The sequence below is a fragment of the Ferrimonas sediminicola genome, from assembly GCF_005116715.1.
Lineage (GTDB): Bacteria > Pseudomonadota > Gammaproteobacteria > Enterobacterales > Shewanellaceae > Ferrimonas > Ferrimonas sediminicola.
Genome location: NZ_SWCI01000002.1, coordinates 396,719 through 453,705 on the forward strand (window position 1 = coordinate 396,719; position 56,987 = coordinate 453,705).

The following is a 56,987-nucleotide window of genomic DNA, read 5'->3' on the forward strand; positions in this document are numbered from 1 at the left end:
TCCCTCCTTCTGGTAGCGTTCAATGGCGGCGGGGATCTTCTCCGGGAAGTAGCGATAGAACACATTGGCCTGCCCCATCATCGGCCCAACGCCCCCCATCTGAAACATCAGCCACTGGATCACCCGGGAGCGCTCCTTGGGATCGTCGGGAAGGAAGCGTCCGGTTTTTTCCGCCAGGTAGAGCAGGATGGCGCCGGACTCGAACACGGCAAAATCATCGTTGTCCCGGTCGACGATGGCCGGGATGCGGCCGTTGGGGTTGATGGCGAGGAACTCGGGATTCTTCTGCTCCAGGGCCATCAGGTCCAGATGGTGCACCCGGTAGGCCAGCCCCATCTCCTCCAGGGCGATGGAGACCTTGTAACCATTGGGCGTTGCCGCGGTATAGAGATCGATCATGACAGCTCCTTGTTACTGGAAGGCGGGACGGGAGGCCACCCGGGCGCGCCAGCGCGCGATGTTGGGGTAGTCCTGATCGAGGTCAAAACCGGCCCGAGCCATGAAAGCCAGCAGGGTCCAGGCGGTGATGTCGGCCACGCTGAACCGATCTCCGGCCAGGTAGGTTGCCTGCGCCAGCCGGCTCTCCAGCTTGGGCAGGAAGGCGTACAGCCGACTCTTTGACTCCTGGCCCCAGGCTTCCACGCAGGTTTCCCGATCGGCGTAGACCCCGGTCAGGTTGCGAAACGCCTGGAACGCCGGGATCAGCCCCTGGTGTTCCACCAGGCGAGTCCACATCTCCACCAGCCCCTGCTCCAAGGGGGTGTGGCCAAACAGCCCGGTGGGGCCGATGGCATCAAAGTAGCGGCAGATGGCCAGGCTTTCACATAGGGTGGTGCCATCGTCCAGTTCCAACACCGGCACCAGGCCGTTGGCACTGAGCCGCCGAAACTCGGGGCTGAGATTCTCCCCCTCGCGAATATTGACCTCCTGGCGCGGGACCTCCAGGCCAGCCTCGGCGAGAAACAGGCTGACTCGCAAACAGTTTGGAGTGGGTGCCATCTGGTGGATCTTCATTGAGACTCCTTTTTCAGAACGATCGTTTAGAATAGAATCTAGCGATATCTAAACGAACGGTCAAGAAATTCTGGAGGAACCATGGCCAGGCAATGCAGCTTCGATCGGGAGGAGGTACTGGAACGGGCGATGGAGCTGTTCTGGACAAGGGGGTACGAGGCGACCTCGGTGGCCAACCTGGTGGAACACCTGGGGATCAACCGTTTCAGCCTCTACAACAGCTTTGGCGACAAGAAGCGGCTCTACCACCTGTGCCTGCGCCACTACCTCGCCAGCCACTCCAGACCCAAACTGCTGCCCCTGCTTGGCGAGGGGGCGGGGCTGAAGGAGATCGAGGCGTTCCTGCATCAGATGGCGCAGGACGCCAGGCCGGGGCTGGGCTGCTTCGTCCAGAGCGCCCTGCTGGAACGGCGTCAACTGGATGAGCAGGTGGCCAAACTCTCCGACGAGGTGTTCGATGGACTGCACCAGGCCCTGAAGCAGGCACTCGAGCGGGCCCGCAGCCGAGGCGAGCTGAGACAGACGGCGGATCCAGACACCCTGGCTCACTGGCTGGTGCTGCAGATTCAGGGGATTCGGGTGTTGCTCAGAGCCGGCCAGGCGGAGCGGGTCATCCCGGCGCTGACGCAAATTGTTACCCTGCTGCACCAGCAGTAGCGCAACCCGTACAGCCTCGGTTAAGCCTGTTGCAGGCTATCATTGTCCTCTCCACCAATTGACGGGACCGATCCCCATGAAATCACTCTGCCTGGCGCTGACTGCAACCGCCTTGCTGCTCTCCGGCTGCGCCACCACCACCGAAGTCGACACCGTTCAGGGCAGCGTCAGCTACCGTGAACGGATCGCCCTGCCCCCCGGCGCCGTGGTCACCGTCGCCCTGCAGGACACCTCCAAGCAGGATGTGGCGGCCGATACCCTCACCCAGGCGAGCTATGCCATCGAGGGAGCGCCTCCCTACCCCTTCACACTCAGCTACGACGCCGACGCGCTCATACCCGGGCACAGCTATACCCTGAGCGCCCGAATCGAAGATGCCCAGGGCCGGCTGTTGTTCATCAACACCTCCGTCGAGAACGCCTTCGATGGCGATGGCAACAACCTGGTGCTGCAGCGGGTCTCCGCCGCCCAGCAGGCCAATCCGCCCCTGCGGGACACCCTGTGGCAATTGACACACATCAATGGCGACACCGCCCCCCTGGGCATGCAGGAAAGGGCCGCAGACCTGGTCATCGGCCAGGATGGCGTGGCGGCGGGCTTTGCCGGCTGCAACCGCTATCACGGCGCCTTGGTGGGTGCCGACGACACGCTGGCGCCCGGCCCGATGGCCGCCACCATGATGGCCTGTCCCAGCGGCATGGATCTGGAAAGGGAGTACCTGTCCCGGCTGTCGCGGGCCAACCGCTTTGAAATCACCGGCGCCACCCTTCGTCTCGAGGACCAACAGGGGCAGGAACTGCTTCGATTCATCGCCCGCTAGAATTTTCATCGCCGCCGCCGTTTCCACTGCCTGGCGGCGGCGATGCTTTTCCCTGTGTGACCCAATTCTCTTTTTTAATAATCTCTTTTGGTTGTTCTACCGTTGGCAACCCGAACTCTCATCACTCGAAAAGAGTAATTCCCTCGGCCGATTTCTTACCCCTCTTTTCCCGGGCAACCAAGAACGACATTTATTTGACACCACGCAATAAGATCGTCATTTAAAAAATCCTCTTTTGTGTTGCCAAGATAGGCTCAAATAATAGCTATTACTGCAAATTATTCGATAAAATTCGTGCCACACAAGAGTTGAACCCACCTGACTACTTGGTTTTTCGTACCGCACTACGCCATTAAAATTTTGGCCAACAACTTTTTTGCAACCCGCCACAACGCTTGAAGATCAAGGTTTTACGGTTTCCGTAAAACATATTTTCAACATTCGGGTTTGTGAGAGAGATCACTGAATAACCCCCGACAAACGCTATGTTAGACACAACTAAATTAGGTTGTTCGGATAATCTGATTAAAAGGAGCCCAAGACACAAAAAAACCAATAACAACACCATCCTGGCGGAACGAAGATCGTGCAAGGGAGCCGATTGCACAGAGTCAATAAATTGAAAAAGAAAATGGATAATGATTCGTTTCGTCCAGAAAAAATTAACTGGAGAATATGATGAACTCTAAAACACAAATCATGCTGTCGGGATTGTTCGCCCTTGCGGTGACCATGCCCACCTATGCCGCCAAACCCGTTGATCTCGACGGCGACGGCGTGCAGTCCGCCCAGGACTGCAACGACAACGACGCCAACGTCTGGCAACTCAACTCCTGCGGCGTGTGCGAAGTCGAGCCGGTCAACGGCTGTGCCGTCAGCCCCCACGACAACCTGGCCTGGGGCGACTACCCCAGCGCCTGTATCAACTGCCACGATGGCGGCGAGGGCGGTAGCCAGTACCAGGAGATGTTCGGTTCCACCCACTACCAGTGGACCGGTGAGACCCCGGACATGGTCAACCAGGGCGGTACCCTGCAGGGTAAGCTCACCAATGCGGTCAACAGCTACTGCATCAACATCGAAGGCGACTGGCCGGTATGCGGCTCCTGCCACGCAGGCCGCGGCACCAAGCCCGGTGAAGGTGACACCATCGCCAACGTCGACTGCCTGATGTGCCACAACAAGGACTACGCCCTGAACCGGGTACGCAAGTCCGATGGCTCTCTGGGCCCGGCCGATGGCACCGCCCAGGCGGACCTGGACGGCTATGTACAGAACATTGCCGCCCCCGAGCGGACCAACTGCCTGAAGTGCCACGCCTACGCAGGCGGTGGTGATGGCGTGAAGCGCGGCGATCTCTCCTCCGCTCTGATGGCCAACGGCGATGCCCACTTCGACGTGCACATGAACGTGACCGGCGCCAACCTGCAGTGCCAGGATTGCCACAAGTTCGAGTCTCACCGCGTGATCGGTAAGGGCTCTGACCTGCGCCCCACCGACGACATCGTCCGCGGTGCCGAGATCAATTGTGCCAACAGTGCCTGCCACGATGGCATGGACTCAGGTACCGGCCACGCCAGCTCCGGCCGCCGCGGCGAGCCTGACCGCCACGTGCCACGGGTTGCCTGTCAGTCCTGCCACATCCCCACCTACGCCAAGGACCTGGGCGCCCCCAACCATGTGCCCACCGAGATGCACCGTGACTGGCAGTTCCACCACGACGGCACGCCCGCCGACGGCGTATCCGGCCCCGGCCACCCACATACCGACAAGCTGGCCAACCAGGTACCCGAGGTTCGTTTCTGGAACCGTAAGAGCGACAACTACCTGCTGGGCGACCTGGCCAAGATCGATCCCGAGACCGGGCTCTACCCCACCTCGCGTCCCCTGGGTGACGTCAACGACGGCAAGCTGACCCCGTTCAAGTACAAGACCGCCCACCAGCCGATGACCAGCGCCGACGGCCGGATGATTGCCCTGGACACCTTCGAGTATCTCAAGGCTTCCGGTGACGTCAGCAAGGCGATTGAGAACGGCCTGTCCAACATGGGTTACCCGATTAATGAACCCTACGAGTGGATCGAAACCGACACCTTCCAGATGATCAACCACGGGGTGAACCCGGCCAGCGAAGTGGCCGACTGTACCCAGTGTCACGAGGAAACCCTGGATCTGTCTACCGACTCCAAGCTCGACGCCATGGGCTTCAAGCTTAAGGGCCCCAAGGAGCAGGTGTGTAACCAGTGCCACGACGGCACCAAGAACCTGCCCCGCACCTGGGACCGCATGCACAACCACGTACAGAAGGGCTCAGGCATCGGCTGCTACTTCTGTCACGATGTGAAGCGTCCCGAACGCAACCTGTGCGACCCCTGCGACAGCAGCTGCTCCGCCGAGTTCGTGGACAACGTGCCCTACCCCCATCAGTGCAGTAACTGATCCTTCCCTGTAGTAGTGTGCAAAGCGGCCTCCGGGCCGCTTTTTTGCGCAATCTGCTCAAATTGGGTGATTTGGGTTAACGACAGATCCGGGTTTCGGGTTACCCTGTAACGCCTGAGACCAGAACCTGTTTGGAGTTTGATATGAAAAAGATTTTGGCCGCCCTGGCCCTGCTCTCCCTGATCACCGCCTGCTCCCCGGAAGTGGGCAGCGAGGCCTGGTGCAAGAAGATGGATCAGAAGCCCAAGGGTGAGTGGACCGCCAACGAGGCTGCCGACTACGCCAAGCACTGCGTGTTCTAGGAACCCGCGGCCTGGGCGTATTGGGCCCACCCGGTTCGGTGGCGAGGCCAACCCACCGCCGAACCTTTGCCGAGCCGGTTGAGCGCCCTCCTTCTCGACCGGATGGCATCGGCTCAGCGAAACGCGCCGCAGACCGACCTCGTTGTTGCACCAAATTGGACATTTCCTTGTAACTCAGTGACAATCATTTCAGGCACTCACAGCGGAGTCTGGGATGACGGCCCTTGTTCTCTTCCTGATATTTACCATCGCCCTGCTGGCTCTGCAGCTGTTTCGCTATCAGCAGCGTCTCGCCGATGCCCATCAGAAACAGATCCGGCTCAAGCAGATCCTCGATCATGCCGGCGCCTACATCTACACCAAAGATCGCAACCAGAACTACACCTACGCCAACAAGCCCTGCCTCGAGCTGTTCCAGATCGATGAATCCAACCTGTCCGACTTCAGTGACAGCCACTATTTCCCCATCGAAACCCAGGAAAAGCTGAAGGTGATCGACCGTAAAGTGCTGGAGGGAAAACCCAACCAGGAGGAGGTGATCGTCGAACGGGAGGTTGGCAAGCCCACCGTCTACCTGGAGACCAAACACCCGCTGCGGAATAAGCAGGGTCACATTGACGAGCTGGTCGGGATGTCCACCGATGTCACCGAGTTGTGGCGGCTCAAGAAGGCGATGGAGATGCAAGCCAACATCGACCCGCTGACCGGCATCGCCAACCGGCTGAAGCTGGACGCCCTGTTCCAGACCGAGATCGACCGCGCCCGGCGCTACCACACCCCGTTGTGCGCCATTCTCGGCGACGTGGACCACTTCAAGCGGGTCAACGACGAGTTTGGCCACCAGGTCGGCGACAGGGTATTGATCACCATCGCCGAGTTAATTCAGTCCAGTCTCCGAAGCTCCGATTACGCCGGGCGCTGGGGCGGCGAGGAGTTCCTGCTGATCTGCCCCCAGACCGAACTCAGCCAGGCCACCAAGCTGGCCGAGCGGATACGGCAGCAGATCGTCGAGCACCGGTTTGACACCGGCAAGCGGCTCAGCATCAGCTTTGGCGTGGCCGCCTTTGCCGAGGGTGACAGCGTCAGCTCTCTGACCACCAAGGCGGACCGGGCCCTGTACCAGGCCAAGTCCGGGGGCAGAAACCAGGTTTGCCAGTACCACTGACACCGGCTGAACCTCTCCCCCTATCCCAGACCGGCCAGCGGTCAACTCAGATACCGTAGTAGTCGAGATAGAGACCCAGCATCCACTCCGGCAGGTAACCCACCCGGCCCGAGAGGATCACGCCATTGCCATCGACGACGAGATAGGTGGGATACGCCAGGATGTCCAGCTCGCCGGCCAGCGCCCTGTCGCCCATCAATACCCGGGTGGTAGCCCCGGGGACGCTGTCCAGAAAGTCGATCACCTCATCGCCACTGCGGTAGGAGAGCGCCACCGCGGTCACCGCCCGCCCCTCCTGCTGCCACTCCCTCAGGTGGGGAAAGGTTAACTTGCAGATGGTGCACCAGGGGGCGAACAGGTAGATAAGGCGATTGCCCTTGCCAACGGCGGGCGAAAACTCACCATTGAACAACCAGTCGCCCTGCAGTTGGGTCAGCACCGGAAGAGGCGTCGAGGGAAAAGTGCCATTGACGGGGCTCATCATCTGGGCCCGAACCCAACCTCCCAGCCACAGTGCCGCCAGCAGCAGCAGCGCAAACTGACCTCCCTGCCTGAGCCGCCTCATCGCCTACTCCCCTTAAAAACCGGCTCGCAACAGCAGGCCGGGCAGTTCACCATGCCACGTCGACTCAGGAGTGTTTGGCTAAGCCGAAGTGGAGAAAGGTCTTGTCGGTGGCCACCCGGCCCCTGTGAGTACGCTGGATAAACCCCTGCTGGATCAGGAAGGGTTCGATCACATCCTCGATGGTCTCCTTCTCCTCGCCGATGGCCGCCGCCAGGTTGTCCAGGCCAACGGGTCCGCCGCCGAACTTCTCAATGATGGTCAGCAGCAGCTTGCGGTCGAGGAAGTCGAACCCTTCGCTGTCCACATCCAGCACCCCCAGGGCCTCGCCCGCCACGGTCTTGTCGATGCGTCCCTCGTACTTCACCTCGGCAAAATCGCGCACCCTGCGCAACAACCGGTTGGCGATACGGGGGGTGCCACGACTGCGGCGGGCGACCTCTACCGCGCCCTCCCGATCGATATCCAGGTTCAATACCTGGGCACTGCGGCCGACGATGCTAGTGAGATCGGCGGTGTTGTAGAACTCCAGACGCAGCGGGATGCCGAACCGGGCCCGCAGCGGCGAGGTCAGCGCCCCGGCGCGGGTGGTGGCGCCGATCAGGGTGAAGGGGGGCAGATCCAGCTTGATGGAGCGGGCAGCCGGTCCTTCGCCGATCATGATATCCAGCTGGTAGTCCTCCATGGCGGAGTAGAGGATCTCCTCCACCGCCGGGCTGAGGCGGTGGATCTCATCGATGAACAGCACATCGTTGGCTTCCAGGTTGGTCAACATCGCCGCCAGGTCACCGGCCTTCTCCAGCACTGGGCCGGAGGTGGACTTGATGTCGGCGTCCATCTCGTTGGCGATGATGTTGGCCAGGGTGGTCTTGCCCAGACCCGGGGGGCCGAAGATCAGGGTGTGGTCCAGCGCCTCGCCACGGTTGCGGGCGGCGGCGATGAAGATCTCCAACTGGCTACACGCCTCCTTCTGGCCGGTGTAGTCGGTCAACCTCTTGGGGCGCATCGCCCGGTCGATCACTGATTCCTCGCTGGACTGCTCCTGGGGGGCGATCAGCCGATCCGCTTCAATCATGACTCACTCCTACATCATCGCCTTGAGGGCGTCTTTGATCAGCTGCTCGGAGGTGGCACCGGGGGCGCGCACCTTCTCCACCGCTTTCTTGGCCACGGTCGCCTTATAGCCCAAGGCCTCCAGGGCGGCGATGGCGTCTTCGCTGGCATCGGGGGCGGTAATGAAGGTGTTCTCCACCGGGTTGTCCAGGGCAAAGGCGTCGGCGTTGGGGGTCGCCAGGCTGGCGACGAACCCCTTCATACGATCGCGCATCTCCACCACCAGCCGCTCGGCGGTCTTCTTACCGACGCCGGGAACCTTGGTGATGCCGGTGATATCCTCTCGCTGTACCGCCGCCACAAACTGCTCGGCAGACATGCCGGAGAGAATGGCCAGCGCCATCTTCGGGCCGATGCCGTTGGTCTTGATCAGCTCCCGGAACAGGGCGCGCTCCGCGCGGGTAGCAAAACCGTACAGCAACTGGGCGTCCTCTCGCACCACAAAGTGGGTGACCAGAGTGCAGGGCTGCCCTACCTCGGGCAACTGGTAGAAACTGGTCATCGGCAACTGAACCTCATAGCCCACACCACCGCAGTCGATCAGCACCTCCGGTGCCTGCTTCTCAATCAGGGTTCCCTGTAATCGTCCAATCACGTTCTCTTTCTCATCGTAAACGGCCGCGCACCCGGGCGCTGACCTTGCCAGCCATGGCGACCATACTCTCCCGGGTGTGACTGTGGCAAAGGGCAATGGCCAGGGCATCGGCGGCATCCGCCTGAGGCGTGGCCGGCAGTTTCAGGATGTTCTTGACCATATGCTGCACCTGGCTCTTGTCGGCACCGCCGGTCCCCACCACCGCCTTCTTGATCTCGGTGGGGCTGTACTCGAACACCGGCAGGCCGGCGTTGGCGGCGGCCACCACCGCCACCCCCCTCGCCTGCCCCAGCTTCAGGGCCGAGTCGGCGTTGCGGGCCATAAACACCCGCTCGATGGCAAACTCGTCCGGCTGAAACTGGCGGATCAGCTCGCTGACGCCATCGTAGACCACCTTAAGGCGCGCCGGAAGCTCTCCGTCCGGAGTGCGGATGCAGCCGCTGCCCAGGTAGGTATGCTGCCGCCCCACCTTGCGAATCACGCCGTAGCCGGTGAGGCGGGAGCCCGGGTCGATGCCCAGGATGATGGTCATATCAGCCCAACTGCTCCATGATCTCGTCGGCGATCTCGGCGTTGTGGTACACCTCCTGCACGTCGTCGTGATCCTCCAGGGTGTCGATAAGGCGCAGGAACTTGGGCGCGGTGGCCGCATCCAGTTCCGCCTTGGTGGAGGGCACCTGGGTCACTTCGGCGTTGACCGAGCCCAGACCGGCGGCGTCCAGGGCATCCTTCACCGCACCGAACTCCTCCGGGGTGGTGTAGACATCGATGCTACCATCATCGTTGGTCTCGACATCCTCGGCGCCGGCCTCCAGGGCCACCTCCATCACCTGGTCCTCGTCGGTGCCTTCGGCGTAGGAGATTACCCCCTTCTTGTCGAACAGGTAGGAGACGGAGCCGTCGGTGCCCAGGTTGCCGCCCGCCTTGGTGAAGGCGCTACGCACCCCGGATACGGTGCGGTTGCGGTTGTCGGTCATGGTCTCCACCATCACCGCGGTACCGCCGGGGCCGTAGCCTTCGTAGATGATGGTCTCCAGTACCTGGCCATCCAGCTCGCCGGCGCCGCGCTTGACCGCCCGATCGACGGTGTCGCGGGTCATGTTATTGGACAGGGCCTTATCGATGGCGGCGCGCAGACGGGGGTTGGACCCGGGATCGGAACCGCCCTCGCGGGAGGCGACGGTCAGTTCCCGAATCAGCTTGGTGAAAATCTTGCCGCGCTTGGCGTCCTGAGCCGCCTTGCGGTGCTTGATGTTGGCCCACTTACTGTGACCTGCCATACTCTTTCTCCTTCAAGCCGGGCATTAAACCCAACCTTAAAACAATAAAGCTGCCCGCAGGCAGCTTTCAATCTTGGTGCGGTTACTTCTCTTCGCCGTCGTCCTGCTTCACCAGGTTGATGGCCAGTTCCTCCAGCACCTCCGGGTTGGCCGGGCTGGGTGCATCGGTCAGCGGACAGGCGGCGGTGGTGGTCTTGGGGAAGGCCATCACGTCGCGGATGGAGGAGGCCCCGGTCATCAGCATCACCAGGCGGTCCAGGCCGAAGGCCAGGCCGGCGTGCGGTGGCGCACCGTAGCGCAGCGCCTCAAGCAGGAAGCCAAACTTCTGCTCTGCCTCTTCATCGCTGATCCCCAGGATGCGGAACGCGGTCGCCTGCATCTGCTGATCGTGAATACGCACCGAGCCGCCCCCGAGCTCGACACCGTTCAGTACCATGTCGTAGGCATCCGACAGGGCGGCCGCCGGGTTGGCCTCCAGCTCCTCCGGGGTCAGATCCCGCGGGGCGGTGAAGGGGTGGTGCAACGCGTGGAAGCTGCCGTTGATCTTTTCGAACATGGGGAAGTCCACCACCCACAGCGGCTTCCACTCGTCGCTGGTCAGGCCGAAATCTTCGCCCGCCTTCAGACGCAGCGCCCCCATGGCGTCGGTGACGATGGCGTAGCTGTCGGCACCAAACAGGATGATGTCGCCATCCTCGGCGCGGTTACGCTCGACGATGGCGTCGATGATCTCATCGGTGAGGAACTTGGCCACGGGGGACTGAACCCCCTCGATGCCCTTGCCCGCGTCGTTCACCTTCACCCAGGCCAGCCCCTTGGCGCCATAGATACCGACAAACTTGGTGTAGTCGTCGATCTGCTTGCGGGACAGGGAGGCGCCACCGGGGATGCGCAGGGTGGCAATACGGCCCTCGGGATCGTTGGCCGGGCCATTGAACACCTTGAACTCCACCTCGGTCAGCAGGTCGGCCACATCGACCAGCTCCAGCGGGTTTCGCAGGTCCGGCTTGTCGGAACCGTAACGCTGCATCGCCTCGGCGTAGCTCATGTGGGGGAACTCGGGCAGGTCCACATCCAGCATCTTCTTAAACAGGGTGCGGATCATCGCCTCGGTGGTGGCCATCACCTGCTCGGCGCTCATGAAGGAGGTTTCGATGTCGATCTGGGTGAACTCAGGCTGACGGTCGGCACGCAGGTCCTCGTCACGGAAGCACTTGACGATCTGGTAGTACTTGTCCATGCCGGACATCATCAGCAGCTGTTTGAAGATCTGCGGAGACTGGGGCAGCGCGAAGAACTCGCCCTTGTGAGTGCGGCTGGGCACCAGGTAGTCGCGGGCGCCCTCCGGGGTTGCCTTGGTCAGGATCGGGGTTTCGATGTCCAGGAAACCGGCGTCATCCATGAAGCGACGAACTTCGGAGGTCACCTTGGAGCGGAACAGCATGCGCTCGGTCATCTCGGGACGGCGCAGATCCAGGTAGCGGTACTTCAGGCGCTGCTCTTCACTGACATCGGTGTTGAAATCGATGGGCAGGGGCGCGGCCTTGTTGAGGACGGTCAGCTCTTTGCCCAGCACCTCGATGGCGCCGGTGGTCATGTTGGCGTTCACCTGGCTCTCAGGTCGTGCACGCACCAGACCCTTCACCTGAACGCAGAACTCGCCACGCAGGCTGGAGGCGGTCTCAAACACCTCAGGCAGATCCGGATCATACACCACCTGGACGATGCCCTCGCGGTCACGAAGGTCGAGGAAGATCACCCCACCCAGGTCACGGCGGCGGTTCACCCAACCGACCAGGGTAACTTCTTGGCCCACCAGGGCTTCAGTAACGAGTCCACAATAATGGCTGCGCATCGACAGATCCTATCTAAGTTGCTGGTAGTGCGGCGCCTTCGCCGATGAGGGCGGGCCAGCACAGGGTTGATTCGGCAAAACCGGGATTATAAAGAAAAGTTGGCCCTATAAGAAGGCTGACGGAGAGGCGTCCCCCTTCGGTTGGTCAGATCTGCGCCACCTGAACAGAAACTGGACAAGCCACTACCCCGGGCACCGCCGAACTTGCCGCTGACTGCCCCCGGCACTACAATCGGCGGGTTGTACCCAATGAGCCCTGTCACTATGACACATCACGACAAGATTTTTGCTAAGCCTCAGCAAAATATACCGGATTTCAGTTTTAACGAGCAGGTGGTCTCGGTCTTCCCCGACATGATCTCCCGCTCGGTGCCCGGCTACGCCACCATCGTCAACGGCATTGGCAACCTGTGTGCCCGGGTGGCCCAGCCCGGCAGCCGCATCTACGACCTGGGCTGCTCACTGGGGGCCGCCACCCTCTCCATGCGTCGCCACCTGGACGACCGGGGCTGCACCCTGGTGGCCGTGGACAACTCACAGGCGATGATCAAGCGCGCCGCCGAACACCTGGCCGCCTTTGTCAGCCCCACCCAGGTGGAGCTGATCTGTGCCGACATTCGCGACATCGAGATCGATAATGCCTCCATGGTGGTGCTGAACTTTACCCTGCAGTTCCTGCCCCCGGAAGACCGCTCTGCCCTGGTGGCCAAGATCCACCGGGGGCTGCTGCCCGGCGGGGTGCTGGTGGTGTCCGAGAAGCTGCGCTTCGACGGTGACCGGGTCCACCAGTTGCTGGATGAGATGCACCTGGACTTCAAGCGGGCCAACGGCTACAGCGAGCTGGAGATCAGCCAGAAGCGTACCGCCCTGGAGAACGTGATGAAGCCGGACAGCAAGCAGCAGCACTATCAACGCTTCCAGGACGCCGGCTTCCGCGAGTACAGCAGCTGGTTCCAACACCTGAACTTTGCCTCCCTGATGGCCATTAAATGATCGAGTTTAAACAGTTTTATCAACGTATCGCCGATTCCAAGCTGAGCCATTGGCTGGAAACCTGCCCCGCCCAGCTGACCCAGTGGCGCAAGCTGCATGCCCACGGCGACTTTCCCAAGTGGGAGAAGGTGGTGGCCAAGATGCCGACGGTGGCACTGGACGTCAGCGACATCCACACCCAGGTGATGTTTGGCTCCGGCGAGCAGCTGGATGAGGGACAGAGGGCCAAGGTAGGCAACCTGCTGAAGTTTCTCCACCCCTGGCGCAAGGGCCCCTACCAGTTGCACGGCATCCACATCGACACCGAGTGGCGCAGCGACTGGAAGTGGGACAGACTGCTGCCCCACATCAGCCCACTCGAGGGCCGTACCGTGCTGGATGTCGGTTGCGGCAGCGGCTACCACATGTGGCGCATGCTGGGTGAAGGGGCGGAGCTGGTGGTCGGCATCGATCCCTCGGACCTGTTCCTGGCCCAGTTCTCCGCCGTCAAGAGGATTGCCGGCGATCCCGACAGCATCCACCTGCTGCCCCTGGGGATCCAACAACTGCCGCCGCTGCGCGCCTTCGACACCGTGTTCTCCATGGGGGTGCTCTATCATCGCACCTCCCCCATCGATCACCTGATTCAGCTGCGCGACCAGTTGAGTAAGGGCGGAGAGCTAATCCTGGAGACCCTGGTGGTCGAGGGCGACGAGACCACGGTACTGGTCCCCGCCGGCCGCTACGGAAAAATGAACAACTGCTGGTTTATCCCTTCGTCCAAGGCCTTGAAATTGTGGCTGGAAAAGTGCGATTTTAGGGATGTCAGAATCGTGGATGAGAGTGACACCACCGTTGAGGAGCAGCGGCGTACAGAGTGGATGACCCACCAGTCTCTGGCGGACTATCTCGACCCACAGGATCCCACCCGCACCGTCGAGGGGTATCCTGCGCCAAGACGCGCCATACTGGTTGCCACCAAATAACCCCAAGTTGGACCTTTTCCAAGGCTAAGGAATAGAGATGAAGATGATCCGATCCGCTCTTGCCATGGCGACCCTGTCGCTGCTGGCCGGTTGTGCCAATCTCCAGGGACAGCCCCAGGACCAGGGGCCCGATCTGGCACAGATGTTGAGCAACCAGACGGACACCCTCACCGCCGCCCTGGAGCAGCAGTGTCAGGGGTACGCGGATCACACCCAGGCGGTGGCCGCCCTGACCGAGCAGGTGGCGCAACTGCAGCAACGGGTCGATACCCTCAATACCCGCCCACAACCGCCCAAGGTGGAGTGCCCCAGGGTCGATCCCACATCGCCCATCGGCGACAAGATGGTGCTTGGCGAGGTGGAGCGGGTCTTCGTCCAGGAGACCGGCATGGCGTTTGACGCCCGTGTCGACACCGGCGCCGAATCCTCCTCCATCGATGCCCAGAACATCACCCTGTTCGAACGGGACGGTAAACAATGGGTTCGGTTCGAGGTGCCGAACCGGGACAATGCTGAGAGCCAACCCAAGACCGTGGAAGCCCGGGTGATCCGCACCGCCCAGATCAAGAAGGGGGTGGTGGATGACACCCAGGAGCGTCCGGTGATCCTCGCCCGACTGAAACTCGGCGACTACGTGGCCGAGACCGAGCTCAACCTCAACGACCGCAGCCACCTGGATTACCCGCTGCTGCTGGGGCGCAAGTTCTTCAAAGATATCGCCGTCGTCGACGTAAGCAGGACGCACCTACAGGGCAGTGCAAAGACCAAAGGAAATCAGTGATTATGGCGTCCAAGAAAGCCTTCTACTTCTTCGTTGCCGTCCTGCTGAGCATCGGCATCGGATCCGCCATCTACCGCCACAGCGTCGACGGCATCCCCCTGGTTCCCGGCAGCCAGTCGGTGAACTGGACCGTGGAGGCACGGGTGACCTTCCTGGCCCAGGGCGAGCCCATCGAGGCAGCCCTGACCCTGCCGGAGGATCCCGCCTTCGCCACCCTGTCCGAGAGCGCCGCCTCCCCCGGTTACGGCCTGACCCTGGCCAGGCAGGACGGCGCCCGCAAGGCGGTATGGACCAAGCGGGAAGCGGTGGGTACCCAGGAGCTGTACTTCACCGCCAACCTGGTGCCTCAGGGGAAAACCCCGCTGTTGGAGGCCAGGGAGCCCGCCGCACCCAATCCTGTGGTGTGGGCGGAAGGGGTGGATACCGCCGCCCAGACCCTGGTGGATCTGGCCTGGGAGCGCAGCGCCGGCAACCTCTCCTACGCCGAGCAGGTGGCGAAGATGATCTTCGACAAGGAGCAGAGCCAGAATGTCGAGCTGCTGCTCAGCCACTATCGACCGGCAGACCTCATGGTTCAGCTGATGCACTCCGCCGCCATTCCCGCCCGGGTCAGCCACGCGCTGATGCTCGAGGATGGCCGCCGGCGCCAGAACCTGGTGGCCGTGGTCGAGGTCTATGACCAGGGCCAGTGGCACCTGTTTGATCCGGCCACCGGCCAAAGGGGCCGCCCGGAAAACATGCTGCTGTGGCAACGGGCCAGCGCCTCGGTTCTGGACATCACCGGTGCCCGAGACTCCCGGGTCACCTTCTCCATCATCAAGGATACCCGCCCCGCCCTGGCCACCGCGGTGGATATGATGACCGCCAAGGGGCTGGCCTCCTTCTCGCTCTACTCCCTGCCACTGGAGGAGCAGAGCCTGATCCGTGGTTTGCTGCTGGTGCCCATCGGGGTGCTGGTGGTGGTGTTCCTGAGAGTGATTGTCGGCCTGAAAACCTCGGGCACCTTCATGCCGGTGCTGATCGCCCTGGCCTTTATCCAGACCACCCTGTTGACCGGCCTGGTCGGCTTCCTGCTGATCGTCGCCGTCGGCCTCTATATCCGCGGCTACCTGTCGAACCTGAACCTGTTGCTGATCTCCAGGATCAGTGCGGTGGTGATCACCGTACTCGGGATCATCACCGCCTTTACCCTGCTGGCCTACAACCTGGGACTGACCGAAGGGCTGACCATCACCTTCTTCCCGATGATCATCCTCGCCTGGACCATCGAGAGGATGTCGATCCTCTGGGAGGAGGAGGGCCCGAAGGAGGTGGCGGTTCAGGGCGGCGGCAGCCTGCTGGTGGCGGTGATCACCTATCTGTGCATGGTTTCGCCGCTGGTGCAGCACTGGGTGTTTAATTTTCCAAGCGTCCACCTGATCATCCTGGCGCTGGTTCTGATGCTGGGTCAGTACACCGGTTACCGACTGCTTGAACTGCGCCGCTTCAGGCCGTTGGCGGGAGACGACTGATGCTGCTCTGTCACCCCTCCAAACTCAAGGCCAAGGGGATCATGGGGATGAATCGAAGGAACATCTCCTACATCGGTCGCTACAACCCGAGATCCCTCTACAAGCTGGTGGACGACAAGCTCAAGACCAAGCAGATTGCCCTTAAGGGCAACATCGCCGTGCCCGATCTGATCTCGGTCATCGGCGAGCAGCACGAGATCGCCGAGCTGACTGACCGGATTCGCGGCTTCGGCGGCTTCTGCATCAAGCCCGCCCAGGGCTCCGGGGGCAAGGGGATCCTGGTGATCACCAAGGTGTCCGACGGACGCTTCTTCAAGCCCTCCGGCAGCGAGGTTACCCTGTCGGAGATGGAGCGTCATGTCTCCAACATCCTCGCCGGCCTGTTCAGTCTCGGCGGAAAGAACGACGTGGCGGTGATCGAAGCGCTGATCCAGTTTGACCCGGTGTTCGACGGCTACTCCTTCGAGGGGGTGCCCGACATCCGGCTGATCGTCTTCAAGGGTTACCCGGTGATGGGGATGCTGAGGCTGTCCACCGCCGCCTCCGACGGCAAGGCCAACCTGCACCAGGGGGCGGTGGGCGTCGGCATCGACATCGCCACCGGACGGGCGCTCAGGGCGGTTCAGTTCGATGAGCCGGTCACCCATCATCCGGACACCAACAAGGAGTTGTCGGCGATGCAGGTGCCCCACTGGGACCGGCTGCTGACCCTGGCCGCCGGCTGCTACGAGATGTCCGGCCTCGGTTACCTGGGTACGGATATGGTGCTGGACACCGACCGGGGTCCGCTGCTGCTCGAGCTCAACGCCCGGCCCGGGCTGGCGATTCAGATCGCCAACGGCGAGGGGCTGCTGCCCAGGCTGCGTCAGGTGGAGGCCCTGCCGGCCCATCCGGTTGACGTGGAAATCCGGGTACAGCGTGCCAAGGAGTGGTTTGGCCGTGCCCCTCAGATGGCCTGACGCGCTGTTGATGCTGGCCCTGGCCGGTTTTGGCGCCCAGGGTCAGATGCTGGAACTGTGCGATCAACTGGTCACCTCCCCGGCGGGTGACTCGCCGCTGGCCCTCGCTCGCTACCAGGCGCAGCTGGTCCGGTTGCAGGATCAACTGCGGGCGCTGCCCCAGCCCGGTGAGCATCAGGCCAACTGCTACCACAAGGTCAGCCGCGCCCTGGCCCGCTTCAGCGGCCAGCGGAACCTTCCCTTGCCGCTGCTCTCCGCCCAGGCGGACTATCTGCTGATGGCTCAGGACAACCGTCGAGCCATCCAGATCAACCGCGAGCGCTGCCAGCGAGCGGGGATGCAGGGGGAACAGGCCAGGGTACTGCCGCTGTCGAAGCGCGAGGTCGGTCGCTACCTGTTTCAGGCGGCGGACAGCTCCTGTGCCCGCTCGGTGTGGCTGGCCTGGCAAAACCGCGGCGGCGACCAGGCGGACAGCAAACTGGCTGAGATTCTCACCCTCTCCCATCAGCAGGCCCGCTCCATGGGCTATCCCTCCACCCTGGCGTGGCGACTCGATGGCGCCTACCTGAACAGTTATCCCCAGGCCGAGCAGTTCCTCTCCGGGCTGGTGGCCACAGCGACTCCCCTGCCCTGGCAACGCCCCAATACCCCGAGATATCGCTACATCGATCCGCCGCGGCTGGCTCGGGCGACCCTGATGCAGCTGACCAGGCTGCTCGGCCTCTCTCTGCAGCCCCTTGGCCCGGACCAGTGGCAGCTCTGGGATGGACGGCGCTACCTGGGCCAGCTGGGCCTGATACCCGGTGACCGCAGTCACTATTGGCCGGTGCAGCGGCACCTGGTGGGTCACTTCACCGGCATGGGGCAGATCCTCTACCGCCAAAACGAGCGTTGGCGAGGCGAGCACCTGTCTGAGCTGGTGGCCAGCATCACCGAGGCACTCTATCACCTGGCCGGCCACTCCCTGGCCCACTACCGGGCAGAGGAGCAGGAACCGGACCTGGCCGGACTGCCCAGGGCCATCGGCCTGGCCCTGGGGGCCGAGCCCGGCTTTGTTCGTCTCCTTCCCCAGGCCCCGGACGTCGAGCCCCTGGCATTTGGACCCGGCGAACTGCTCAGGGCCAGGCTGGCTCTGGCATTCTGGCATCAGGCCAGTCACCAGCCGGCGCGTCTCGACCGGTATCAGGCCGGGCTGTTTGCCCGCTACTATGGTCAGCCTGCCCCCCAGGGCTGGAAGCCGCTGAGCGCCTACCCCAACCTGGTTGAACAGGGCCCGTTGATCTACGGCAGCCTGCTGGCAAAAAAAACCGCCATGGATCTGATCGATCAATGGCGGTCTGGGTCGGTGTCCGGTCCTCAGCTGTGGGAGCAGCTGTTCGTCAACAGCAATCACCGGGCGTTCGCGCCATCACTGGCGCAGCTGGGCTTAGGCCAGCGCCAGTAACCTCTCCCTGGCCTGCTCGACCGACTGGTCGTTGATGGCCACGCCGGCGGCGCTGACCACCTGCACGTCGGAAATGCCGATAAAGCCGAGGACGGTCTGCAGGTAGGTGTCGTTATGGTTCAGGTCGGCCAGCGGCGTCCCCTCGCTGTAGTCGCCGCCGCTGGAGGCGACAATCACCGCCCGGCGTCCACCCAGGGCGCCCTTGGGTCCCTGCTCGGTGTAGTTGAAGGTACGCCCGACCCGGCAGATCTGATCGATCCACGCCTTCATGCCGCCACTGACCGAGAAGTTGTGCATCGGCGAACCCAGCACGATTTCGTCGGCGGCAAACAGTTCATCCACCAGGGAGTCGGACTGGGCAACCAGACGCCTCTGCTCAGGGCTGCGCTGGTCCTCCGGCGTGTAGAAGGCGCCGATGGTGGCCTGGCTCAGGGGCTGTACCGCATCGCCGGAGACGTCACGGCGGATCACCCGCCCCTGGGGGTTGGCGCTTTGCCATTTGTCGGCGTAGGCGGCGGTCAGGCCGCGGGTGTTGGAACCTTGGTCGTTTGGGCTGGCATCGACGATCAACAGGGTTTTCATCTTGGTGTCCTTCATAGTCCAGTTCATTACCATTGGCGTCAATATTAATTGCACATAATGGAAATAAAACTGCATAATGTTGGCCAAACCATTCTAAGGAATCGAATGATGTACCGACCCCACTCGACCCTGGAACAGTGGCGCATCCTGCAGGCCGTGGTCGATCACGGCGGCTATGCCCATGCGGCGGAGGCGCTCAATAAGAGCCAGAGCTCACTGAACCATGCCGTCGCCAAGCTGCAGAGCCAGCTGGGCGTTCAGTTGCTGGAGGTGAGGGGACGCAAGGCGGAACTGACCGAGGAGGGCAAGGTGCTGCTGCGCCGCTCCCGCCAGCTGACCCAGCAGATCGAGCAGCTTGAGCAGCTGGCCGCCAACATGGAGCAGGGGTGGGAGCACGAACTGCTGATCTCCCGGGAAGCGATCTACCCCTCCAGCTACCTGTTTGACGCCCTGTCCCGCTTCTACCCTGAGAGCCGCGGCACCCGGGTGACGGTGATCGATAACATCATCAGCGGGTCCACCGACGCCATCACCAACCGCAAGGTGGACCTGGCGATCTCCGGCCATGTCCCCGCCGGTCACCTTGGCATTCCGCTGGCGCTGATCCGCATGGTGCTCTGCTGTCACCGAGATCACCCCTTGACCCGCGAGGAGCAGGTGGAACCGGGACGGCTGGAGCAGGAGCTGCAGATAGTGATCCGCGACACCGGTCCCCTGGCGGCGGACCCCGACAAGGATATCGGCTGGCTCAAAGCCAAGGAGCGCTGGACGGTCAGCCAGTTCCGCGATGCCATCGACATCCTGCGCCGCGGCGTGGGGTTCTGCTGGATTCCGCAACATGAGGTGCAGCCCCACCTGGACACCGGAGAGCTGGTTGAACTGCAATCTACGGTGTACAAACACCTGATCCCAATCAACCTTATCGTACCGGACCAGGACAACCTGGGCCCGGCGGGCAAGCGCTTCGCCGAGATGATTCGCGAATGCAGTCCCATGGGCTGCGATCCCACCCTGGGCCGAAACCCGTCGTCGCCGCTGCGCGACTGACCGCCACCAGCGGCCGGCGGCGTGCCCTCAGGTTAACTCGGCACGGAACAGTCGGTGCAGCGCACGCACCGCCGGGGTCAGCCGATGCCGGTCGGTCACCAGTAGCGACAGGGGTGCCGGCTCCCCCAGCCAGTCGGGGGCGACCGCCACCAGGGTGCCGCGATCCAGATCCCCTTTGACGTCCAGCGCCGACTTGTAGGCGATGCCCCGGCCCTCCCTGGCCCACTGCTGCACCAGGGCGCCGTCATCACAGCGGCGTCGGCCGGACACCCTCACCTGATGCAGTCGCCCCTCCACCCAGAAACGCCACAGGTCATACTGCCGATCGCCCAGCACGAAACACAGGCACTGGTGCTCCAGCAAGGCTTGGGGACTCCGGGGACGGCCCTGGCGCTCCAGATAGTGGGGGGAGGCCACCAGAATACGGCGGTTGTCCGGCACCACCGGCAACGAGATCAGGCCACTGGCAGCGGCATCGCCGTAACGCAGGGCCAGGTCGACCGGCTGATTGAATCCATCACTTATCCTGTCGGTCAGGGAGAGGCTGAGCTCCAACTGAGGATTGTCCTCCATGAATCGATCCAGGGCGCCCAGCAGTCGCTCCCGCCCCAGCGCCGAGGGGATCGACAGCTGCAGTGTGCCGCTCAGCCCCTCACCCCGGCTGCGCCCCGGCCGAGCCGCCTGTTCGATGAGGCCGACCCCTTCGGTAACAGCGCCGAGGAATCGCTCCCCCTCGGCGGTCAGGCGAATGCTCCTGGTAGTACGAACAAAAAGGGCGTAACCCAATTCGGCCTCCAGCCGTTTGATGGCCGCGCTGACCGCGGCCGGAGTCAGGTCCATCCGCCGGGCACAGGCGGACAGCGACCCCAGCCGGGCGGTATGGATGAACAGGGTGAGATCCTGGAGTGACTTCATATTCAAATATGTTTTGAAAGAGATGCAATCATATCGATGTTTTTCAATTATGAACTACAAATTATCGTTGCACTATCTTAAGACACACCAGTTGGAACCTAAGGAGTGCCCATGAAAGCGTTTGGATACCGTCATCCCCACCCACTGGACAGCGACACCGGCCTGGAGGCGGTAGAGTTGCCCATTCCCAGTGCGACAGGGGAAGACCTGCTGGTCAGAGTCAGGGCGATCTCCGTCAACCCGGTGGACACCAAGGTGCGCCAGCGCGCCGGCGGCGTCGAAGGGGTGAATGACGGCTACAAGATCCTCGGCTGGGACGCCGCGGGCGAGGTGGTGGCCATCGGCGATGGGGTCACCGACTTTCAGGTGGGCGACCCGGTGTGGTACGCCGGCGACCTCACCCGTCCCGGCAGCAATGCCGAATACCAGCTGGTGAACCAGAAGTTGGTCGGCCGCAAGCCGGAGAATCTGAGCTTCGCCCAGGCCGCCGCCCTGCCCCTGACCACCATCACCGCCTGGGAGCTGCTGTTCGAGAGGCTGAAGTTGGACCCCGACGCCGATCTCAGTCAGCGAAAATTGCTGGTGATTGGTGCCGCCGGTGGCGTTGGCTCGATCCTGCTGCAGTTGGCCAACCACCTGACCGATATCCAGGTGGTCGCCACCGCCTCCCGCCCGCAAACCGTGGAGTGGGTCAAACGCCTCGGCGCCGACCAGGTGATCGACCACAGCCTGCCCCTGTCGGAAGCATTGCAACAGGCGGGCATTGAGGGCATTACCGACGTGGCCAGCCTGACCCACAGTGAACACCACTGGCCGGAGATCGCCAAGCTCATCGCCCCCCAGGGCCAGCTGGCGCTGATCGATGATGCCCCCAGCCTGGACATCATGCCGTTTAAGCAGAAGAGCATCTCGGTGCACTGGGAGTTCATGTTTACCCGTTCGCTGTTTAATACCCCGGACAAGGCAAAGCAGCAGCAACTGCTGAACCGGGTGGCCGATCTGGTGGAGTCCGGGGCGGTCATCACCACCGCCGATGCCCACTTTGGCCCGATCACCGCCAAGAACCTCAGGCGAGCCCACGCCCTGCTGGAATCCGGCCAGGCCAGGGGCAAGATCGTGCTCGAGGGCTTTGAGAACTGAGTAGCCATCTTCTGGCTCCCGGCCACTGCCGGCGGGAGCCAGGGTGTGATAGGTCAGAAAGCGGCGTCAAACCATGGCTGGCCGTACCCACATTCCGGGGCACTGAGTTCATCAAAACCTAGCATCAGGTGAATATGAATTGGCCGCAACTTCAGACAACGTCCCTGTTTAACACTCACTCCTCCTTCCCTGGGCTTCGTCCGGTTCCAACCGCCTCTCCTAAGTTGTGGTTCCCCTCTAAGTAGAGTTAATAGAAACCAAATAAACTACAGGCAACAATATCGCAATTGGGTGTTATTTACTCCCGGCTTCGTATCAGACGCCGAAATTATTTCAATCTTAAAAAAATTATACAACGCACTGAAAAAAAGGCGACTATCACTAGACAGATGGCCACACAGGAAAGCGGTTGCGTCATTTTTTTGACGCAACCGCTTTTATAATTCACTTTCTGTTCTAAAATCATTTCGGGTTCAGGATGACCTGAATTAACTGGACACAGTTACCAAAGTTTTCTCCGATAAAAACCGGATTGAGTTTCTGGCGGGTGGGCTCGTTTTATTTTTGACCATCCACCTAATTTTCTCTGAAGGTTATTAATGGCAACTATCGTCAGAATATAAAGGATGATGAATTATGATGAACTCGAAATTTACCTCGCTCTCCTTGCTGGTTGGCAGTCTGCTCTTGGCGCCCGCACTGTACGCCGACAACACCGCCTCGGCGTTTACCGAAGACGGCACCGCCGTCATCGGGGCCGCCGCCGTGAGGGCCTCCCTCACCGATGAGGAGGGGTTCACCAAGGTGCTCTCCACCGAGCTCAAGAACTCCGGCACCCCCAAGGACCTGGTCATCGGCTTGTCGTTCGAAACCAGCCTGTTTACCGAAACCGTCGTCGCCAGCAAGAACGGTAACAAGACCACCTCCATGGCCGATGCCACCATCGAGATGAAGGTCTATGTGGACGGCGTCCCGGCCGCCCCCGGCACCGTGATATTCGATAAGCGCACCCAGACCCTTTGGGCCAAGCTGGGCGGTTCCCTGGATTGCACCGATACCAACGGTGACTCGATCGTCTCGTTCGACGAGTGCCTGGTGACTGAGGAGGAGATTGGCCTGATCCTCGATACCCGGGCGGCCCACACCTTTAACTTCCTCGCCTACAACATCGGCTCCGGCAGCCATACCATCGAAGCGTACGCCAAGCTAAGCAAGGATGGTGAGGTGGTTGTCGAGAATCCCGAGGACGGCTACGGCTCAACCAACGCCAGTGCCAGCCTGGGCAAGGGAACGCTGAGCGTATGGGAGGTCCACGGTTCCAATACGAACTAATTATTAGTTAATTGAAGACAACAACTTCAACTGTGGGTGACAAGGATGTCCAACTCCGATCTTCAGGGGGCAAATCTATTTTGCCCCCTTAAATTTTCCGGCTATCAAATTTGCCGCCCTCTCAATTCGTACGCCGTCTTTGACTGACCCGTTGTCACCCATTGCATAAACCCAGGGACAATCACCCAGTTATTTCTCGCTCAACGAACACTTAATAAATCCATCTATCTAATAAACTGGCTTTTTATATCTGTAGAATCAGAGTGACGACATGGAGCGCCTCCGGCGCTCTCATGCCGGCAGACCATGAAACACCCTGTCCCAGTCCTTCCATACCGGGGTCAACCCCGCTGCCGCGATCGCCTCGGCCACCAATTGTGGTGACCGGTCGTCGTCGATGGAGAACTGCGCCAGGTCGTCGCTGGGGTCGGCGTAGCCTCCGGGACGGGTGCTGGAGCCGGCGCTCATGCTGGTGGGGCCCAGGGTCATGACGCTGTCCCTGAACAGGGCCGATTCCCGGGTCGACAGGGACAGCTCCAGCTCGGGGCCAAACAGGCGCAGGGCGCAGATCAGCTGCAGCAGTTCCCGCTCCCCGACCGGACTTACCGGCTCCACCCCGCCGGTGCAGGGCCTCAGCCTTGGAAAGGAGACCGAATAGCGACTGCGCCAATAGCGGCGCTGCAGATACGCCAGGTGCAGCGCCACCATGGCCGCCTCCACCCGCCAGTTTGCCAGTCCATAGAGGGCGCCGATGCCGATCTTGTCCACCCCCGCCTGGCCCAGGCGATCCGGGGTGTCCAGCCGGAAACGAAAGTCCTGTTTGTTGCCACGCAGATGATGCTGGCCATAGGTGGGTCTGTGGTAGCTCTCCTGGTACACCATCACCCCATCCAGGCCCAGGGCGCGCAGTTCGGCATAGTCGCCGGCTTCCAGGGGCTGCACCTCCATCATTACCGTGGAGAAACGCGCCTTGATGATGGGCAGCACCCGCCGAAAGTAGGCCATGCCCACCTTGGTTTCATGTTCCCCGGTGACCAGCAGGATGGCGTCAAACCCCAGCTCCTTGATGGCCTCCAGCTCCCTGTCTAATTCGGCGTCGGTGAGGGTATGGCGCTTGATGCGGTTGCTCATGGCAAAGCCGCAGTAGTCGCACTCGTTGGCGCAGAGGTTGGAGAGATACAGCGGCACATACAGCCCCATGGTGTTACCGAAACGGCGTCGGGTCAGGGCCTGGGATCGCCTGGCCATCGGCTCCAGGTAGGGTGAGGCCGCCGGCGAGATCAACGCCCTAAACCCACGCCAATCCAGTTTCGGCGCCGCCAGGGCCCGCTCAACCTCAGCCTCCGTGGTGGCGTTGATGGTCAGCGCCAGATGATCCCAATCCTGGCGCTGCCACAGCTCGAAAAAACTCATGGACTACTCCAGGAAACCGGTCAGCGGGCTTGACGCATTGGCCTCAGCGGAGACCTGGCCCAGCCCCGCCTCATAAGCACTGCGGCCGCAGGCGACCGCCTGGCGAAAAGCGCCGGCCATGGCCACCGGATCGCCGGCGACGGCGATGGCGGTATTGACCAGCACCGCATCGGCCCCCAGCTCCATCGCCCCACAGGCGTGGGACGGCGCCCCGATGCCGGCATCCACCACCACCGGTACCGATGCCTGCTCGACGATGATCTGCAGAAACTCCCTGGTTTTCAGTCCCTGATTGGAGCCGATGGGCGCCCCCAGGGGCATCACTGCGGCGCAGCCCGCCTCCTCCAGCCGTTTGCACAGCACAGGATCCGCATGGCAGTAGGGCAACACCACGAACCCCTCGGCACACAACTGGTCGGCGGCCTTGAGGGTTTCGATGGGATCCGGCAGCAGATAACGGGGATCGGGGTGGATCTCCAGCTTGAGCCAGCGGGTGCCCAGGGCCTCGCGGGCCAGATGGGCGGCATAGACCGCCTCCTCGGCGCTCTTGGCGCCCGAGGTATTGGGCAACAGGTTAACCCCCAGATCGCGGATGGGGCCATAGATGTCCCCCTGGCCGCCCGAGAGGTCCACCCGCTTTAGAGCCAGGGTAACCAGTTGCGAGCCGCTGGCTTCCAGGGCCTGAATCATCAGGCTATCGGAGGCAAACTTGCCGGTGCCGCTAAACAGGCGCGAGTCAAAGGTTTTATCGGCGATGGTCAGCATGGTTACCCCCCTGCGATGACGCTGAACAGATCTATGGTATCCCCGTCATAAAGGGGGGTTTGCGGCCATTGGCCCCTGGGCACTATGGTGCCGTTGACTGCCAGGGCCAGGGCACCGCCCTGCTGTTTCAGTTCCGCCAGCAGCTCGTCCAGGTTGGCGCTCTCGACCCGGCGCGCCTCACCGTTAATAATCAGTTTCATGATGCTCTCCACACAGGGGGCAGTGGGGGTTGGCCGCCAGGGTAAACTGACGCCAACTGAAGGTGCGGCCATCGAACCGATGAAGTTGGTCGCTACCGACCTGTTCACCGAGCAGCCACTTAAGTGCCAGGGTTGCCTGCAGGGCGCCGATGGCGGACACCACAGGCGGGGCGACGCCGGCTTCGCTGCAGCGCATCGGCTCGGCACCCTCCCCCTCCGGACAGAAGCAGGCGAAGCAGGGTCCGCCGGGCAGGATCAGCTGCAACTGGCCCTGCCAGCCGATGGCGGCCGCGCTGACCAGCGGCCGCTGCAGGCGCACACAGACCCGGTTGATCCGCTGGCGGCTCTCCAGGGTGTCGGTGCAATCGAGCACCAGATCCACCTCGGCAAGCAACCTATGGAGAAGCGCCTCATCGGCCATCTGGGCAAAGGCTTCGACCCGGATTTCCGGGTTCAGTCCCAGGGCCCAGCGACGCGCCAGCCGCGCCTTGGGCTGGCCCACGTCAGAGCGGCGATAGATCCACTGGCGGTGGAGGTTGGACAACGACAGGGTATCCCCGTCCAGCAGCAGCAGGCGACCGACACCGCACCCCGCCAGGTTGGCCAGGACCGGCACCCCCAGGCCGCCGAGGCCGATGATCGCCACGCTCGTTTGGGCCAACTGACGCTGCCCCGGCTCGCCCCATCCAGGCAGCAGCATCTGCCGGCCGTATCGCAGGAACTGGTGATCACTGAGCATGGGCGGCCTCCCGGGCTCCCTGACCCGACTCAAAGGCGCTCCACAGCTGCTCCAGGGCGCGGGTGAGATCCGCTGCCTGGGTGACGGCACGCACCACGGCGATGCCGCCCACCCCGGTGGCCGCCACCGACGAAGCACGCTGCTGGTCGATACCACCGATGGCCACCGTCGGCCAACGGCCCGCCAGCAGCTTGTGATAACGGGCCAGGCGCTCAAGTCCCTGAGGCTGGGAGGGCATCTGCTTGGTGGTGGTGGGAAAAATGTGCCCCAGGGCGATGTAGCTGGGCGCCAGCGCCACCGCCCTCATGATCTCAAAGTAGCCATGGGTAGACAGGCCCAGGCGCAGGCCCGCCTCGGCGATGGCGCCAAGGTCCGCCGCCACCACATCCTCCTGGCCCAGGTGAACCCCATAGGCGCCGTGCTTTACCGCCAGCTGCCAGTAATCGTTGATGAACAGCCGGGCACCACAGCGACGTCCCATGGCGGCGGCCTTGGCCACCAGGGGCTCCGCCTGCTCCAGGGTGAGATCCTTGATTCTCAGTTGCAGGGTTCTCACCCCCTGGGCCAGCAGCCTTTCCAGCCACTCCAGGGAGTCCACCACCGGGTAGAGCCCCAACTCCTGGGTGTCACAGGGGACAAAGGGGACAATAGCCTCGCCATAGGGCCCGTCGAAACCAAAGGCCTGCTCCATGGCGCTGCCAGGCAGAGGCACAGCGGGGAAAGCCTCAAACTTCTGTGGCCAGCCGGTCCGGGCCAGGGGGCCGGGTCCCTGGCCCAGCCGCGCGCTCTGCTTCAGTCCGGCGTGCAGGTAAGCCCGGGTGAGCACCAGGGCATCCTCCATCGGATACCCCAGGGCCAGGAACGCGGCCAGGGCCGATGACAGGGTGCAACCACTGCCGTGGGTATTGCGGGTGTCGATGCGCGGGCCGTCCAGCAGGAAGTGCCCGCACCCATCCAGGTAGAGATCGACGCAGCGACCGGAGAACGGCTCAAAGTGTCCTCCCTTGGCCAGCACCGCCCTGGCGCCTCTAGCCAACAACTGTCGGGACGCCTGGGTCACATCGGCGGCACAATGAATCGGCCGGCCGGTCAACGCCGCCAGTTCATCGCCGTTGGGGGTCACCAGGGTGACCAGGGGCAGCAGGGGATCGAACCTGGAATCGGCACCGTCGCTGCCTGACAGGCGATCGCCGCAGGAGGCTATCAACACAGGATCCAGGATCACCGGCACCTTGAGTGGCCTTTCCGACAACCACTCGGCCAGCAGCCGGATCTGTACGTCGTCCGCCAGCAGGCCCACCTTGATCGCCACCGGTGGCAGATCCCGCCACAGGGTGTCGAGCTGGGCGAGGAATACCGAATCACCGACCCGCTCCACGGCAGTGACCTCCACCGAGCTTTGGGCGGTGACACTGGTGACCACCGAGCAGCCGTGGCAGCCGAGATCGGCCAAGGTGTGAAGATCCGCTTGCAGACCGGCGCCGCCGCCGCAATCGGAGCCGGCGATGGTCCAGACGATGGGTTTGCTCATCGGTCGCTCTCCCCTTCGACGGCGTGATACAGCTCCCCGCCCTGATCGCGAAACGCCCTGGATTGTGCCGCCATGCCCGCTTCGATGCTTCTCTGCACCTCCACCACCTGGGTCGCCCCCGCCACCGACTCGGGGTGGGCGGCGGCGTATTCACGTACCTCCTGGGTGATCTGCATGGAGCAGAACTTGGGACCACACATGGAGCAGAAGTGGGCCACCTTGGCGGACTCCTGGGGCAGCGACGCATCGTGATAGGCTCGGGCAGTCCCGGGATCCAATGCCAGGTTGAACTGGTCCTCCCAGCGGAACTCGAAACGCGCCAGGGAGAGGGCGTTGTCGCGGATCTGGGCGCCGGGGTGGCCCTTGGCGATGTCGGCGGCATGGGCGGCGATCTTGTAAGCGATCAGCCCCTGTTTGACGTCCTCCTTGTCCGGCAGACCCAGGTGCTCCTTGGGGGTGACATAGCAGAGCATGGCACAGCCATACCAGCCAATCATCGCCGCGCCGATACCGGAGGTGAAGTGATCGTAGCCCGGAGCGATGTCGGTGATCTGCGGACCCAGGGTGTAAAACGGCGCCTCGAAGCAGGCCTCCAGCTGCTTCTCCATGTTCACCTTCACCAGGTGCATGGGTACGTGACCCGGGCCTTCGATGATGGTTTGCACCTCGTGCCTCCAAGCTACCTGGGTCAGTTCACCCAGGGTCTGAAGCTCGGCAAACTGGGCCCGGTCGTTGGCGTCGGCGATGGAACCGGGACGCATGCCGTCTCCCAGGGAAAGCGCGACGTCGTAACGGGAACAGATGGCACAGATCTCCTCGAAATGGGTGTAGAGGAAGCTCTCCTTGTGGTGGGCCAGGCACCACTTGGCCATGATGGAGCCGCCACGGCTGACGATGCCGGTGACCCGCTCGGCGGTCATGGGCACATAGCGCAGCAGCACCCCGGCGTGGATGGTGAAATAGTCCACCCCCTGCTCCGCCTGTTCAATCAGGGTGTCGCGGAAGATAGGCCAAGTCAGCTCTTCGGCGATGCCGTTCACCTTCTCCAGGGCCTGGTAGATGGGTACGGTGCCGATGGGCACCGGGCTGTTGCGGATGATCCACTCCCGGGTCTCGTGGATGTGGCGACCGGTGGAGAGATCCATCACCGTATCGGCGCCCCAGCGACAGCTCCACACCAGCTTCTCCACCTCCTCCTCGATGGAGGAGCTCACCGAGGAGTTGCCGATGTTGGCGTTCACCTTCACCAGGAAGTTACGGCCAATGATCATCGGTTCCGCCTCCGGGTGGTTGATGTTGGCGGGGATGATGGCCCGTCCGGCAGCCACCTCACTGCGGACGAACTCTGGCGTGATCGCCTCAGGCAAGTTAGCACCGAAGCTTTGGCCAGGGTGGGCCCGGGTCAGAATCTCGTTGCGGATCCGCTCCCTGCCCAGGTTCTCCCGGATCGCTACATACTCCATCTCCGGGGTGATGATCCCCCTGCGGGCGTAGTGCATCTGGGAGACGTTCCTGCCCTCGCGGGCTCGGCGGGGCTTGGGCAAATGCTCGAATCTCAGGTGATCAAACCCCGCATCGGCCAGCCGCTGCTGGGTGTAATCGGAGCTGGCCTGGGGCAACGCCTCGGTGTCGTCGCGCTCGAGGATCCACCGGCGGCGCAGCGGCACCAATCCCTTGCGCACATCCAGCTCTGAGTCTGGATCGCTGTAGGGACCGGCGGTGTCATAGACGGGGATCGCGTCGTTGTCGCGGGTGACGGGGTGGTCGCGGCTGCCGCCGATCACCGACGGGGTCAGCTGCACCTGACGCATGCCGACGCGGATATCGTCGCGGCTGCCGGTCAGGTAGATCTTCTCGGAACTGGGGAAGGGGTGGCCCTTGAGGGTGTCCAGGTAGGCTTGGGCCTGTTCTCTGTTGTGGCGTCTGGTCGACATCAGCAATCTCCGGTTGGGATAAAGGGAAATTGCTTGTCGGACGGGTTCCTGAAAAAAGTGGCAGCCTGGCCGGGGGATCCGGGATCACTTGTAAGGGGGATCGCACCCGTCAGGCTGTTGCTTGTTTTCCTACGCAGGTTCTAACCTGTTCAGGTTCCACGGATTCCGCAATGCGGTCTCAGCCCTAAGGCACTCCGACAAGACCGAGCCAGTATAGGTAGGAAAATTTCAGGTTACAACCGGGAAATCTGCGTCCTGAATGAAAAAAGGTCCGGAAGCACTTTTCCGGACCTTGGAGAACATCAGCGAAAATGGCGCCAAATTGTCGGCATCTTAAGCGAATCAGTTCGCTTTTGCGTTGGAACCAATGTGTTCGTCGAGGAACTTGAGCATCATGGTGTAGAGCTCTTTGTTGTTCTCCTCATCGTAGAAGCCGTGTCCCTCGGTGTTCTTAAACAACCAGGTGTAGGGCTTGTTCGCCTTCTTCAGGGCATCCGCCATCACATGGGCGTTCTCATAGTGCGCCTGCAGATCCTTGCCACCATGGACCAGGAACACGCCGGCCTTGATCTTATCGGCAAACTTGGCGGGAGAGCGGGAGTCACGCTCCTCCTTGGTCTTACCGAAGGCCTGGGACATGTAGCGCTCACCCCAGCCGATGCGCTCGGCCACGTTGCCCTTGTTCATCATCAGGTCCAGATCGTACACCCCCACATAGCCGATGGCGCACTGGTAGAGATCGGGCTCCTTTACCACCCCCATCAGGGAAGCGTAACCGCCATAACTGGCGCCGGAGATGCAGATGCGATCCTTGTCGGCGATGCCCTGGTCAATGGCCCACCTGGTGGCATCGGTCAGGTCATCCTGCATGGTTCCGCCCCACTCGCCGTAACCCATGTCCTCGAACTCACGGCCATAGCCGCCGGAGCCGCGGAAGTTCACCTGCAGTGTGGCATAACCGCCGGAGGCGTACATCTGAGTTTCAGGGTTAAAGCCCCAGTGGTCTCGGGGACCGTAGGGACCACCGTGAGGATGGATGATCAACGGCAGGTTCTTCGCCTCCATCCCGGCGGGGATGGTCAGGTAACCGTGCAGCTGCAGGCCGTCTCTCGCCTTGAAACTGACCGGCTTGACCGTGGCCATCTTCTTGTCATCGATCCAGGGACGGGTGGAGGTCAGGTAGGAGACCTTGCGCGCGGTGCGGTCATAGAGGAAGAACTGGCCTGGATTGCGATCGGAACGGACCTTCACCACCCATTTGCTGTCGTCCCTGGTCTGAGAGGTAATGCTGATCACCTGCCCGGGGAAGGCCGCTTCCAGTCCACGGTACTCCTTGGCATAAGCGGAGTCTTCATCGAAGAAGATTGCCTCCGGAACACCATCTTCGGCGATGGCACCGACGATCTCATTGACCTTCTTGCCATCTTCCTTGAAGTAGGCACGATAGAGCGGACGCAGGTCCACCACCTCATGCTTGGCCAGCAAGGTCTTCTCCTTGCTATCCAGATCAAAGCGGTAGAGCGCCTTCTGGCTCTGGTCGATATTCTCAGACAGGATCAGCCCGCGGTTGTCGGCGGTAAAGTCGACGATCTCGGTCGCACCGGCCGCACTGCTTCTTACATGACTGACCGAGGAGAACTCCTCCCACTCACCGCTGCTGGGATCCTTATAGTAATAGCTGCTCTTACCGGTGGCTTCCGCCTTCAGCAGCCCATCGCGCTCGGTTTCATAGGAGGAGGTCACTCGCCAGTTGCCCTCGTGATCCACCTCAACGCTGTTGTTCTTAAAGTCTGAACGCTCAAGCAGGCGCTTCCTGCCGGTGTAGATGTTCAGCTTATACAGATCGGTGAACTGGCTGCGTTTTTCGTTGGAGGCGATCAGGATATGCTTGGGATCGTCGCCCAGCAGGTCAACCATTTGAAACGCCGCGCGTTCACCGCTGCTGCCCTTTCGGTAGCCAAAAAGTTGCTCGCGCTTGGAGCAATCGGCATTTCCGGCAAAGAGTTCACCGGTCCAGCGGGGCTGGGCAAACTGACCGGTCTGGGTGGAGATGGTCATCAGCAGACGATCGTCGTTCCCCCACCAGTACCCCGCAACACTCTCCTTGTCTCGAAAGTAGAACTGGCACTGGATGGAGAAATCCTTGGCCGACAGCACCGCCAGACGGGTGTGGTCCTTAAATGGATAAGTTGCAGCAAAGTACTCGCCGTCGGGCGAGATTTTCATGCTGTTGTACGCAGCGTGCTTTGAAAACTGTTCCACATCCTGGGACAGGGCAACACCGGGAGCGGCCAGGGCAGTTATCAGCGCTAAACTTCCAATTTTCATTATGCTTATGCTCACTTCCGTGAAAAAAACACAATATATCAGCAACAAACGCCACCCTCAACGAAGAACTTTTTCATCTGGAGCCATCAACGGCTACAACTGAACGTCATTCTCGTCACAAGCCACCACAATTGTTTACATCGCATTACTGAATTGGTAGTGTCCTAGGCAGAGATACCTGTATCTCTCTAATAAAAATCCAAAAAACAACAATCGTTCAGGGAATTTACCCCGCCTGGCCTCAGGTGGGTATGTCCGCTGACGGAGGACATGGGATGTTTACAAGAAGTAAAATCAGCAAGTCTGTTGCTTTGAGTTTTCTGGGAAGTTCCATCCTGATTTCAGGAATGGCCTTCGCCGAAGAGGAAGCAACCAAGGTCAAGAAAGAAGACGAGATTGAACGCATTGAGGTGACCGGTTCACGCATCAGCCGCATGGACGCCGAGGGCCCAGCCCCGGTGGTGGTGATCTCCGCCGACGATTTCAAGGACAAGGGCTTTAACACCGCCCACGATGCTCTGAAGGCCCTGTCTCAGAACACCGGTACCGTGCAGGGTAACGAGTTTGGTGCCCAGGGTGGTTTTACCGCCAACGCCGACACCATCAACCTGCGTGACCTGGGGCCGGGTTACACCCTGGTTCTGGTGAACGGCCGCCGCATCGCCGAAAACCCCACTCCCTACAACGGCCAGAGTAACTTCGTTAACCTGGCCAGTATCCCCTTCGCCGCCATCGACCGCATCGAGATCCTGACCAGTGGCGCCTCCGCCATCTATGGTTCCGACGCCGTTGCCGGTGTGGTTAACGTGATCCTGAAGAAGGATGTGGAGGAGACCACAGTTTCCGCCCAACTGGGCACCACCAAGGATGGTGGCGGTGACACCGGTCGCCTGCAGCTGGTCACCGGCTCCGTCGGCGATAAGCACTCCATCACCACTGCCCTGGAGTACTACAAACAGGATCCCATCTACGGTAAGGATCGTGACTGGCTGGACTCCGTCGATGACGGTCCTGCCGGCGTCAACTACCTGACCCGCGGCATCTTGCTGTTTGACAACGTCAACGGAACCTATGTCGATCCCGGCGAGCAGGCCTGTATCGACTCAGGTTCCGGCTACGAGTACACCTCCCGAGAGGGCCGAGGCTTCTACTGTGGTTACGACGGCACCGGTGAGTACTCGATTCAGAACGAGCGGGAAACCATGTCCGCCTACCTGACCGGCAGCTACATCATCAACGACAACCTGGAGCTGTTCTTCGACGGCATGTTCCAGGACATGGAGTCTGAAATCCGCGGCTTCCGTCACTTCGTCTCCGAAGATGTGCTGGAGTGGCGTGAAGATGGCAGCGGCAACCTGGCGGACCACCCTGCTTTCGGTGCCGGATACGAGAATTACGATTACATTCTTAAGCAGCGCATCTTCTCCTTCGACGAACTGGGTGAAGCCACCACCGACTTCGACGAGCAGGTGTGGGCCGCAACTGTCGGCATCCAGGGCACCTTCGGCGAGACCATGGCGTGGAAGGCCTACTACAACGAAAGCCGCTACGACTATGAGACCTCCCGTGCCCGCCTGAAGGAGGAGAAGGTATACGAGTACTTCATCGGTACCGAGTCTATCGGCTTTGGCCTGCCTGACGGTCAGGGGAGCGTGGGTCTGTACGATCCCATCACCGATGAGATCCGCAATGACCTGGTCGGCTACCAGGTGATCAAGTCCGACTCCTACTCCCGCACCCTGGCCTTCGTGCTGACCGGTGAAGTGATGGACCTGCCTGCAGGCCCAATGGCCTTCGCTGCGACTGCCGAGATGAACCGTCAAGGTTATGATCTGAAACAGGATGATCGTACCCTGAACAAGGACGGCATGGGCTGGTACAACCTGACCGGTACCGTGGGTGGTGGTGACCGTGACCGCTACGCCATCGGCGCCGAGGTGCTGATCCCGGTTCTGGACAACCTGGAGTTCGAACTGGCCGGCCGTTACGATGAGTACGACGACGACACCACCGACGTGGGTGGCCGGTTCACCCCCTCCGCCAAGGCCACCTACCGCCCCATCGAAGAGGTGATGGTGCGTGCCAGCTACGGTGAGAGCTTCCGTGCCCCCGACATGCACTACGTGTTCGCCGGGGACAGTGGTTTCTACACCAGCGTCAACGACTGGACCCAGTGTCAACAGGACTGGGATCCCGCCGACGGTGACTTCACGCCGATCGAAGCCAACTGTGACTCCGAGAGCGTCCAGGGCACCCGTTCCGGCTCCAAGACCCTGGAGGAGGAGAAGGGCAAGAACTGGGGCTTCGGCTTCGTGGTTGAGCCCATGGACAACCTGAGCTTCACCCTCGACTACTACAAGATCGAGCTGCGTGACATCGTCAGTGACGAGTCTGTCCAGGGCCTGATTGACGACGAGTACGATTGCAACAACGGCCTGAATGGCCGTGACCCGAACTCCGGCTTCTGTCAGCAGGTGTACAGCCAGATCAGCCGGGCTCCCGCGGGCGAGGTGAACGAAGGCGAACTGCTGGGTGTCGACATCTCACCCATCAACAAGTCTCGCCTGTCCCAGGACGGCATCGATGCCACCCTGGCCTACCTGTACGAGAGTGAGTATGGTGACTTCGGTCTGAACATGAGCTACACCCATGTTCTGAGCTACAAGTTCCAGTCCACCGACGACGACGATTTCGAGGACGTCCGCGACGAAGCCTGGAACGACTCACCTCGCTCCAAGGTGCAAGCGACCATCTCCTATGCCTACGAGGACTTCTTCATCGCCGTGACCGGCTTCCGCACCGGCTCCATCCCCTGGGATGAGCAGCCTGCCGAGAACTACGATGAAGATGGCAATCTGGTGAAGATCAACCGTCTGGATCCCTACTACGTGTATAACCTGACGGCGTCCTATGCCTTTACCGACAACCTGATGGCGCGCGGTACCGTGATCAACCTGTTCGATGAAAAGCCCGAGCAGGATCCTACCCAGACCAGCTGGCCCTACTACAACGTATTCGCCTACCCTGGCGCTGCTGTAGGGACCGAGTTCTATGCCGAGGTGATCTACACCTTCTAAGCGACGAACTTAGCGAACACAGGGCCTCCTTCGGGAGGCCTTTTTAATGCAAACCCGTCCCCCCCCTTCAATGGCTGAGAGTCTGTTGTCCAGGGGCGCCGATCGCATTATCGTTACTAATCAACACAAAGTTTCGACATGACACCCTTCAGCTCAAAACCCATCTTAGTCGTAGGAAACGATACCGTATCCCACCTAATGGATACGATATTTGATTGGCAGTTTATGCATGGAGATGGATATTCCTATTCCGTATCCACAACCGCCAAATTATGCCCAATCGGCACGCCGATAGGCACTTACTGTTTCTCAACTTCCTGGTCGGTCGATCACCAAGAGCAGTCCAGCCACTGATTGGTTACATTATATTGAAAACCGAGGTAACCACTCAGCCTCAATTCAAATAATATCGCTCTGCTTGCCCGGCGCAGACGAGGCACCCGATTTTGGCTCAGGGAGTGAACGGGGATGAAAGAGTCCCACACACTCGTTGCATTTGCGACAGATTCTGCCTCGCAGTTCTCCGTTCACCCTGATGCCGGGTGCTTGCAGGCTCTAAGGAAAGCCATTATGCTTTCGCTCCCGCACTCCCGAAGCTAGGAGCAGACTCACATTGAAACCCCTTCTGGAACGCAATATCTTTCTGTTCGATCTGGACAACACCCTCTACCACCCCGATGCCGGTATCCTCGACCAGGTTGGGGCAAGAATGAAGCACTATGTCGCCGATAAACTGGCCCTGAGCCCAGAGCAGGCCACCGAGCTGTGTTTTGGCTACTACCACAGGTACGGCGGTACCCTGCGTGGCCTGCAACAGCATCACCCCGAGGTGGACATCGACGATTTCAGCGTCTATGCCCACGACGTCGACACCAGCCGCCTGCCCGCACAGGCCGCCCTGGCCAAAGAGTTGATGGCACTGCCCCAAAAGCGGTACATCTTTACCAACGCGGCGCGACCCTATGCCCAGCGGCTGCTGAAGAAGATGGAGATCGATCACTGCTTCCACGGCATCTTCTCCGTTGAGGAGACCGATTTCCGCATGAAACCGGACCCCTTCGCCTACAGCAGAATCGGGGAAAAGTTCGGTTTCAGCGGCGATCAGGCGGTAATGTTCGACGATCAGCCGGCAAACCTGGATACCGCCAGGTATGCGGGCATCCGTACCGTGTTGGTGAACCGTCCCGACCTTCGCCAGCACAACGCCTGCTACGCCACCTCCTCGCTGACCCATTTCCTGCGCAAGCTGAACCAGGCCCGCCAAGCGTCGCCCCAGACTGCCTAACCGCATGAACCCCATGGCCAACTTGATGTCGTTGGCCTTCAAGGCCTAACATGCAGGGTAGGCATCGGTGATCCCAACGGCTGGGGAAAGCCCCGACGGGGAGGCCTGCTGACCCTCAGTACCAAGGAAGGAGCACAGTGACGGGACGGTCTATTCTCACACAGGCTTTTCTGCGCCACTTTGGCAGCGTACCGCGCCAGAGGTTTCAGTCTCCGCTGCAACTCAACCTGATGGGCGAGATCTGCGACCTGTGTCAGGGGTTGGTGCTCTGTTGCGCCGAGGAGCGTCAACTGGGGGTCGCCCTCGACCGTCGCAGTGACAGTAGGGTCGACATTCTGGTGTGCGACAGTCAGGGCAGGCCGCTGCCCCACCTCTCTCCCTCCCAGTTCCATCCCGCCCAGCAGGCCACCGATGTTCTGATTGCCGCCTTAAGGCAGAGAGGCTACCGCCTCGGCGGGCTGAGGTTGCTGGTGCTGTTGCCGGACGGGGTGCCATTCACCCAACAACCGGACGCCGTCAAGATCGCACTGGCCTATGCCCTGAACCAGCAGCTGGAGCTGGGATTGTCCACCAAGGGGCTGGCCAAGCTCGCTGCCCAGCAGCCGGGGCACGACGACAGCGGCTCCCGCCCGGGCGAACAGTTTGCCGCCCTGATCTCCAGCACCGGGCACTGCGCCCTGGTGGACTATGGCCGCTTAAGCTGGCAGAGGATTCCCCTGCCCGACGAGCTCAGCCTGTTTCGGGTCGATCTGGGTTTCTCCACCGACGAGTTCTCGGCGCTGAAGCGACGGAAGCGGCAGCAGACCAAACAGCTGATCCACTACTTCTCGGTCGGCGCACTGAGAGAGCTGTCGATGGAGAGGCTGAATCGGGCGCGGGGGCTGCTCTCCGAGGATCTGTTCGGCTGTGCTCGCCACCTGCTGTCGGAGCATCAGCGGGCGCTCTCCCTGGCCGACGCCCTGGTGGAGAAACGGCTGGATGAGATCGGTCCGCTGCTCGCCAGTGCCCACCTGTCGCTCAAGCGGGAGTTTGGCTTCGAGTCCAGGCACGCCAATCTGCTGGTCAGCCACGTCAACCGGCTGGTCGGCAACCGCGGCGGCGCCAGACTCCTCAGTTCCGGCGAAGTTATCGCCTTGATTCCAAAAGAGAGAAAAACGGCAATCGTAGAGCAGGTCACACAACAATACACCCAACGATTTGGGGTTTATGCTACCTTCTTCAACATCAACGCCGCATCAGGAGCACACAGTGTCCGTTAAGATCACCCCCCTGCCCTCCTGGGAACACTACCGCGTCGGAGAGCTTGCCCGCTATCAGGTCGAGAACAACCATCTTCGGCTGGAGGTGCTCGCCCTGGGAGGCATAGTGCGAAAGCTGGAGCTCAAGCGCCCCGACGGTCAGTGGCAGAACCTGGTTCTCGGTTGTGACAGCGCCGGTGATTACCTGTCGCAGAAAGCCTGCCTGGGCTCGGTGGTCGGCCGATGGGCCAACCGCATCGCCAACGCCCGCTGCCTGGTGGAGGGGTACGAACTGGAGCTGGACGCCAATCTCTACCCCCACCACCTGCATGGCGGTCTCGCCGGCTTCCACCACAAGGTGTTTCAGCTGACCCCGGTCGAGGATGGACTCAAGTTGTCACTGTGGAGCGCCCACGGGGAAGCGGGCTTCCCCGGCAACCTGCACCTCGAGGTGTTCTACCGGCTGCGGGAGCAAAGCTGGATCGTCGAGATGAACGCCGAGGTCGACAAGCCCTGCCCGGTAAACCTGACCCAGCACAGCTACTTCAACCTCGGCAGCCACCTGACCAACTACAGGTTGCAGAGTGACGCCCCCTACATCGTGATGACCGACAAGGACGGCATCCCCATCACCCTGGAGGAGACCGGCCGCCATCCCCTGTGCCTCACCGAAGAGCGCGCCATCGGCGAGATGATGGATCAGCCGCTGGAGGCCCTCAGGCAGGTCGGCGGCATCGACCACTGCTACCTGTGGCCCGACGATGACGGCAGCCTCAAGACCCGCTGCGTCATGACCGACCCCACCACCGGTATCCGCCTGTCGGTCAAGAGCGATCAACCCGGCCTACAGATCTACACCGGTAACCACCTTGGCGGAACCCCCGCCTATGAGGGCAAGTGCTACAAACACCACCAGGGGATCGCCCTGGAACCCGGACTGTGGCCGGATGCCCCCAATCAGCCCGGGCACACCAAGGGGATTCTCCACCCGGGTGAACGCTACCACCAGCTTACCCAGTTCAGCTTCGACAACATCTGAATCCGAGCCCGCTACCCAGCGGGCTTTTTGGGGCGGTGTCTTAAATCACCGTTGCTTACCAACCAACCTTGCTCTTGGTGCTCTCAGCAACACCCTGTCAATCGTCTTCCACAAGAAGGTTCGGGCCCCGTGCCTGTCGCAATCCATATCGGCCATGGGGAGATCCTGGAGGCCCACAAAACTCTTGCAGGCACAGCCTCTGGATACCGGCATGCGCCGGCCTGACCGTGCTGAAGGGCGCCGCTGTGGGTTGAATCCGCTCGGTACCAACCCGAAGATGACTGCTGATCCTGGCTACCGGGTGCTCGCGGCACCAGACGCACAATCGTCACCCTGACGCAGGTCAGTGACCGTGCCGGAGGGCGCCGCAGTGGGTTGAATCCGCTCGGTACCAACCTGAAGATGACTGCTGAGCCTGGCGACCGGGTGCTCTCTTCTCCACATGCACAATCGTCACCCTGACGCAGGTCAGTGACCGTGCCGGAGGGCGCCGCTGTGGCTTGAACCCACCCTGTACTAACCCGAAGATGACTGCTGAGCCTGGCGACCAGGTGCTCGCGGCACCAGACGCACAATCGTCACCCTGACGCAGGTCAGGGTCCAGCGTCTGTTGAAATGAGCACCAAGCTCCCATTCATGCTTCAGTGTGCCATGACATGGGCTCGCCCGATTTAACCCAGGCATCGCCTAACTTCAACGGCTAACTCAGACACCGCCTTTTTCGGATCATCATTTAATTTCTGTACAAGACTTGCCAATTTGTACAACTATGGCCTAGGCTGGCTTTAAGGTTGTACAAGGAGAGTCATTATGTACAAGTTTGAACCGCACACCATCCAGGTCGGCATCAGCGCCTGTCTCATCGGACAGCAGGTCCGCTTCGATGGCGGCCACAAACAAAGCCGCTTCTGCGTCGACGACCTGGGCCGCTACGTCACCTTTCGTCCCATCTGCCCAGAGGTGGCCATCGGCATGGGGGTCCCCCGCCCCACCATCCGCCTGGTTCAGGAGGAGATCATTCGGGTCAAGGCCTCGGACGACAGCTTCGATGTTACCGACAAGCTCACCCAGTTTGCCCAAGACACCTCGCCGGGGCTGGCGGGCCTCAGTGGTTACGTGTTCTGCGCCAAGTCGCCCAGCTGCGGCATGGAGCGGGTCAGCGTCTACCAACCGGCCACCAACAACGCCTCCCGCGACGGCATCGGCCTGTTTGCCGCCAGGGTGATGGCCGACCACCCCAACCTGCCGGTGGAGGAGAACGGCCGGCTCAACGATCCCAACCTGAGGGAGAATTTCGTCACCCGGGTGTTCGCCTACCACGACTGGCAACGCCATCGCGCCGCCGGCCTCACCCTGCAGGCGCTCTACCAGTTCCATGCCAGATACAAGTATCTGCTGATGGCGCACAATCCGGAGATCTACCGCTCGCTGGGGCAGGCCCTGGGGCAGGTGGAGGCAATCACCACCGAGTTCGAGCAGTTCTACGAGGCGCAGCTGATGAGCGCCCTGAAGCGCCACGCCAGTCGCAAGAACCACACCAACGTCCTGCAGCACATCCAGGGATACTTCAAACGGCAGCTGGGCAGCACCGAACGACAGGCGCTGGCCAACAGCATCGACAAGTACCGCACCGGAATACTGCCGCTGCTGGCCCCCATCACCCTGCTCCGGCACTACCTGACCCTCTACCCCAACGACTACATCAGCAGTCAGGTCTACCTCAACCCGCACCCCGAAGAAATGCAGCTGCGTTATGAACACTGACCCCACCCCCAGATACCCCATTGGCGATGTCGCCGACCGGACCGGCGTCAATCCGGTCACATTACGGGCTTGGCAGCGTCGCTTTGGCCTGTTAAACCCCGGGCGCACCGCCAAGGGTCACCGGCTGTACAGCGAACTCGACATAGAGCGTATCCGGCAGATCCTCGGCTGGCTGGAGAAGGGGGTGGCCATCAGCCAGGTCAAGGCGCTGCTCGATGAGCCGCACGCCGCCCCGGCGGGCGATCCCTGGCGGGAGCTGCAGCAGGCGCTGACCCGGGCGACAGTAACGCTGAACCGGGAGCGGCTCTACAGGGAGCTGGACCAGTTGACCGCACTCTATCCCTTCGAGCTGGCCGCGGACAAGGCGCTCCGCCCCTGGATCGCCGCACTGCAGCCACAGCTGCAGCCAAGGCCCGATGGCGACCTGCTGCTGGCCTGGGCGCACCAGCAGCTGGAGCTCTACCTGGCCGGTCGCACCCTGAGGGCTCAGCAGCAGCTGCCGGGTGAGGCCGCCCTGCTGCTGCTGCTTCGGGGAACCCCGCTGGAGGATGCCCTCACCGCCTGCGCCCTGAGTCTCGGCGGCGAGCGCTTTTCACAGCTGACGCTGTCGAGCCTCGACGGCTGCCAGCTGCTGCCGGCACAGCGGGTGCTGTGCTCCCTTCCCGCCCGCCTCCATGGCGGCGAACGCCGTGTGCTGGAGCGGATCCGCCAGAGGGGCGCCTCGCTGACCGCCGTGGGTCCCCTGGCCGCGGTGTACCGAGACGATCCCCTGTTCAAGGAGGCGGACCATGGCTGATCTCATCTGGTTTCGTAAGGATCTGCGGGTGGAGGACCACCCCGCCCTGACCCAGGCCTGTTGCGGCGCGGCACCGCCCGAAGCGCTCTACATCAGCACCCCGCGTCAATGGCAGGACCACGCCATGGCCCCCATCCAGGCGGACCTGCTGGAGCGTGCCGTCAACACCCTGGCAGAGCAGCTCGCCGTACTCGGCATCCGCTTGCATCACCTGCCACTGCAGGAGTTCAGTCAGGTTCCCCAGGCCCTCCACGCGTTTTGTCGTCGCCACGGCATCCACCGCATCCACGCCAGCGAGGAACCCGAGCTCAACGAGCGCCGGCGCGATCAGCAGGTAATTGAATCGGGGCTGGAACTTCACCTGTACCCGGGCCACTGCATCCTGCCTCCCGGCAGTGTCGTCAAGGGGGATGGCAGTCCCTACCGGGTGTTTACTCCCTTTCGCCGCGCCTGGATGGCACAGCTGCGCTCTGTCGACCTCACTCCTCTGCCCGCTCCAACCGGCTGGCAGCCACTGACAAAACCCGCAGCCATAAGGCTGGATACGCCCAAGCACAGCAGTGAACTGTGGCCGGTGGGCCCCGGCAACGCCCACCAAGTGCTCAACCGTTTCGTCCAGCAGCGGATGGCCCACTACCAGCTGAACCGCGACCGGCCGGCGCTGGAGGCCACCAGCACGCTCTCCCCCTACCTGGCCCTGGGGCTCATCTCTCCCCGCGCCTGCCTGCACGCCGCCCGCGGTCAGGACCCAGAGGCCCTGGAGGAGCGACCCGGCGGCGCCTTCAGCTGGATCAACGAACTGGCCTGGCGGGATTTTTACCGGCACCTGCTGGTGCAATGGCCTAAGCTAAGTAAAGGTAAGAATTTCAACTCATTGGCAGACAAGGTCCAGTGGGAATCCGGCGACGACAACTTCGACGCCTGGTGCCAGGGCCGCACCGGCTTTCCGCTGGTGGACGCCGCCATGAGACAGCTCAGCCAGACCGGCTGGATGCACAACAGGCTCAGGATGGTGGCCGCCAGCTTCCTCACCAAGAACCTGCTGATCGACTGGCGCCGGGGCGAGCACTGGTTCAGCCAGCGGCTGGTGGATGGCGATCTGGCCGCCAACAACGGTGGCTGGCAGTGGAGCGCCAGCACCGGCTGCGATGCCCAGCCCTACTTCCGCATCTTCAACCCGGTCAGTCAGAGCAAAAAATTCGATCCGGACGGCGCCTTTATCCGTAGGTATCTTCCTGAACTGGCACACTTATCGGACAAGGCGATCCACCTGCCCCCCGAGTCACTGCGGCCCGCCGACTACCCACCGCCCCTGGTGGATCTGGCCGACAGCCGCCGCCGGGCGCTGGATCGCTTCTCCGTGATGAAACGAGAGGATTACTGATCATGTCTCCAACGCCCCAGGTGGCCCATGTCGACCCCGCGGCACTGCTGCTGCGGCGCTTCGTAGCGCTGTACCAGCAGCTGGACCACGGCCAACTGCACCGGCTGGGGGAGGTCTACCATCCTCAGATCAGTTTTATCGACCCACTGCACCGGGTAGAGGGGCTGCCCGCCCTGACCCACTACTTCGACGGGCTGTACCGCCGTCTTAAGCAGTGCCGGGTGCAGATCCACGATCAGCTGGTGCAGGGGGATCAGGCGGCGCTTTACTGGACCATGGAGTTCAATCATCCCAGCCTCAACCACGGCGACACCGTCAGGCTCGAGGGTCATAGCCACCTGAAGTTCGGTGCACTGATCCATTACCACCGCGACTACTTCGATGCCGGGCAGATGCTCTACGAGCAGTTGCCGCTGCTGGGCAGCGTCATCCGCAGGGTGAAGCTGAGGGTCGCCCCATGAGAGTCCTGATCACCGGCGCCACCTCGGGGATAGGCAGGCAGCTGGCCCTCGATTACCGCGCCGAGGGCCATGAAGTGTTCGGCTGTGGCCGCAACCCGGCGGCGCTGCAGGAGCTGGCCGACGCCGGAATTCACCCCCTGGCCTTCGATGCCGGCGAGCGCCGGCAGGTGTTGGAGAGCCTCGCTGAACTGGCGTCGCTGGACCTGGTGATACTCAACGCCGGCAGCTGCGAATACATCGACCATCCCCGCCAGTTTGACGGCGCGCTGTTGCAGCGGGTGATGCAGACCAACGTCATCGGGGTCGGCTACTGCCTGGAAGCGCTGCTGCCCAGGCTGGCGCCGGGAAGCCGGCTGGCCCTGATGGGCAGCATCGCCAGCGAACTGCCCCTGCCCAGGGCCGAGGCCTATGGCGCCTCCAAGGCCGCCGTCGCCTACCTGGCCAGGACCCTGGCCCTGGACCTGCGCCCCCATGGCATCGGCGTCAGCCTGATCCGCCCGGGCTTTGTCCGCACCCCGTTGACCGACAAGAACGATTTCGCCATGCCGATGCGGGTGGAGGCGACCGAGGCCAGTCGGGTGATCCGCCGGGAACTGGCCAGGGGCGTCGCCGAGATCCATTTTCCGAAGCGCTTCACCCGGCTGCTGAAACTCCTGGGCAAACTGCCGGACAGGGCCTGGCAGCGGATCGCACTCAAAGGACTGAAACGATGAATAAGAAGATCGCCATCATCGGCAGCGGCATCTCCGGCCTCACCTGCGCCCACCTGCTGTCCCGGAGCAACTCGATCACCCTGTTCGAGGCCGGAGAGACCCTGGGGGGCCATACCGCCACCCTCGACGTCGACCATGGCGGCAGGCGCTGGGCCATCGACACCGGCTTTATCGTGTTCAACGACCGCACCTACCCCAACTTTCGCCGGCTGCTGGCACAGCTGAAGGTGCGCAGCCATCCCACCGAGATGAGCTTCAGCGTCCACAACCCCGCGAATGGGCTGGAGTACAACGGCCACAACCTGGACACTCTGTTTGCCCAGCGCAGAAACCTGCTCAGCATCCAGTTTCTCACCTTCCTCAACGAGATACTGAGATTCAACCGGCTGTGCAAGGCGCAGCTGAGGCGGGGACTGATCGGTGCCGATCACACCCTGGGTGAGTTCCTGCGCATCCACCGCTTCAGCGACTACTTTGCCCAGCACTACATCCTGCCCATGGGCGCGGCGATCTGGTCCTCCAGCCTGCTGGGCATGCGGCAGTTTCCCCTGCTGTTCTTCGTCCGTTTCTTCGACCACCATGGCCTGCTGAACATCAGCAACCGACCCCAGTGGTACGTGGTCAGCGGCGGATCCAGGGAGTATATCGCCCCGATGATCCGCAGCTTCAAGGAGCGGATTCGCCTCAACACCCCGGTAAAGGCGGTGCGGCGCCAGGGGGATCAGGTCCACCTGGAGCTGGCCAGCGGCCACAAGGAAAGCTTCGACGAAGTGATACTCGCCTGCCACAGCGACCAGGCCCTGACGACGCTGGCCGACGCCAGCGTTCAGGAGCGCCAGGTGCTCGGCGCCATCCCCTACCGGAATAACCAGGTGGTACTGCACACCGACACCAGGCTACTGCCAAAAAACCGCCGAGCCTGGGCCGCCTGGAACTACCAGTTGGACAGGGATCCCAGCCTGCCGGCCCGGGTCACCTACAACATGAACATCCTGCAGGGACTGCCGGCGGACGCCCCCACCTTCTGTGTCACCCTCAATCAGGGCGATGAAGTAGACCCGGACAAGGTGATCCGCACCTTCAACTACGCTCATCCGGTGTTCACCCGGGAGAGCCTGAACGCCTGCCGGCGCCGGGACACCATCTGCGGCCGCAACCACACCCACTTTGCCGGCGCATACTGGCACAACGGCTTCCACGAAGACGGGGTCCGCAGCGCCCTGGAGGTGTGTCGCCGCTTTGGAGAGACCCTATGATCGGCGGTTGCGGCTACTACCTGGGTTCGGTGCGCCATCGGCGCTTTACCCCGCGGCCCCACCGCTTCGCCTACCGGATCTATACCCTGGCGGTGGACCTGGATCATCTGGATCAGCTGGCGCACGGCCCCTGGCTCGGCCACAACCGGGCGGCACTGCTGAGCCTGCGCGATGGCGACTACCTGGAGGGGCGCGGCCTCAATCGCGACGCCGCCTGGCACAAGGTGAAGCAGCTCGGCGGCGACGGCAACCAGGGACCGGTGCTGTTTGTGGGTCAGGGACGCTGCCTGGGCCTCTACTTCAGCCCGGTGAACTTCTACTACTGCTTCCGGCCCGATCGCTCCCTGGCCTACCTGTTGGCGGAGGTCAGCAACACCCCATGGAATCAGCGCCACTACTACCTGGTGCCCGTCCAGGGGCCCCAGGTGACCGACAAGGCGTTCCATGTCTCCCCCTTCATGCCCATGGCGATGCGCTACCACTGGCAGATAGAGACACCGGCCGAGCGGTTGAAGCTGCAGATGGAAAATCACAGTGACCACAAGGCGTTCGACGTCACCCTGGCGATGACCCACCGGCCCCTGACCGCCGCCTCGGCGCGGACGCTGGTGCTGTCGATGCCGGTGATGACCCTGAAGATTCTGCTGTCCATCTATTGGCAAGCACTGAAACTGGCCCTGAAACGTATCCCCTTCATCCCCCATCCGGGACAAGACACGGAGAAGCCTCATGGATAATACCCTGACCCGCCCTGCCCCGGCCTGGCTGGACACCCTGGCCAAACGCACGCTGTTCTCACTGCTCCCGGGGCTCAGCGGGGGCACCCTGGTGATCCGGGATGGCGAACAGCACCGCTTCGGGCAGCCGGGGGGGATCAGCGCCGAGATCCGCATCCACCACCCCAGGGCCTACCGGCGCATCCTCCTCGGCGGCTCCATCGGCGCCGGAGAAGCCTATATCCAGGGGGATTGGAGCGCACCGAATCTGGTGCCATTGGTGCAACTGATGGCGAAGAATCTGGCGGTGTTGCAACGACTGGAGAGGAAACTGGCCTGGGCCGGACGAATCGCCGACCTGTGGCGCCACAGGCGCAACCGCAACAGCCGGGACGGCTCCAAACGCAACATCGTGGCGCACTACGATCTGGGCAACGATCTTTACCGGTTGTTTCTGGACCGGCAGTTGGTTTACTCCAGCGCCATCTTCCCGGAGAAGGACGCCAGCCTGGAGCAGGCTCAGGTGCACAAGCTGGACCTGATCTGCCAGCGCCTGGCGCTGAAACCCGGTGACTCTTTACTGGAAATCGGCACCGGCTGGGGCGCCCTGGCGATCCACGCCGCCCGTCACTACGGCGCCCGGGTCACCACCACCACCATCTCGGAGGAGCAGCATGCCTACGCCGCCAGCCGCATCGTCGAGGAGGGGCTGTCTGATCGCATCACCCTGTTGAAGAAGGACTATCGGGACCTGAGAGGCCGCTACGACAAGCTGGTTTCCATCGAGATGATCGAGGCGGTGGGCCACCAGTACCTGGCCACCTTCTTCCGCACCTGTCGGGATCGGCTCAAACCGGAGGGCCGCATGCTGATCCAGGGGATCACCATCGCCGACCAGAGGTACGATGCCTACCGTCGCGGCGTCGACTTCATCCAGAAGTACATCTTTCCAGGCGGCTGCCTGCCCTCGGTGGAGCGGCTGGCCCATCACGTGGCCCGCGACACCGACATGGTGATCACCGCCCTGCACGACATCGGCCGCGACTATGGCCGCACCCTGGCGCACTGGTCCCGGCGTTTCAACCAGGCCCTGCCCCAGGTGCGCCAGCTGGGCTATGGCGAAGACTTTATCCGCATGTGGCAATTCTACCTGGGCTACTGCGAAGGGGCGTTCTATGAGCGGGCGATCAGCACCGTCCACATGGTGGCCGACAAGCCCGGCTACCGCCCCTGAGGAGCAACGCTACAGCCAACGGCGGACTGTGCGGCGGTAGAGCTCGAATTTCTCGCCGAACAGCCCCGCCATCATCCGCTCTTCCGGGCGGATCTGGAACCGGTTCATGTAAAGCACGAAGGGGATGAGCACCAGCAGGGAGAGCAGGTGCGACAGGAAGCAGCCCCAGGCAGTCAGGCCCAGTAGCAGCCCCAGGTACATGGGGTTGCGGCTGACGCGATAGATGCCGCCGGTCACCAGGGTGGAGGCGTTCTCAGGCTTGGTGGGGTCGACCGTGGTCTTATGCCGGTGAAACGCCATCACCCCGCCCAGGCCGGCGATGGCGCCGAGCATTAGGAACAGTGCCGTCAATTCCAGGCGGATGCCGGCAGGCAGGATCTGCGCCCCCAGGGGACACTGGGCCACCAGCCACATCAGGCCAGCGGCCAGTAGCGCCACCAACACCGGTGGCAGTTTCAACTCCAACTTGTTCATTCGCACTCCCTGTACCTGCAACGTTTGGGGCCCTCTCCAGGTTGACCCACGGTTTTGCGGCACAGATTAACGGAAAGCCGAACAGAAGTCGCGAAGATTCCTCACTTTTGATGTGGAATTGGGCCTACAGGGGGACGACCCGCAGCTCCACCGACAGATCCGCCACCTGCAGCGACGCCGGCTTGCCGGGGCCCACCATCACATTGGTGGAGAGGCGGCTGTGGCCACTGCGCGCCTCGGTGCTGATCATCACCAGGCCGGAGCGACCCACGGGGTCCGCCAGCAGCGCCAGCCGGTGGCCGCCGCCCAGATGCAGGATCTCCGGCTCTCCGGCCCTGAGGCTGAGGGTAAACTCGCCGTAGTCGGAGCTCACCGACGCCAGGGCACACTCCTCCAGTTCATTCGCCTGCACCAGCAGGGGCACCAATACCAGTGCGGCCAGCCATCCTCGCATCCCGTCTCTCCCTTTCTGTGAACCTGAATCACACCTTAACCGAACTGCATTCATGCGCAAGTGATTTGCATTAATACCAAGGTCGCATTGCATCCGGATGACAGGGTTCGGGGTGGCAGGGCGTTTTGGGGGGCGGCAACGCCCCCATGGCCGGTCATTTCTGCGGGTTGATCAGGGTCACGTGACGCTGGGGGAAGGGAATGTCGATGCCGTTGGCCTTCAGGGTCTTGAACAGCGACAGGTTGGTTTCAAACTTGGCCTGGTAGAACTGCTCGCTGGGCACCCAGTAGCGCACGCCCAGGGTAATGGCGCTGTCGCCGAAGCCGTCGATCCCCACCTGGGGCGTCTGCGACTGATCCACCAGCGGGCTGGCCGACAGCACGTCCAGCAGCGCCCCGATCGCCTGGTCGGGATCGGCGCTGTAGGCGATGCCAATCTCTATCTCCACCAGCAGGGTGTCGAAGGAGTTGTGCAGCACCTCGCCGACGATGTGCTTATTGGGCACCGAGATCTCCTGGCCCTCCTCGTTGACCAGGATGGTCATCCCCAGCTGGATCTCCTTCACTACCCCGAACACCCCCTTGACGGTGATGGTGTTGCCCACCACGAACGGGCGGGTGACGATGATGGTCACCCCGGCGGCGTAGTTGGAGAGCATCCCCTGCATGGCCAGGCCGGCGCCGAGTCCCGCCGCACCGATGGTGGCCACCAGCGGGGTGACGCTGATGCCGAGCTTGCCCAGGGCGATGATCCCCACCAGCACGATTACCACTATCTTGGCGATATTGGCCACGAAGGTGGCCAGGGTAATGTCGAGGTCGTGACGGGTCATCAGCGCCAGCAGCGCCCGGGAGACCCGGCCTCCCAGCCAGATGCCGATGAAAAAGATCACCAGGGCACCGAGGATCTGGAAGCTGTAGGTCACCAGGAACTCGGTCACCAGTTGGTAGACCATCTCCATCTGCGCCAGCTCCTGGCTGAGAATGTGTTCATCCATAGTCTCTAACCTTCTCTAATTTTGTTTTTTTATCCAGCTTAGTCCTGAACGCTTTGTGCGTCCCGCTCCGCCACCCGGAACCGGGAGGCCAGGCGGCTGTAGCCCAGGCCGTTGACCTTGTTCACCTTGAGTTGCACCGGAATGCGCTCCTTCATCGCCTCCACATGGCTGATGACACCGATCATCTTGCCGCTGGCGTTGAGGGTATCCAGGGCATCGAGGGCGGTGTCCAGGGTCTCCCCATCCAGGGTGCCGAACCCTTCGTCTAGGAACAACGAGTCGATGCTGGTCTTATGACTGACCAGATCGGACAGGGCCAACGCCAGCGCCAGGCTCACCAGGAAGCTCTCTCCACCGGAGAGGGTTCGGGTATCGCGTACCGCCTCCCCCTGCCAGGTATCGACGATCTGCAGCGCCAGCTCCTCTCCCGCTCGCCGCTGCAACTGGTAGCGGCCGTGGAGCCGACCCAGCTGGCGGTTGGCCAGGTGCACCAGGTGGTCCAGGGTCAGTCCCTGGGCGAACTTGCGGAACTTGTCCCCCTCACGGGAGCCGATAAGGCCGCTGAGGTAGGCCCAGTCGTCATACTGGCTGCGCGCCTGCTCGATCTCCTCAAGCAGCCCCTGCAGGCCGGCACGGCGCTGGTTGTCGCCGTCCAGCTGCGCCTTGATCGCCGCCATGGCGGTGATCAGCTCGCGGATGGCGTCGTTGGTGGCCTCCACCTCGGCGTTGAGGCTCTCCAGGGTGGCCTCCTCCCCCAGCGCCTTGGGCCTGGAGCCTCGGTGGAGCGCCAGCGCGTCAACCGCCTGGGTCACCAGCGCCTGGGCGCCGGCGAGCCTGCGCTCCAGCTCGCCCTTGAGCCGGATCAGCGCCTGCTTCTCCTCGTCGCTGAGCAGCGCCTGCTCCAGCTGGGTCTGACTGGCGAAGATGGAGTGGGCCATCTCGTTCTGCAGCAGCTTGCTGGCGCGGCTCCAGCGTTCGGTCAGCTCCCGCTTGCTCTCCTCCAGCTGGGCCAGCTGACCCTCGAGGGCGGCGGCCTGACGCTCGGCCTCGCCGCGGCCATGGCGGGCCGCCTCCATCCTGTCGCTGGCCTCGGCCAGCGCCGACTCCAACCTTGCCCGCTCCTGCTCGACGGTGCCGTCGCCGAACAGCGCCTGGCGCCGGGCGTTGAGACTGTCACACTGCTCCTTGAGCTCACTCCAGGCGCTCTGGGCCCCCTGATACTCCAGGGCGGTCTGGGTCTCCCGCTCGGCGGCGCTCTGGCGCTGCTCCTTAAGCTGCACCTCCACCTGGCTGTGCCGGGCCAGGGTCTGCTGGGCCAGCTCCCACTGCTGCACCTGCTCCCGAAGCCGGGCCAGCCAGGCGTGCGCCTCTCCGGCCTCCGGCAGGGTCAGCCCCAGCTCGGCCAGCTCCGGGGTCAGGGCGGCCATCAGGGCATCGCGGTCCCGGGCAATCTCGTCGGCGCGCTGACGGGCGGCGCTGAGGGCCTGACGAACCGACTCCTCCTCGGCGGCCAGTTGGCTGCCGCTGAGCTGCAGCTGGTGGTGGTGATCGCGCACCTTGGACAGGGCCTCCCTGGCCTGCTGGCAGGCGCGGCTGCCCTGATCCAGCTCAGCCAGCTTGCGTTCGAGCTTGGCCTTGCGGGTCTTGCAGGTCTCCAGGTAAGTGTTCAGGCGCTCGCTGTCGCCGATGTCCGCCGAATCGGCGATCTTCAGCGCCAGGCACTGTTCGCTCCACTGGGCGGTGACCCGCTCCAGCTTCTGCCCCAGCTCCTCGAGCTCCTTCGCCTTCACCTGGGACTGCTCCTGGGCCAGCTTCTGCTGCTCCGCCAGGCGGGTGCCCTGCTCTTTGAGGGACTCCACCCTCTGCTGCAGTGCCGCCAGGCGCTTCTCGGTATCGCTGACGACGATTCCCTGGTAGGCGGTCACCGCCGGATGGTCGGTGGAGCCGCACAGGGGACAGGCTTCTCCGGCCACCAGCTTGGCCCGCTCCGCTTCGAGGGAGTGGATTTTGCGCTCCTGCTCCAGCAGCTTCTCCACATCCCTGAGCTGCTGATGCTCTGTCCTGAACTGCTGACGCTTGTCGGTGAGCTCACTGCCGATGCGCTTGAGCTCCTGGGCCAGCTTGTCGGCCAGTTGGGCACGCTCATCCCGCTGGGCCTTGAGCTCGGAGTAGCGCTCGCTGAGGGCCTTGAGTTGACTGCGCCCCTCCTGGCCCGCATCCAGGCCGGCCAGCTTGGTCTTGATCACCTCCAGCGGCTGCTCGCCCTGCTCCGCCAGGGTCGACTCCGCCTGGGCCAGCGCGGTGGCGGCGGCGGTCAGGTCGGCCTCGGCCTGTTGCAGCTCGGCGGTGACCGGCTCCCGGGCCTGCTGCAGTGCCGCCAGGCGCTGGTTGCCCTGGTCCAGCTCAGGCGCCAGGCGGGCCGTCCCCTGCTCCAGGCGGGTCAACTGCTCCAAACGGCTCTGCCAGCCGGAGAGCCTCTGGCCCAGCTGGCCATGGCTGGCGTGCTGCTCAAGGTAACTCTGGGCTTTGGCCAGCTGCTGCTGGGCGAGCTTTAGATCGGTCTCTCTCTGTTTGAGCTGGGCCTTGGCCTGCTCCCAGGCCTCGGCCCGGACGCTCTTCGCCTGCTCTGCCGAGCTCAGCCCCTGAATCAGCTGCTGCAACTGGGTATCCAGGGGGATCACCTGGCTGAACAGCGCCTCGCCCTCGGCCCTGGCCTGCTGCGCCTTGTCCCGCTCGGCGCCAGCCTCGGCCAGCTGCTGCTCGGCCTGCTGCTGACGCTGCTGGCACTGCTGTTTGGCCTCGACCAGTTCCGCCAGCTGACTGCGACAACGTCCCAGCTGCTGCTCCGCCTCCTGCACCTCGATAAGCCGCGGCCGCAGCCGCTCCGCCGGCTCGCTGCGGGTCAACCGGGCCAGTTGCTCCTGCTGGCGCTCCGACTCCTGCTCGGCCAGGGTGCACCTCTCCTTGGCGGCGTCGATGCCCTGGACCAGCTCCGCCTCCTTCTGCAGCCAGCCCTGCAGAGACTTGAGCTCGCTGAGCCTGGCCTGCAGCGCCTGCTCCTGAAGGCGATCGGCGCCGCGCTTGCCCTGCAGAGTGTCGCGCTGCTCGTCGCTCATCAGATCCACCCCCTCCGCCTTGGCGTTCAGGGTCTCCAGCCGCGTCTTGGCCTGCCTGTGGTTGTCGAACACCTGGCGGGAGATGCGCCCGTAGATCTCGGTGCCGGTCAGCTCCTCCAGCAGCTCGGCGCGCTCGTTGGCGCTGGCGTTGAGGAAGGCGGCAAACTGCCCCTGGGACAGCAGCATCGATTTGGTGAAGCGGCCGAAATCCAGCCCGGTCAGCTGGGCCACCAGCTCCAGCTTGTCCTTGATCTTCTCCGCCAGGATGGTGCCATCGTCGATGCGCACCAGCTCCACCACCGGCGGCTGCAGCTTGCCGTCGGCTGCCAGCCTGGCCCGGCGCTGGCTCCAGAAGGCGCGGTAGCCCTGCCCCTTGACCTCGAACTCCACCTCGGCCAGCGACTCGCCGGTGCCCCGGGTCATCAGCTCGTTCTGGGTGGGCGACACAGACAGCCGCGGCGTCTGGTGGTACAGGGCCAGGCAGATGGCGTCCAGCAGGGTGGTCTTGCCGGCGCCGGTGGGACCGGTGATGGCGAACAGGCCGTTGCCGGCGAAGGGCTCGGCGGTGAAATCCACCTTCCACTCCCCCTTGAGGGAGTTGAGGTTCTTGAATCTCAGGGAGAGGATCTTCATGACTGGGCCTCCTCGGTGTGGCTGGGCTCGGCCTGGTCCCGGAACTCGGCGGGCGCCTCGGGCTTAGATTCCGGCTCAAGATCGGGATCGTCCAGCTGTGACAGCACCTGGTCAAACAGCCCCTGCAGCCGCTGGCGACGCTCGGCCCCCAGCTCCCCGTCGAACAGCTCCTCCTGCAGGCGGCGTTGGAACACCTCCTGGACGCTGAGCTCCGCCAGGGTCTCGTTCTGCTGCTGCTCCAGGGCCTGGGCCCGCAGCTGCCTGGCCCTACGCAGCAACAGCACCTCCACCGGCAGCCCCTCGGCCAGGGCCTCCACCCGCTGCTGCAGGTCGTTCAGGTACTCGTCGCTCTCCACCTCAATATCCAGCCACACCGGCCGCTCGGGCGAGGCGTTGGCAAAGCCCTGCAGCTGCTGCTCGATCTCCGCCAGGCTGCCCTTGACCATCGCCATCGGCTGGAAGGCGGGCACCGGCAGCGGGGTGATGCTGGCCAGCCTCTGGCCGTCGAACTCCACCATCAGCACCGACTTGTCACTGCCCAGCTCGTCGAAACTCAAGGGAATGGGGGACCCGCAGTAGCGGATGTGCTCCTGGCCGCCGACCCGCTGGGGCCGGTGGATATGGCCCAGGGCGATGTACTCCGCCGGCGGGAAATGATCCGAGGGGAAGGCATCCAGGGTGCCCACGTAGAGATCGCGCACCGACTCGGAGGTGGTCGCCCCCAGGGTGGTCAGGTGGCCGGTGGCGATGATGGGAATCTCCAGTTCTCGCTCCGCCCGCAGTACCGCCGCCCGCTCGTACAGGCCACGGTAGTGATCGGCGATCGCCTGCTGCAGGTTCTGGCGCTTGTCGGAGACGCTCTCCCCCGCCTGACTGCGCACCAGGTCGCGGGGACGCAGATAGGGCACGGCGCACAACAACGCCAGCAGTTCACCCTGATCGTTGGTCAGTTCCAGCAACTGCTCCCCCTCGTCACCGCCGGCGATCACCCGGGTGTTGAGGTACTCCATCAGCTGGCGGCTCTCGTTGAGGGTCGACACCGAATCGTGGTTGCCGGCCAGCACCACCAGTTGGCACCCCAGCTTCTGGAAGGAGACCACCAGGCTGTTGAGCAGCGCCCTGGCGTAACTCGGGGGGGTGCCGGTGTCGAACACATCCCCGGCGACGATCACCGCATCGATCCGGTGAGTGTCGACCTGGGCCAGCAGCCAGGCGAAGAATTCGGCGTGTTCTTGGATTCGGCTCTTGTTGTAGAAGTGCTGCCCAAGGTGCCAGTCAGAGGTGTGAAGAATGCGCATCGGCTAAACAGAAAAGGCTTCTTTGAAAACAGGAGGATAACCCTTATCCACGCCAGTTTACAGTTCCCGGTGGCCAAATGGGGGGATCTTTACCGGTGAGAACCTGGCCGAGGATGACGGCAACCATTCGGCTACCCTGGTGATTGCCAGTCAACGTCGAACGACGGGGGCGGCTGCCGCCGGCTCGCCCCGCAGAAGACGCCCCTCAGAACTTCAGGTTAACCAACCGATTGGCATCCTGGTGCTGCCGCGTGAACGCCCCGGCGCAAAAAATTGGCCGCAGGGTTCCCCTACAGGTAGCAGACGTAATCGGCCGGGTCCGGCGACTTCTTGTTGGGCGCCTTGGACAGCGGCGTGCCCAGGTAGAGGAAGCCGACAATCTGGTCCTCACCCTCGACGCCCAACGCCTGGCGCACCACGGGGTCGAAGGCGTAACTGCCGGTGCGCCAGATCCCACCCAGCCCCAGCGCCTGGGCCGCCATCTGCATCGCCATGGCGGCGCAGCCGGCACTCAGGTGCTGCTCGATGGCCGGCACCTTGGGGTGGGCCTGCACCTTGGCGATGACGGTGATCACCATGGGCGCCCGGGTGGGCAGCAGCCTGGCCCGGGCCAGCGCCTCGCCGCTCTCCCCCTTGGCCTGGGCGGCCCGGTAGAAGATCTCGCCCAACTTCAGCAGCCCCTCCCCCTGGGCAATGACGAACTGCCAGGGGGTCAGCGCCGCGTGATCCGGCGCCTTGACCGCGGCGGCGAGGATGGTGTCCAGCTGGCTGGCGTCCGGGCCCGGTTCGGTCAGCCGTGGCGAGGAGTGTCGTTGGGTAAGAAGGGTCAGGGCATCCATGGCCGCTCCTGCAAATGGGAATGATTTAGCCAACACTCTACCAGAGAAGTGCTGCGCAAAAGACACCCCGCCATTTTCAGCGGCTCGATTGCCGTTATCGGCTTTCTCGACCATATTTATTGCAGGCCATTCATATACAGGGGAAAAAATGATGAAAAGGACCAGCCTGACTCTCGCGACCCTGCTCGGCGTCGCCCTGTCCCTCGGCGTCCAGGCAGATGGGGGTGGCCCCGGCGGCCCGGGCAGCCAGGAACCCCAGCAGGCCAACCAGGCGCACAAGGCACGACAGCAGCAACAGCGTGACGCCCGCAAGGCCCTGCAGGCGCAGGAACGCCAGGCCAGTAAGGACCAGCGGACGGTTGAGCGCGAAGCGAGAAAGAACCGGGAGGAGTTGCAGCGCAGCGCCCGAAAACGGCAGGACGCCGAGCGGCGCCAGGCCCGCAAGGACCAGCACCAGTATGACCGGGAGGCGCGCCAGGAGCGCGACGAGTATCAGCGCGAAGCCCGCAGGGAACAGAGCGAATTTGAGCGCGAGGCGAGGAAAGCGCAGCAGGAGTCGCAGCGCGAGGGGCGAAAGGCCAAGAACGGCAACAAAGAGTAGGCTCGAAGCCCACCTCCTGACGCGTGCCATGAGAGCCCCGCCTAGGCGGGGCTCTCATGGTATTGGAGTGTGGAAGGTGTGACGACCCACAACAGGGGGCGTCCGGCCCGGGACCGAGCTAATTAGGGTTGGAAATGGTCGCTCACCGGGGTGTCCAAGCCGGCCTTTTGGGGCCCGGCATGGACAGAACTGTGCCTATAGACAGGGGGCCTCAAGCAGGGCCGCAGTGTTGCTGCGTCCCTTGGCTTGTACGGGTTTTAACCGTGAGAGGCACTGGCTCGTTGAGAGCCCTCTTGGATACACGCTTTGAAATTACCCACTGAAATTTCTTTTGCGTGAAGCTCAATCCCGCCTGCATTTTTGTAGGTTGTATAATCCTTATTTGGCATGTCAGTTGATATATACCAGGCATTACCATCAATATTCTCCGAGCATGAACCAGGGAATGTGAGTGTCCAGGTACTCCTCAGAAAGCATTTCTTTTCCGTTTGAATGTAGGTGCCCTCGGTTTTTACAGTATCACCTTTGGAGCCAAATATTTGCGTAATCGTCACTTCCGTTGCAGGACCATCAATGCCGCCCGCGTGTTTATTTATAAAGAAGTTCCAATTGCCTTTCAGTTTGCTATTTTCCAATATAAAGCTGTCACACTTTGAAATCCCGTAATCATGAAAAGCCTTTAATAAAGTCTGGTCGTCGTTCGCTAAAGCCGGATTGACCAAAGCAACCCCAAAAGAAAGTGTTGACGCGATCATTAGTTTTGTTTTCATCTATTGTCCCCTAAACTCAAAGGTAATGTGTTTGGTTTGATTGATCTATAGCGCCCTGCCCAAGAGACGCAAAAAAGTAACTTTCAACAATTGTCAAGGCGCAAGCGAAAGCCAGCCTTGTTTCAACTCGACTGCAGTTCCTCGTTAAATGTTCAAAAGGTTTGGTGCAGTGACGATAGCTAGGAAAACATACATCATCACGCTACCGACCGACTTCAACTTTGCCTCTCAATCTGTCACTACGCTTGAACTTTAGCAACCTCCCTATTAAATTTCACTAGGTACTTAGCGCACTCAACTTCATCCTTGCTGCATGAGATTTTTCAGCCACACCTTTCGCAGGTGGGGAAGTAGAATTTGCCCTCAACCTTAAATTTGTTTCAGGCTAATCATAACAGAATGAAACAAGCCAAGCATTGACTCCGATGATTATGCATTGAAAACTCAGCACCTTCATGTTC

The 56,987-nt window shown here is 62.3% G+C and carries 52 protein-coding genes and 1 riboswitch (2 of these 53 running past the window's edge); of the genes, 27 read left to right on the top strand and 25 right to left on the bottom strand.

What is annotated here, in order from left to right; all coding sequences use genetic code 11:
* Positions 1-399, bottom strand: the 5' portion of a protein-coding gene (locus FCL40_RS05250; protein WP_136852042.1) for a glutathione S-transferase family protein. The gene continues 267 nt to the left of window position 1, outside the view; only the first 399 of its 666 coding nucleotides appear in the window; its start codon is at positions 397-399; its stop codon lies off the left edge, out of view.
* 12 nt (positions 400-411) lie between these two features.
* On the bottom strand, positions 412-1,014 hold the full coding sequence (locus tag FCL40_RS05255) for a glutathione S-transferase family protein (protein ID WP_136852044.1): 603 nt from the start codon (positions 1,012-1,014) through the stop codon (positions 412-414).
* Positions 1,015-1,095: 81 nt separating this feature from the next.
* Between FCL40_RS05255 and FCL40_RS05260 the strand changes: the two genes are divergently transcribed.
* The 5 genes from FCL40_RS05260 to FCL40_RS05280 all read left to right on the top strand — a co-directional run bounded on the left by FCL40_RS05260 (position 1,096) and on the right by FCL40_RS05280 (position 6,397).
* A complete protein-coding gene (locus tag FCL40_RS05260) occupies positions 1,096-1,671 on the top strand; it encodes a TetR/AcrR family transcriptional regulator (protein ID WP_136852046.1) in 576 nt (191 codons plus the stop codon).
* Between the two features lie 76 nt (positions 1,672-1,747).
* Positions 1,748-2,491 (top strand): YbaY family lipoprotein, encoded by a 744-nt coding sequence (locus FCL40_RS05265; RefSeq protein ID WP_136852048.1) that lies wholly within the window; start codon positions 1,748-1,750, stop codon positions 2,489-2,491.
* 678 nt (positions 2,492-3,169) lie between these two features.
* Positions 3,170-4,930, top strand: a complete 1,761-nt coding sequence (locus FCL40_RS05270) for a hypothetical protein (RefSeq protein ID WP_136852050.1) — start codon at positions 3,170-3,172, stop codon at positions 4,928-4,930.
* Positions 4,931-5,073: 143 nt separating this feature from the next.
* Positions 5,074-5,232 (top strand): DUF3012 domain-containing protein, encoded by a 159-nt coding sequence (locus tag FCL40_RS05275; protein WP_136852052.1) that lies wholly within the window; start codon positions 5,074-5,076, stop codon positions 5,230-5,232.
* A 214-nt stretch (positions 5,233-5,446) separates the two neighbouring features.
* The gene (locus tag FCL40_RS05280) at positions 5,447-6,397 is read left to right on the top strand and encodes a sensor domain-containing diguanylate cyclase (RefSeq protein ID WP_136852054.1); all 951 of its coding nucleotides are present in this window, start codon (positions 5,447-5,449) and stop codon (positions 6,395-6,397) included.
* Between the two features lie 46 nt (positions 6,398-6,443).
* Here the strand turns inward: FCL40_RS05280 and FCL40_RS05285 are convergent, their stop codons facing one another.
* The 6 genes from FCL40_RS05285 to aspS all read right to left on the bottom strand — a co-directional run bounded on the left by FCL40_RS05285 (position 6,444) and on the right by aspS (position 11,802).
* Positions 6,444-6,962 (bottom strand): TlpA family protein disulfide reductase, encoded by a 519-nt coding sequence (locus FCL40_RS05285; RefSeq protein ID WP_136852056.1) that lies wholly within the window; start codon positions 6,960-6,962, stop codon positions 6,444-6,446.
* A 64-nt stretch (positions 6,963-7,026) separates the two neighbouring features.
* Positions 7,027-8,034, bottom strand: a complete 1,008-nt coding sequence (ruvB, locus tag FCL40_RS05290; RefSeq protein ID WP_136852057.1) for a Holliday junction branch migration DNA helicase RuvB — start codon at positions 8,032-8,034, stop codon at positions 7,027-7,029.
* Positions 8,035-8,043: 9 nt separating this feature from the next.
* Positions 8,044-8,667, bottom strand: a complete 624-nt coding sequence (gene ruvA / locus FCL40_RS05295) for a Holliday junction branch migration protein RuvA (protein WP_136852058.1) — start codon at positions 8,665-8,667, stop codon at positions 8,044-8,046.
* A 10-nt stretch (positions 8,668-8,677) separates the two neighbouring features.
* Entirely contained in the window at positions 8,678-9,199 is a 522-nt protein-coding gene (gene ruvC, locus FCL40_RS05300; RefSeq protein WP_136852060.1) for a crossover junction endodeoxyribonuclease RuvC, read from the bottom strand.
* A 1-nt stretch (position 9,200) separates the two neighbouring features.
* Positions 9,201-9,947 (bottom strand): YebC/PmpR family DNA-binding transcriptional regulator, encoded by a 747-nt coding sequence (locus tag FCL40_RS05305; RefSeq protein WP_136852062.1) that lies wholly within the window; start codon positions 9,945-9,947, stop codon positions 9,201-9,203.
* Positions 9,948-10,029: 82 nt separating this feature from the next.
* Positions 10,030-11,802, bottom strand: a complete 1,773-nt coding sequence (aspS, locus tag FCL40_RS05310) for an aspartate--tRNA ligase (protein WP_136852064.1) — start codon at positions 11,800-11,802, stop codon at positions 10,030-10,032.
* Between the two features lie 264 nt (positions 11,803-12,066).
* On the opposite strand from aspS, the gene cmoA reads away from it, so the two are divergent.
* Genes cmoA through FCL40_RS05340 form a run of 6 tightly spaced genes read left to right on the top strand, consistent with a single transcriptional unit; the run spans position 12,067 to position 18,455 of the window.
* Entirely contained in the window at positions 12,067-12,795 is a 729-nt protein-coding gene (gene cmoA / locus FCL40_RS05315; protein WP_136852066.1) for a carboxy-S-adenosyl-L-methionine synthase CmoA, read from the top strand.
* A complete protein-coding gene (gene cmoB / locus FCL40_RS05320) occupies positions 12,792-13,760 on the top strand; it encodes a tRNA 5-methoxyuridine(34)/uridine 5-oxyacetic acid(34) synthase CmoB (protein WP_136852068.1) in 969 nt (322 codons plus the stop codon). Before cmoA ends, cmoB begins: the two co-directional genes overlap by 4 nt.
* Before the next feature lie 37 nt (positions 13,761-13,797).
* Complete coding sequence (locus tag FCL40_RS05325) at positions 13,798-14,541, top strand: ATP-dependent zinc protease family protein (RefSeq protein WP_229360273.1); 744 nt, start codon at positions 13,798-13,800, stop codon at positions 14,539-14,541.
* Between the two features lie 2 nt (positions 14,542-14,543).
* Positions 14,544-16,052, top strand: coding sequence for an inactive transglutaminase family protein (locus tag FCL40_RS05330; protein WP_136852069.1), 1,509 nt, complete (start codon positions 14,544-14,546; stop codon positions 16,050-16,052).
* Entirely contained in the window at positions 16,052-17,011 is a 960-nt protein-coding gene (locus tag FCL40_RS05335; protein WP_136852071.1) for an alpha-L-glutamate ligase-like protein, read from the top strand. The genes FCL40_RS05330 and FCL40_RS05335 overlap by 1 nt, the downstream gene beginning before the upstream one ends.
* The gene (locus tag FCL40_RS05340; protein WP_136852073.1) at positions 16,992-18,455 is read left to right on the top strand and encodes a hypothetical protein; all 1,464 of its coding nucleotides are present in this window, start codon (positions 16,992-16,994) and stop codon (positions 18,453-18,455) included. The genes FCL40_RS05335 and FCL40_RS05340 overlap by 20 nt, the downstream gene beginning before the upstream one ends.
* Here FCL40_RS05340 and FCL40_RS05345 read toward each other — a convergent pair.
* Positions 18,438-19,037: an FMN-dependent NADH-azoreductase gene (locus FCL40_RS05345; protein WP_136852075.1), complete on the bottom strand. Its 600-nt coding sequence runs from the start codon at positions 19,035-19,037 to the stop codon at positions 18,438-18,440. The two genes, FCL40_RS05340 and FCL40_RS05345, sit on opposite strands and share 18 nt — an antisense overlap.
* Before the next feature lie 108 nt (positions 19,038-19,145).
* On the opposite strand from FCL40_RS05345, the gene FCL40_RS05350 reads away from it, so the two are divergent.
* Complete coding sequence (locus tag FCL40_RS05350; RefSeq protein WP_205729091.1) at positions 19,146-20,084, top strand: LysR family transcriptional regulator; 939 nt, start codon at positions 19,146-19,148, stop codon at positions 20,082-20,084.
* Between the two features lie 27 nt (positions 20,085-20,111).
* On the opposite strand, the gene FCL40_RS05355 is transcribed toward FCL40_RS05350, so the two are convergent.
* Positions 20,112-20,999 carry a LysR family transcriptional regulator gene (locus FCL40_RS05355; RefSeq protein ID WP_136852079.1) on the bottom strand — a complete coding sequence of 296 codons (888 nt, stop codon included), beginning with the start codon at positions 20,997-20,999 and terminating at the stop codon, positions 20,112-20,114.
* Positions 21,000-21,110: 111 nt separating this feature from the next.
* Between FCL40_RS05355 and FCL40_RS05360 the strand changes: the two genes are divergently transcribed.
* Together FCL40_RS05360 and FCL40_RS05365 are read left to right on the top strand one after the other, a co-directional pair.
* Positions 21,111-22,139, top strand: a complete 1,029-nt coding sequence (locus FCL40_RS05360; RefSeq protein WP_136852081.1) for a zinc-binding alcohol dehydrogenase family protein — start codon at positions 21,111-21,113, stop codon at positions 22,137-22,139.
* Positions 22,140-22,775: 636 nt separating this feature from the next.
* A complete protein-coding gene (locus FCL40_RS05365) occupies positions 22,776-23,471 on the top strand; it encodes a hypothetical protein (protein ID WP_136852083.1) in 696 nt (231 codons plus the stop codon).
* Positions 23,472-23,762: 291 nt separating this feature from the next.
* Here the strand turns inward: FCL40_RS05365 and thiH are convergent, their stop codons facing one another.
* From thiH to FCL40_RS05400, 7 genes are all read right to left on the bottom strand, one after another.
* A complete protein-coding gene (gene thiH, locus FCL40_RS05370) occupies positions 23,763-24,884 on the bottom strand; it encodes a 2-iminoacetate synthase ThiH (protein ID WP_136852085.1) in 1,122 nt (373 codons plus the stop codon).
* Positions 24,885-24,887: 3 nt separating this feature from the next.
* The gene (locus FCL40_RS05375; protein ID WP_136852087.1) at positions 24,888-25,649 is read right to left on the bottom strand and encodes a thiazole synthase; all 762 of its coding nucleotides are present in this window, start codon (positions 25,647-25,649) and stop codon (positions 24,888-24,890) included.
* Positions 25,650-25,651: 2 nt separating this feature from the next.
* A complete protein-coding gene (gene thiS, locus FCL40_RS05380; RefSeq protein WP_136852089.1) occupies positions 25,652-25,849 on the bottom strand; it encodes a sulfur carrier protein ThiS in 198 nt (65 codons plus the stop codon).
* Complete coding sequence (locus FCL40_RS05385) at positions 25,833-26,588, bottom strand: HesA/MoeB/ThiF family protein (protein ID WP_136852091.1); 756 nt, start codon at positions 26,586-26,588, stop codon at positions 25,833-25,835. The genes thiS and FCL40_RS05385 overlap by 17 nt, the downstream gene beginning before the upstream one ends.
* A complete protein-coding gene (gene thiE, locus FCL40_RS05390; protein WP_136852092.1) occupies positions 26,578-28,119 on the bottom strand; it encodes a thiamine phosphate synthase in 1,542 nt (513 codons plus the stop codon). The genes FCL40_RS05385 and thiE overlap by 11 nt, the downstream gene beginning before the upstream one ends.
* Positions 28,116-30,053, bottom strand: a complete 1,938-nt coding sequence (thiC, locus tag FCL40_RS05395) for a phosphomethylpyrimidine synthase ThiC (protein ID WP_136852094.1) — start codon at positions 30,051-30,053, stop codon at positions 28,116-28,118. The genes thiE and thiC overlap by 4 nt, the downstream gene beginning before the upstream one ends.
* 108 nt (positions 30,054-30,161) lie before the next feature.
* A riboswitch (TPP riboswitch) is annotated at positions 30,162-30,260 on the bottom strand.
* A 135-nt stretch (positions 30,261-30,395) separates the two neighbouring features.
* Entirely contained in the window at positions 30,396-32,381 is a 1,986-nt protein-coding gene (locus FCL40_RS05400; protein ID WP_136852096.1) for a S9 family peptidase, read from the bottom strand.
* Between the two features lie 347 nt (positions 32,382-32,728).
* Between FCL40_RS05400 and FCL40_RS05405 the strand changes: the two genes are divergently transcribed.
* The 12 genes from FCL40_RS05405 (at position 32,729) to FCL40_RS05460 (ending at position 47,344) form a co-directional block, all read left to right on the top strand.
* The gene (locus tag FCL40_RS05405; RefSeq protein WP_169307010.1) at positions 32,729-35,458 is read left to right on the top strand and encodes a TonB-dependent receptor plug domain-containing protein; all 2,730 of its coding nucleotides are present in this window, start codon (positions 32,729-32,731) and stop codon (positions 35,456-35,458) included.
* Between the two features lie 613 nt (positions 35,459-36,071).
* Complete coding sequence (locus tag FCL40_RS05410; protein WP_136852100.1) at positions 36,072-36,743, top strand: pyrimidine 5'-nucleotidase; 672 nt, start codon at positions 36,072-36,074, stop codon at positions 36,741-36,743.
* Between the two features lie 137 nt (positions 36,744-36,880).
* Positions 36,881-38,002, top strand: a complete 1,122-nt coding sequence (locus tag FCL40_RS05415; protein WP_169307011.1) for a galactokinase — start codon at positions 36,881-36,883, stop codon at positions 38,000-38,002.
* Positions 37,992-39,020, top strand: coding sequence for an aldose epimerase family protein (locus FCL40_RS05420; protein ID WP_169307012.1), 1,029 nt, complete (start codon positions 37,992-37,994; stop codon positions 39,018-39,020). The genes FCL40_RS05415 and FCL40_RS05420 overlap by 11 nt, the downstream gene beginning before the upstream one ends.
* An 810-nt stretch (positions 39,021-39,830) precedes the next feature.
* Positions 39,831-40,784 carry a YbgA family protein gene (locus FCL40_RS05425; protein WP_136852106.1) on the top strand — a complete coding sequence of 318 codons (954 nt, stop codon included), beginning with the start codon at positions 39,831-39,833 and terminating at the stop codon, positions 40,782-40,784.
* A complete protein-coding gene (locus tag FCL40_RS18880) occupies positions 40,774-41,580 on the top strand; it encodes a MerR family transcriptional regulator (RefSeq protein WP_205729093.1) in 807 nt (268 codons plus the stop codon). Before FCL40_RS05425 ends, FCL40_RS18880 begins: the two co-directional genes overlap by 11 nt.
* Complete coding sequence (phrB, locus tag FCL40_RS05435) at positions 41,573-42,964, top strand: deoxyribodipyrimidine photo-lyase (protein ID WP_136852108.1); 1,392 nt, start codon at positions 41,573-41,575, stop codon at positions 42,962-42,964. Before FCL40_RS18880 ends, phrB begins: the two co-directional genes overlap by 8 nt.
* A gap of 2 nt (positions 42,965-42,966) precedes the next feature.
* Positions 42,967-43,425: a nuclear transport factor 2 family protein gene (locus FCL40_RS05440; protein WP_136852110.1), complete on the top strand. Its 459-nt coding sequence runs from the start codon at positions 42,967-42,969 to the stop codon at positions 43,423-43,425.
* Positions 43,422-44,138 carry an SDR family NAD(P)-dependent oxidoreductase gene (locus FCL40_RS05445; protein ID WP_136852113.1) on the top strand — a complete coding sequence of 239 codons (717 nt, stop codon included), beginning with the start codon at positions 43,422-43,424 and terminating at the stop codon, positions 44,136-44,138. Before FCL40_RS05440 ends, FCL40_RS05445 begins: the two co-directional genes overlap by 4 nt.
* Positions 44,135-45,394, top strand: a complete 1,260-nt coding sequence (locus FCL40_RS05450; RefSeq protein ID WP_136852115.1) for an NAD(P)/FAD-dependent oxidoreductase — start codon at positions 44,135-44,137, stop codon at positions 45,392-45,394. Before FCL40_RS05445 ends, FCL40_RS05450 begins: the two co-directional genes overlap by 4 nt.
* Positions 45,391-46,131, top strand: coding sequence for a DUF1365 domain-containing protein (locus FCL40_RS05455; protein ID WP_136852117.1), 741 nt, complete (start codon positions 45,391-45,393; stop codon positions 46,129-46,131). Before FCL40_RS05450 ends, FCL40_RS05455 begins: the two co-directional genes overlap by 4 nt.
* On the top strand, positions 46,124-47,344 hold the full coding sequence (locus FCL40_RS05460) for an SAM-dependent methyltransferase (RefSeq protein ID WP_136852119.1): 1,221 nt from the start codon (positions 46,124-46,126) through the stop codon (positions 47,342-47,344). The genes FCL40_RS05455 and FCL40_RS05460 overlap by 8 nt, the downstream gene beginning before the upstream one ends.
* Before the next feature lie 9 nt (positions 47,345-47,353).
* On the opposite strand, the gene FCL40_RS05465 is transcribed toward FCL40_RS05460, so the two are convergent.
* The 6 genes from FCL40_RS05465 to FCL40_RS05490 form a co-directional block, all read right to left on the bottom strand.
* Positions 47,354-47,818: a methyltransferase family protein gene (locus FCL40_RS05465; protein ID WP_136852121.1), complete on the bottom strand. Its 465-nt coding sequence runs from the start codon at positions 47,816-47,818 to the stop codon at positions 47,354-47,356.
* Between the two features lie 124 nt (positions 47,819-47,942).
* Positions 47,943-48,272 (bottom strand): hypothetical protein, encoded by a 330-nt coding sequence (locus tag FCL40_RS05470; RefSeq protein ID WP_136852123.1) that lies wholly within the window; start codon positions 48,270-48,272, stop codon positions 47,943-47,945.
* Between the two features lie 154 nt (positions 48,273-48,426).
* Positions 48,427-49,269, bottom strand: coding sequence for a mechanosensitive ion channel family protein (locus FCL40_RS05475; protein ID WP_136852125.1), 843 nt, complete (start codon positions 49,267-49,269; stop codon positions 48,427-48,429).
* A gap of 38 nt (positions 49,270-49,307) precedes the next feature.
* Positions 49,308-53,018 carry an AAA family ATPase gene (locus tag FCL40_RS05480; RefSeq protein WP_136852127.1) on the bottom strand — a complete coding sequence of 1,237 codons (3,711 nt, stop codon included), beginning with the start codon at positions 53,016-53,018 and terminating at the stop codon, positions 49,308-49,310.
* On the bottom strand, positions 53,015-54,316 hold the full coding sequence (sbcD, locus tag FCL40_RS05485) for an exonuclease subunit SbcD (protein WP_136852129.1): 1,302 nt from the start codon (positions 54,314-54,316) through the stop codon (positions 53,015-53,017). The genes FCL40_RS05480 and sbcD overlap by 4 nt, the downstream gene beginning before the upstream one ends.
* Positions 54,317-54,606: 290 nt before the next feature.
* Positions 54,607-55,155 (bottom strand): NAD(P)H nitroreductase, encoded by a 549-nt coding sequence (locus FCL40_RS05490; RefSeq protein ID WP_136852131.1) that lies wholly within the window; start codon positions 55,153-55,155, stop codon positions 54,607-54,609.
* Between the two features lie 151 nt (positions 55,156-55,306).
* Here FCL40_RS05490 and FCL40_RS05495 point away from each other — a divergent pair, with 151 nt between their 5' ends.
* Entirely contained in the window at positions 55,307-55,756 is a 450-nt protein-coding gene (locus FCL40_RS05495) for a hypothetical protein (RefSeq protein ID WP_136852133.1), read from the top strand.
* 257 nt (positions 55,757-56,013) lie between these two features.
* Here FCL40_RS05495 and FCL40_RS05500 read toward each other — a convergent pair whose 3' ends face one another.
* Positions 56,014-56,526 carry a hypothetical protein gene (locus FCL40_RS05500; RefSeq protein WP_136852135.1) on the bottom strand — a complete coding sequence of 171 codons (513 nt, stop codon included), beginning with the start codon at positions 56,524-56,526 and terminating at the stop codon, positions 56,014-56,016.
* 389 nt (positions 56,527-56,915) lie between these two features.
* Positions 56,916-56,987: the final stretch of a YdcF family protein gene (locus FCL40_RS05505; protein WP_136852137.1), read on the bottom strand. 975 nt of this gene lie beyond the right edge of the window; the window shows 72 of its 1,047 coding nt (coding positions 976-1,047); its start codon lies off the right edge, out of view; the stop codon is at positions 56,916-56,918.

What these genes read in the sequence shown, in the direction of transcription:
- FCL40_RS05255 (WP_136852044.1), bottom strand. Translation starts at nt 1,014, where the DNA reads ATGAAGATCCACCAGATGGCACCCACTCCAAACTGTTTGCGAGTCAGC.
- FCL40_RS05260 (WP_136852046.1), top strand. Translation starts at nt 1,096, where the DNA reads ATGGCCAGGCAATGCAGCTTCGATCGGGAGGAGGTACTGGAACGGGCG.
- FCL40_RS05265 (WP_136852048.1), top strand. Translation starts at nt 1,748, where the DNA reads ATGAAATCACTCTGCCTGGCGCTGACTGCAACCGCCTTGCTGCTCTCC.
- FCL40_RS05270 (WP_136852050.1), top strand. Translation starts at nt 3,170, where the DNA reads ATGAACTCTAAAACACAAATCATGCTGTCGGGATTGTTCGCCCTTGCG.
- FCL40_RS05275 (WP_136852052.1), top strand. Translation starts at nt 5,074, where the DNA reads ATGAAAAAGATTTTGGCCGCCCTGGCCCTGCTCTCCCTGATCACCGCC.
- FCL40_RS05280 (WP_136852054.1), top strand. Translation starts at nt 5,447, where the DNA reads ATGACGGCCCTTGTTCTCTTCCTGATATTTACCATCGCCCTGCTGGCT.
- FCL40_RS05285 (WP_136852056.1), bottom strand. Translation starts at nt 6,962, where the DNA reads ATGAGGCGGCTCAGGCAGGGAGGTCAGTTTGCGCTGCTGCTGCTGGCG.
- ruvB (WP_136852057.1), bottom strand. Translation starts at nt 8,034, where the DNA reads ATGATTGAAGCGGATCGGCTGATCGCCCCCCAGGAGCAGTCCAGCGAG.
- ruvC (WP_136852060.1), bottom strand. Translation starts at nt 9,199, where the DNA reads ATGACCATCATCCTGGGCATCGACCCGGGCTCCCGCCTCACCGGCTAC.
- FCL40_RS05305 (WP_136852062.1), bottom strand. Translation starts at nt 9,947, where the DNA reads ATGGCAGGTCACAGTAAGTGGGCCAACATCAAGCACCGCAAGGCGGCT.
- aspS (WP_136852064.1), bottom strand. Translation starts at nt 11,802, where the DNA reads ATGCGCAGCCATTATTGTGGACTCGTTACTGAAGCCCTGGTGGGCCAA.
- cmoA (WP_136852066.1), top strand. Translation starts at nt 12,067, where the DNA reads ATGACACATCACGACAAGATTTTTGCTAAGCCTCAGCAAAATATACCG.
- cmoB (WP_136852068.1), top strand. Translation starts at nt 12,792, where the DNA reads ATGATCGAGTTTAAACAGTTTTATCAACGTATCGCCGATTCCAAGCTG.
- FCL40_RS05325 (WP_229360273.1), top strand. Translation starts at nt 13,798, where the DNA reads ATGAAGATGATCCGATCCGCTCTTGCCATGGCGACCCTGTCGCTGCTG.
- FCL40_RS05330 (WP_136852069.1), top strand. Translation starts at nt 14,544, where the DNA reads ATGGCGTCCAAGAAAGCCTTCTACTTCTTCGTTGCCGTCCTGCTGAGC.
- FCL40_RS05335 (WP_136852071.1), top strand. Translation starts at nt 16,052, where the DNA reads ATGCTGCTCTGTCACCCCTCCAAACTCAAGGCCAAGGGGATCATGGGG.
- FCL40_RS05345 (WP_136852075.1), bottom strand. Translation starts at nt 19,037, where the DNA reads ATGAAAACCCTGTTGATCGTCGATGCCAGCCCAAACGACCAAGGTTCC.
- FCL40_RS05350 (WP_205729091.1), top strand. Translation starts at nt 19,146, where the DNA reads ATGTACCGACCCCACTCGACCCTGGAACAGTGGCGCATCCTGCAGGCC.
- FCL40_RS05355 (WP_136852079.1), bottom strand. Translation starts at nt 20,999, where the DNA reads ATGAAGTCACTCCAGGATCTCACCCTGTTCATCCATACCGCCCGGCTG.
- FCL40_RS05360 (WP_136852081.1), top strand. Translation starts at nt 21,111, where the DNA reads ATGAAAGCGTTTGGATACCGTCATCCCCACCCACTGGACAGCGACACC.
- FCL40_RS05365 (WP_136852083.1), top strand. Translation starts at nt 22,776, where the DNA reads ATGATGAACTCGAAATTTACCTCGCTCTCCTTGCTGGTTGGCAGTCTG.
- thiH (WP_136852085.1), bottom strand. Translation starts at nt 24,884, where the DNA reads ATGAGTTTTTTCGAGCTGTGGCAGCGCCAGGATTGGGATCATCTGGCG.
- FCL40_RS05375 (WP_136852087.1), bottom strand. Translation starts at nt 25,649, where the DNA reads ATGCTGACCATCGCCGATAAAACCTTTGACTCGCGCCTGTTTAGCGGC.
- thiS (WP_136852089.1), bottom strand. Translation starts at nt 25,849, where the DNA reads ATGAAACTGATTATTAACGGTGAGGCGCGCCGGGTCGAGAGCGCCAAC.
- FCL40_RS05385 (WP_136852091.1), bottom strand. Translation starts at nt 26,588, where the DNA reads ATGCTCAGTGATCACCAGTTCCTGCGATACGGCCGGCAGATGCTGCTG.
- thiE (WP_136852092.1), bottom strand. Translation starts at nt 28,119, where the DNA reads ATGAGCAAACCCATCGTCTGGACCATCGCCGGCTCCGATTGCGGCGGC.
- thiC (WP_136852094.1), bottom strand. Translation starts at nt 30,053, where the DNA reads ATGTCGACCAGACGCCACAACAGAGAACAGGCCCAAGCCTACCTGGAC.
- FCL40_RS05400 (WP_136852096.1), bottom strand. Translation starts at nt 32,381, where the DNA reads ATGAAAATTGGAAGTTTAGCGCTGATAACTGCCCTGGCCGCTCCCGGT.
- FCL40_RS05405 (WP_169307010.1), top strand. Translation starts at nt 32,729, where the DNA reads ATGGCCTTCGCCGAAGAGGAAGCAACCAAGGTCAAGAAAGAAGACGAG.
- FCL40_RS05425 (WP_136852106.1), top strand. Translation starts at nt 39,831, where the DNA reads ATGTACAAGTTTGAACCGCACACCATCCAGGTCGGCATCAGCGCCTGT.
- FCL40_RS18880 (WP_205729093.1), top strand. Translation starts at nt 40,774, where the DNA reads ATGAACACTGACCCCACCCCCAGATACCCCATTGGCGATGTCGCCGAC.
- phrB (WP_136852108.1), top strand. Translation starts at nt 41,573, where the DNA reads ATGGCTGATCTCATCTGGTTTCGTAAGGATCTGCGGGTGGAGGACCAC.
- FCL40_RS05440 (WP_136852110.1), top strand. Translation starts at nt 42,967, where the DNA reads ATGTCTCCAACGCCCCAGGTGGCCCATGTCGACCCCGCGGCACTGCTG.
- FCL40_RS05445 (WP_136852113.1), top strand. Translation starts at nt 43,422, where the DNA reads ATGAGAGTCCTGATCACCGGCGCCACCTCGGGGATAGGCAGGCAGCTG.
- FCL40_RS05450 (WP_136852115.1), top strand. Translation starts at nt 44,135, where the DNA reads ATGAATAAGAAGATCGCCATCATCGGCAGCGGCATCTCCGGCCTCACC.
- FCL40_RS05455 (WP_136852117.1), top strand. Translation starts at nt 45,391, where the DNA reads ATGATCGGCGGTTGCGGCTACTACCTGGGTTCGGTGCGCCATCGGCGC.
- FCL40_RS05460 (WP_136852119.1), top strand. Translation starts at nt 46,124, where the DNA reads ATGGATAATACCCTGACCCGCCCTGCCCCGGCCTGGCTGGACACCCTG.
- FCL40_RS05465 (WP_136852121.1), bottom strand. Translation starts at nt 47,818, where the DNA reads ATGAACAAGTTGGAGTTGAAACTGCCACCGGTGTTGGTGGCGCTACTG.
- FCL40_RS05470 (WP_136852123.1), bottom strand. Translation starts at nt 48,272, where the DNA reads ATGCGAGGATGGCTGGCCGCACTGGTATTGGTGCCCCTGCTGGTGCAG.
- FCL40_RS05475 (WP_136852125.1), bottom strand. Translation starts at nt 49,269, where the DNA reads ATGGATGAACACATTCTCAGCCAGGAGCTGGCGCAGATGGAGATGGTC.
- FCL40_RS05480 (WP_136852127.1), bottom strand. Translation starts at nt 53,018, where the DNA reads ATGAAGATCCTCTCCCTGAGATTCAAGAACCTCAACTCCCTCAAGGGG.
- sbcD (WP_136852129.1), bottom strand. Translation starts at nt 54,316, where the DNA reads ATGCGCATTCTTCACACCTCTGACTGGCACCTTGGGCAGCACTTCTAC.
- FCL40_RS05490 (WP_136852131.1), bottom strand. Translation starts at nt 55,155, where the DNA reads ATGGATGCCCTGACCCTTCTTACCCAACGACACTCCTCGCCACGGCTG.
- FCL40_RS05495 (WP_136852133.1), top strand. Translation starts at nt 55,307, where the DNA reads ATGAAAAGGACCAGCCTGACTCTCGCGACCCTGCTCGGCGTCGCCCTG.
- FCL40_RS05500 (WP_136852135.1), bottom strand. Translation starts at nt 56,526, where the DNA reads ATGAAAACAAAACTAATGATCGCGTCAACACTTTCTTTTGGGGTTGCT.